Source organism: Shewanella sp. AC91-MNA-CIBAN-0169 (genome assembly GCF_040310165.1).
Taxonomy (GTDB): domain Bacteria; phylum Pseudomonadota; class Gammaproteobacteria; order Enterobacterales; family Shewanellaceae; genus Shewanella.
Map to the genome: position 1 here is coordinate 57,672 of NZ_JBEOPM010000019.1, position 55,257 is coordinate 112,928.

The 55,257-nt window shown below is 41.0% G+C and carries 44 protein-coding genes, 1 tRNA gene and 1 riboswitch (1 of these 46 cut by a window edge); of the genes, 18 read left to right on the forward strand and 27 right to left on the reverse strand.

All coding sequences use genetic code 11. The features are described from left to right. The 4 genes from phoB to AAEY98_RS15930 form a co-directional block, all read left to right on the forward strand. Positions 1 to 209: the end of a phosphate regulon transcriptional regulator PhoB gene (gene phoB, locus AAEY98_RS15915; RefSeq protein WP_011638217.1), read on the forward strand. Its footprint begins 481 nt before the window's first position; only the last 209 of its 690 coding nucleotides appear in the window; its start codon lies off the left edge, out of view; it ends in the stop codon at positions 207 to 209. Between the two features lie 176 nt (positions 210 to 385). Beyond that, on the forward strand, positions 386 to 1,681 hold the full coding sequence (phoR, locus tag AAEY98_RS15920) for a phosphate regulon sensor histidine kinase PhoR (RefSeq protein ID WP_162023578.1): 1,296 nt from the start codon (positions 386 to 388) through the stop codon (positions 1,679 to 1,681). A 474-nt stretch (positions 1,682 to 2,155) separates the two neighbouring features. Continuing rightward, positions 2,156 to 3,127 (forward strand): PstS family phosphate ABC transporter substrate-binding protein, encoded by a 972-nt coding sequence (locus tag AAEY98_RS15925; RefSeq protein ID WP_351018118.1) that lies wholly within the window; start codon positions 2,156 to 2,158, stop codon positions 3,125 to 3,127. Between the two features lie 559 nt (positions 3,128 to 3,686). Then, positions 3,687 to 5,468 (forward strand): M1 family metallopeptidase, encoded by a 1,782-nt coding sequence (locus tag AAEY98_RS15930; protein WP_351018121.1) that lies wholly within the window; start codon positions 3,687 to 3,689, stop codon positions 5,466 to 5,468. 3,231 nt (positions 5,469 to 8,699) lie between these two features. On the opposite strand, the gene AAEY98_RS15935 is transcribed toward AAEY98_RS15930, so the two are convergent. Continuing rightward, complete coding sequence (locus tag AAEY98_RS15935) at positions 8,700 to 9,185, reverse strand: glutathione peroxidase (protein ID WP_182744738.1); 486 nt, start codon at positions 9,183 to 9,185, stop codon at positions 8,700 to 8,702. A gap of 150 nt (positions 9,186 to 9,335) precedes the next feature. On the opposite strand from AAEY98_RS15935, the gene AAEY98_RS15940 reads away from it, so the two are divergent. Next, positions 9,336 to 10,733: a magnesium transporter gene (locus tag AAEY98_RS15940; RefSeq protein WP_101086525.1), complete on the forward strand. Its 1,398-nt coding sequence runs from the start codon at positions 9,336 to 9,338 to the stop codon at positions 10,731 to 10,733. Positions 10,734 to 10,884: 151 nt separating this feature from the next. Here AAEY98_RS15940 and AAEY98_RS15945 read toward each other — a convergent pair whose 3' ends face one another. The 4 genes from AAEY98_RS15945 to AAEY98_RS15960 form a co-directional block, all read right to left on the reverse strand. Beyond that, positions 10,885 to 11,046 (reverse strand): hypothetical protein, encoded by a 162-nt coding sequence (locus tag AAEY98_RS15945; RefSeq protein WP_041413129.1) that lies wholly within the window; start codon positions 11,044 to 11,046, stop codon positions 10,885 to 10,887. Between the two features lie 154 nt (positions 11,047 to 11,200). Next, positions 11,201 to 11,494, reverse strand: coding sequence for a sugar nucleotide-binding protein (locus AAEY98_RS15950; protein WP_351018152.1), 294 nt, complete (start codon positions 11,492 to 11,494; stop codon positions 11,201 to 11,203). A gap of 115 nt (positions 11,495 to 11,609) precedes the next feature. Next, on the reverse strand, positions 11,610 to 12,032 hold the full coding sequence (locus AAEY98_RS15955) for a copper resistance protein NlpE (RefSeq protein WP_335692444.1): 423 nt from the start codon (positions 12,030 to 12,032) through the stop codon (positions 11,610 to 11,612). Between the two features lie 327 nt (positions 12,033 to 12,359). After that, complete coding sequence (locus AAEY98_RS15960; RefSeq protein ID WP_101086528.1) at positions 12,360 to 13,493, reverse strand: patatin-like phospholipase family protein; 1,134 nt, start codon at positions 13,491 to 13,493, stop codon at positions 12,360 to 12,362. Positions 13,494 to 13,832: 339 nt separating this feature from the next. Here AAEY98_RS15960 and AAEY98_RS15965 point away from each other — a divergent pair, with 339 nt between their 5' ends. Both AAEY98_RS15965 and AAEY98_RS15970 read left to right on the forward strand, forming a co-directional pair. After that, a complete protein-coding gene (locus AAEY98_RS15965) occupies positions 13,833 to 15,395 on the forward strand; it encodes a DUF3369 domain-containing protein (protein WP_351018124.1) in 1,563 nt (520 codons plus the stop codon). 10 nt (positions 15,396 to 15,405) lie between these two features. Next, a complete protein-coding gene (locus tag AAEY98_RS15970) occupies positions 15,406 to 16,770 on the forward strand; it encodes a sensor histidine kinase (RefSeq protein ID WP_351018127.1) in 1,365 nt (454 codons plus the stop codon). Between the two features lie 64 nt (positions 16,771 to 16,834). Here the strand turns inward: AAEY98_RS15970 and AAEY98_RS15975 are convergent, their stop codons facing one another. From AAEY98_RS15975 to AAEY98_RS15995, 5 genes are all read right to left on the reverse strand, one after another. Continuing rightward, positions 16,835 to 18,550, reverse strand: a complete 1,716-nt coding sequence (locus AAEY98_RS15975) for a proline--tRNA ligase (RefSeq protein ID WP_162023571.1) — start codon at positions 18,548 to 18,550, stop codon at positions 16,835 to 16,837. A 317-nt stretch (positions 18,551 to 18,867) separates the two neighbouring features. Continuing rightward, on the reverse strand, positions 18,868 to 19,479 hold the full coding sequence (locus AAEY98_RS15980; protein ID WP_350999373.1) for an acyltransferase: 612 nt from the start codon (positions 19,477 to 19,479) through the stop codon (positions 18,868 to 18,870). Between the two features lie 4 nt (positions 19,480 to 19,483). Continuing rightward, the gene (gene tsaA, locus AAEY98_RS15985; protein WP_101087197.1) at positions 19,484 to 20,233 is read right to left on the reverse strand and encodes a tRNA (N6-threonylcarbamoyladenosine(37)-N6)-methyltransferase TrmO; all 750 of its coding nucleotides are present in this window, start codon (positions 20,231 to 20,233) and stop codon (positions 19,484 to 19,486) included. 152 nt (positions 20,234 to 20,385) lie between these two features. After that, entirely contained in the window at positions 20,386 to 20,781 is a 396-nt protein-coding gene (gene rcsF / locus AAEY98_RS15990) for an Rcs stress response system protein RcsF (RefSeq protein WP_101086533.1), read from the reverse strand. A 161-nt stretch (positions 20,782 to 20,942) separates the two neighbouring features. After that, positions 20,943 to 21,353, reverse strand: coding sequence for an H-NS histone family protein (locus AAEY98_RS15995; RefSeq protein ID WP_101086534.1), 411 nt, complete (start codon positions 21,351 to 21,353; stop codon positions 20,943 to 20,945). Between the two features lie 435 nt (positions 21,354 to 21,788). On the opposite strand from AAEY98_RS15995, the gene AAEY98_RS16000 reads away from it, so the two are divergent. The 4 genes from AAEY98_RS16000 (at position 21,789) to AAEY98_RS16015 (ending at position 26,460) form a co-directional block, all read left to right on the forward strand. Continuing rightward, positions 21,789 to 22,538: an electron transfer flavoprotein subunit beta/FixA family protein gene (locus AAEY98_RS16000; protein ID WP_059744357.1), complete on the forward strand. Its 750-nt coding sequence runs from the start codon at positions 21,789 to 21,791 to the stop codon at positions 22,536 to 22,538. 1 nt (position 22,539) lies between these two features. Beyond that, positions 22,540 to 23,463, forward strand: coding sequence for an electron transfer flavoprotein subunit alpha/FixB family protein (locus tag AAEY98_RS16005; RefSeq protein WP_101086535.1), 924 nt, complete (start codon positions 22,540 to 22,542; stop codon positions 23,461 to 23,463). 403 nt (positions 23,464 to 23,866) lie between these two features. After that, positions 23,867 to 24,083, forward strand: a riboswitch (Lysine riboswitch). A 79-nt stretch (positions 24,084 to 24,162) separates the two neighbouring features. Continuing rightward, positions 24,163 to 25,722 (forward strand): Na+/H+ antiporter NhaC family protein, encoded by a 1,560-nt coding sequence (locus AAEY98_RS16010; RefSeq protein WP_351018155.1) that lies wholly within the window; start codon positions 24,163 to 24,165, stop codon positions 25,720 to 25,722. A 159-nt stretch (positions 25,723 to 25,881) separates the two neighbouring features. Then, on the forward strand, positions 25,882 to 26,460 hold the full coding sequence (locus tag AAEY98_RS16015; protein ID WP_101086537.1) for a thymidine kinase: 579 nt from the start codon (positions 25,882 to 25,884) through the stop codon (positions 26,458 to 26,460). Positions 26,461 to 26,534: 74 nt separating this feature from the next. Here AAEY98_RS16015 and AAEY98_RS16020 read toward each other — a convergent pair whose 3' ends face one another. Then, positions 26,535 to 28,325, reverse strand: coding sequence for an acyl-CoA dehydrogenase C-terminal domain-containing protein (locus AAEY98_RS16020; protein WP_101086538.1), 1,791 nt, complete (start codon positions 28,323 to 28,325; stop codon positions 26,535 to 26,537). A gap of 384 nt (positions 28,326 to 28,709) precedes the next feature. Between AAEY98_RS16020 and AAEY98_RS16025 the strand changes: the two genes are divergently transcribed. Next, the gene (locus AAEY98_RS16025; protein ID WP_242445126.1) at positions 28,710 to 29,216 is read left to right on the forward strand and encodes a TlpA family protein disulfide reductase; all 507 of its coding nucleotides are present in this window, start codon (positions 28,710 to 28,712) and stop codon (positions 29,214 to 29,216) included. Positions 29,217 to 29,264: 48 nt separating this feature from the next. On the opposite strand, the gene AAEY98_RS16030 is transcribed toward AAEY98_RS16025, so the two are convergent. After that, a complete protein-coding gene (locus AAEY98_RS16030) occupies positions 29,265 to 30,455 on the reverse strand; it encodes a cation:proton antiporter (RefSeq protein ID WP_101086539.1) in 1,191 nt (396 codons plus the stop codon). Between the two features lie 374 nt (positions 30,456 to 30,829). Here AAEY98_RS16030 and AAEY98_RS16035 point away from each other — a divergent pair, with 374 nt between their 5' ends. Further along, on the forward strand, positions 30,830 to 31,711 hold the full coding sequence (locus AAEY98_RS16035; RefSeq protein ID WP_101086540.1) for a universal stress protein: 882 nt from the start codon (positions 30,830 to 30,832) through the stop codon (positions 31,709 to 31,711). Between the two features lie 139 nt (positions 31,712 to 31,850). Here AAEY98_RS16035 and AAEY98_RS16040 read toward each other — a convergent pair whose 3' ends face one another. The 8 genes from AAEY98_RS16040 to AAEY98_RS16075 form a co-directional block, all read right to left on the reverse strand. Beyond that, complete coding sequence (locus tag AAEY98_RS16040; RefSeq protein ID WP_101086541.1) at positions 31,851 to 32,507, reverse strand: 3-oxoacid CoA-transferase subunit B; 657 nt, start codon at positions 32,505 to 32,507, stop codon at positions 31,851 to 31,853. Positions 32,508 to 32,520: 13 nt separating this feature from the next. Beyond that, complete coding sequence (locus AAEY98_RS16045) at positions 32,521 to 33,225, reverse strand: CoA transferase subunit A (protein ID WP_351018132.1); 705 nt, start codon at positions 33,223 to 33,225, stop codon at positions 32,521 to 32,523. 66 nt (positions 33,226 to 33,291) lie between these two features. After that, a complete protein-coding gene (locus AAEY98_RS16050; RefSeq protein ID WP_351018135.1) occupies positions 33,292 to 34,182 on the reverse strand; it encodes a hydroxymethylglutaryl-CoA lyase in 891 nt (296 codons plus the stop codon). Continuing rightward, positions 34,183 to 36,213 (reverse strand): acetyl/propionyl/methylcrotonyl-CoA carboxylase subunit alpha, encoded by a 2,031-nt coding sequence (locus tag AAEY98_RS16055; protein ID WP_351018138.1) that lies wholly within the window; start codon positions 36,211 to 36,213, stop codon positions 34,183 to 34,185. Continuing rightward, the gene (locus AAEY98_RS16060) at positions 36,213 to 37,028 is read right to left on the reverse strand and encodes an enoyl-CoA hydratase-related protein (RefSeq protein ID WP_351018141.1); all 816 of its coding nucleotides are present in this window, start codon (positions 37,026 to 37,028) and stop codon (positions 36,213 to 36,215) included. The genes AAEY98_RS16055 and AAEY98_RS16060 overlap by 1 nt, the downstream gene beginning before the upstream one ends. Before the next feature lie 37 nt (positions 37,029 to 37,065). Further along, the gene (locus tag AAEY98_RS16065) at positions 37,066 to 38,673 is read right to left on the reverse strand and encodes a carboxyl transferase domain-containing protein (protein WP_351018144.1); all 1,608 of its coding nucleotides are present in this window, start codon (positions 38,671 to 38,673) and stop codon (positions 37,066 to 37,068) included. Positions 38,674 to 38,764: 91 nt separating this feature from the next. Next, positions 38,765 to 39,934, reverse strand: coding sequence for an isovaleryl-CoA dehydrogenase (locus tag AAEY98_RS16070; protein ID WP_101086546.1), 1,170 nt, complete (start codon positions 39,932 to 39,934; stop codon positions 38,765 to 38,767). A 130-nt stretch (positions 39,935 to 40,064) separates the two neighbouring features. Further along, complete coding sequence (locus AAEY98_RS16075) at positions 40,065 to 40,475, reverse strand: MerR family transcriptional regulator (protein ID WP_101086547.1); 411 nt, start codon at positions 40,473 to 40,475, stop codon at positions 40,065 to 40,067. Between the two features lie 308 nt (positions 40,476 to 40,783). Here AAEY98_RS16075 and AAEY98_RS16080 point away from each other — a divergent pair, with 308 nt between their 5' ends. Further along, on the forward strand, positions 40,784 to 42,700 hold the full coding sequence (locus AAEY98_RS16080; RefSeq protein WP_162023561.1) for a propionyl-CoA synthetase: 1,917 nt from the start codon (positions 40,784 to 40,786) through the stop codon (positions 42,698 to 42,700). Between the two features lie 253 nt (positions 42,701 to 42,953). Continuing rightward, positions 42,954 to 44,483, forward strand: a complete 1,530-nt coding sequence (gnd, locus tag AAEY98_RS16085; RefSeq protein WP_162023560.1) for an NADP-dependent phosphogluconate dehydrogenase — start codon at positions 42,954 to 42,956, stop codon at positions 44,481 to 44,483. 70 nt (positions 44,484 to 44,553) lie between these two features. Here the strand turns inward: gnd and AAEY98_RS16090 are convergent, their stop codons facing one another. Next, positions 44,554 to 45,447, reverse strand: a complete 894-nt coding sequence (locus tag AAEY98_RS16090) for a 1,4-dihydroxy-2-naphthoate polyprenyltransferase (RefSeq protein WP_101086550.1) — start codon at positions 45,445 to 45,447, stop codon at positions 44,554 to 44,556. Between the two features lie 207 nt (positions 45,448 to 45,654). Here AAEY98_RS16090 and tesB point away from each other — a divergent pair, with 207 nt between their 5' ends. The 3 genes from tesB (at position 45,655) to AAEY98_RS16105 (ending at position 48,263) form a co-directional block, all read left to right on the forward strand. Continuing rightward, positions 45,655 to 46,515, forward strand: coding sequence for an acyl-CoA thioesterase II (gene tesB, locus AAEY98_RS16095; protein WP_011638171.1), 861 nt, complete (start codon positions 45,655 to 45,657; stop codon positions 46,513 to 46,515). A gap of 9 nt (positions 46,516 to 46,524) precedes the next feature. Beyond that, the gene (locus AAEY98_RS16100) at positions 46,525 to 46,926 is read left to right on the forward strand and encodes a YbaY family lipoprotein (protein ID WP_101086551.1); all 402 of its coding nucleotides are present in this window, start codon (positions 46,525 to 46,527) and stop codon (positions 46,924 to 46,926) included. A 101-nt stretch (positions 46,927 to 47,027) separates the two neighbouring features. Continuing rightward, positions 47,028 to 48,263: an MFS transporter gene (locus AAEY98_RS16105; RefSeq protein ID WP_350979191.1), complete on the forward strand. Its 1,236-nt coding sequence runs from the start codon at positions 47,028 to 47,030 to the stop codon at positions 48,261 to 48,263. On the opposite strand, the gene AAEY98_RS16110 is transcribed toward AAEY98_RS16105, so the two are convergent. The 6 genes from AAEY98_RS16110 to AAEY98_RS16135 form a co-directional block, all read right to left on the reverse strand. Continuing rightward, positions 48,260 to 49,633, reverse strand: coding sequence for a sigma-54-dependent transcriptional regulator (locus AAEY98_RS16110; protein ID WP_351018148.1), 1,374 nt, complete (start codon positions 49,631 to 49,633; stop codon positions 48,260 to 48,262). The genes AAEY98_RS16105 and AAEY98_RS16110 overlap by 4 nt on opposite strands. A 2-nt stretch (positions 49,634 to 49,635) precedes the next feature. Further along, positions 49,636 to 51,432 (reverse strand): sensor histidine kinase, encoded by a 1,797-nt coding sequence (locus tag AAEY98_RS16115; protein WP_350979190.1) that lies wholly within the window; start codon positions 51,430 to 51,432, stop codon positions 49,636 to 49,638. 100 nt (positions 51,433 to 51,532) lie between these two features. Continuing rightward, positions 51,533 to 52,930 (reverse strand): TRAP transporter large permease, encoded by a 1,398-nt coding sequence (locus tag AAEY98_RS16120; protein WP_101086555.1) that lies wholly within the window; start codon positions 52,928 to 52,930, stop codon positions 51,533 to 51,535. Continuing rightward, on the reverse strand, positions 52,930 to 53,586 hold the full coding sequence (locus tag AAEY98_RS16125) for a TRAP transporter small permease (RefSeq protein WP_162023556.1): 657 nt from the start codon (positions 53,584 to 53,586) through the stop codon (positions 52,930 to 52,932). The genes AAEY98_RS16120 and AAEY98_RS16125 overlap by 1 nt, the downstream gene beginning before the upstream one ends. 66 nt (positions 53,587 to 53,652) lie before the next feature. Next, complete coding sequence (locus tag AAEY98_RS16130) at positions 53,653 to 54,672, reverse strand: TRAP transporter substrate-binding protein (protein WP_182744755.1); 1,020 nt, start codon at positions 54,670 to 54,672, stop codon at positions 53,653 to 53,655. A gap of 401 nt (positions 54,673 to 55,073) precedes the next feature. Further along, positions 55,074 to 55,149 (reverse strand) — tRNA-Ala (locus AAEY98_RS16135). Positions 55,150 to 55,257 lie beyond the last annotated feature (108 nt).

Consider the following 55,257-nt stretch of genomic DNA (forward strand, 5'->3'; position numbering starts at 1 on the left):
GCTTATTGCATTTCTTTATGACCCATCCTGAGCGAGTCTACAGTCGAGAGCAGTTACTCGATAACGTTTGGGGCACCAATGTGTATGTTGAAGATCGAACTGTCGATGTGCACATCAGACGTTTACGAAAAGCCGTAGAAGAGGGTGGACATGATAAATTGATCCAAACTGTTCGTGGTGCTGGTTATCGATTTTCAACCAGAATGTAATTCGTATTGGCGGCTCGAAAAGTTCTGCCATGCTAGGCAGAGCTTTTTAAAAACTGTTTTTTTCGCTGTCTAGCCATAATAGTCGATTTAGGCTATCTTGTGGTTCCTCGTTAGCCCTAATAATCAGTAACGGCACTGAATGTGTTGGCGGCGTTACTTTCGTATTTAGGTAGCCTATGTTTATCTCGTACTCTGGATATCGTTTATTTTTCCGGTTAGCTATATTGCTTGTTTTATTCATGCTTATCGGCGCTTTATTCAATCAAGTTGTTATCGTTATGCTATTAGGCTCGATTGCATTACTTGTGTGGCATTATCGTCAAATTACTCGTTTAAACTTCTGGTTATGGAAAGATAAAAAGCTTACGCCTCCACAAGGGCGGGGAAGTTGGGAGGGCGTGTTCAATGGAATATATCGCCTGCAGGGCAAGAATCGACGAAGAGTGGGTCAGTTAGCTACGTTGTTAGCCCGTTTTCGTCAAGGCGCTGAGGCCTTGCCTGATGCGGCTGTAGTGCTTGATGCCGAACATAATATTTTATGGTGTAACAAGCTCGCTCAGTTAATCTTAGGCTTTGTTTGGCCTCAGGATAATGGTCAGAGAATTGATAACCTTATTCGCCATCCTGATTTTTCGACTTATATAAAGAAAGCACAATACAAAGAACCATTAGAAATCCCTTCTCCCGTGTCCGATAAGCGTTTACTTGAAATTCGAGTAATGAGCTATGGTGATCGACAATTGCTGTTAATCGCTCGAGATGTCACCCGAATTCATCAGTTAGAGGGTATGCGCAAAGATTTTGTGGCAAACGTTTCCCATGAACTTAAGACCCCATTGACAGTATTACAGGGGTATTTAGAAATTATGCAAACTATGGAAGATGCAGACTCTCCTAATCACAAACCACTATCATTGATGCAGCAACAGACGACTCGGATGCAGTCGATGGTTGAACAGTTATTGGCACTGTCGCGCATTGAAGACGCGGTTGATATTGATTTATCGCAAACGGTCAATATGTCATTGATGATGGAAATTCTTAAAGAAGAAGCTAAAGCTCTTGCTGGCACCGACTATACATTAGTGTTTAATTGCGAACCCGGTTTGAATACCCATGGTAATGAATTGCAATTACGCAGTGCTTGTTCCAACTTGATTTCAAATGCAATACGTTACACCACTCCTGGTGGAACGATTTCGGTTAATTGGAAAAGTGTTGCAACCGGAGCGTTGTTTTCGGTGACCGATACTGGAGTGGGTATCGCTCCACAACATATTAACCGCTTAACTGAACGCTTTTATCGAGTAGATAATGCCCGTTCAAGTAAAACTGGCGGCAGTGGTTTGGGGCTAGCGATTGTAAAACATGCTTTAAACCATCATCACAGTGAGCTTAAGGTGATAAGTGAGTATGGCAAAGGCAGTATCTTCAGCTTTGTTATTCCAGCGCACTTGTTAGTTCGACAATAGCTAGCCTCTAGATTTTCAATCCTTAAAAAACAGCATACGTGCTGTTTTTTTATTGCTGCTCCTCAGTTCAAATGGCAAATGATAATGAGCTAATCAGTTCAAAACCGCTGAGGAGCACTAATGTAATTAGTCTTAGAGAGATGGCGTTGAATCAATCGCTGGTATTGCATAAATTGCATCAATTAAACCGGTATGATGAATGTCATAATGTAGCGTTATTGCTATAATTTTAAGCAGTAATTATCTTGTTTGTAATGTGTTTAGTGGGTGTTTATCTATTGTACTAAATAATTTCTTATTACCTATATCCATTAAGTTGTTGATATTAATTGGCTTTGTTTTTGTTTTGTCAAATAAGACAGTTTTACTGCTGGTGTCACACAACTGTCATGTCAATGTCATAGACTTGTCATCAATGAGGTCGATACTGACTACGTTTTAAAAACTTAGTACGCTTAATTCTGGAGCATTAAAATGAAACTGAACAAACTTGTCGGCGCGATTACTCTTACAGCCGCTGGCGTATTCTCAGCAGCATCAATGGCTGCTATTGACCCTACTTTACCAATATACGAAAAAACAAGTGGTGTTTCTGGTAACTTGTCTTCTGTTGGTTCTGATACATTAGCAAATATGATGACGTTATGGGCTGAAGAGTTCAAACATATTTACCCTAACGTTAATATCCAAATTCAAGCGGCAGGTTCTTCTACTGCGCCACCAGCGTTAACTGAAGGAACTTCTCAGTTCGGCCCAATGAGCCGCAAGATGAAGCCTAATGAAGTTGAAGCGTTTGAAAAGCATTATGGCTACCAGCCAACGGCAGTTCGTGTTGCAATCGATGCGTTAGCTGTATTCGTACACAAAGATAACCCTATAACAGGCTTAAGCATTGAACAAATTGATGCAATTTTTTCTTCTACACATAAGTGTGGCGGTAAAGAAGTTAACCGTTGGGGTGATGCCGGTTTAGATGGTAACTGGGCTGCAAAAGATGTTCAGCTTTACGGTCGTAACTCAGTGTCTGGTACCTATGGTTACTTTAAAGAAAAAGCGTTATGTAAAGGCGATTTCCGTCCAAACGTAAATGAGCAACCAGGTTCTGCTTCAGTTGTTCAGTCTGTATCACAGTCATTGAATGCCATTGGTTATTCAGGTATTGGTTATAAAACTGCTGGTGTAAAAGCGGTCGCTGTCTCTAAGAAGGGTGATAAGTTTATCGAAGCCACAGCTGCGAATGCTGCCGACGGTACTTACCCACTTTCACGTTACTTATATGTTTATGTGAACAAGCATCCTAACAAAGACCTAACGCCAATGGATCGTGAATTCTTACGCTTCGTATTGTCTAAGCAAGGTCAACAAATTGTTGAGAAAGATGGTTATGTTCCATTACCAACATCTGTAATTACTAAAGATTTAGAGAAAGTAGGTATCAAGCTTTAATTAGCGAACTTTCCGTAAACTTAAAAAGGCCTCTTTGAGGCCTTTTTTGTTTTTTTTTGTTGAAAAAAAAATAAAAAAAAGCAACCTAACTAAGAGGTTGCTGCTATTGCTAAGGGCAATACTGTCGATAGATTGTTACTACTATCAAATAGGAGAATGATGATGAACAAAAAAACGCTACTAGCTGTTAATAAAGTAATGCAAATTCGGTTCATATATTCAGACTAGTCATTTTTCAGTTAGTTCCCTTGAATGCAAAAAAGTACTTATTTTTATTTAAAATAAATTTGAGTAGAAAATCCAGATATCAATGTAGCGGTAGACATTAAATGTGAAGGTATTGATCGATAGTCTCCATTAAGTTCAAAGCAGCATAAAACGAAAGTTGGAAGTGCAGAGCTAACTTTGCTGCTTAATAAATCTATATGCCTTGAATTGACAAGCGTTGTTACTCTGAGTGACTCGGTATTAATGCGGCTTTTTACAGCATATTTTTGGTGATGCTAATGCTATTATCTTTGCTAGATTTCATGTTTTATTGCCTTTGTAAGGATATTTTGTGACTGCAAAATGGAACGAACAACACGATTACCATTCAAGTGCCAATACTGATGCTTTATGCGTGCATCATCTTGAACTTAATATTGTGGTTAATTTTGACTTGCAGCAACTCAATGGCGTTGCCCGGTTGCAGTTTACCCGAAAAATGGCTGCACTTTCATTAGTGCTAGATTGCCGAGACTTGATCATAGAAGGTATCACCGACAGCGACGCTAATGTGTTGTCATATTATGTGAGTGATGTGAATGCCATATTGGGTCAAAAGCTGGTTATTGATGTGGGTGAACGATTAACTGAGGTGGTCATCCATTATCGTACATCAACAACTGCCCAGGGGCTTCAATGGCTTACTCCGGAACAAACCTTAGGCAAACAATTGCCTTACCTGTTCAGCCAATCGCAACCCATTAATGCTCGTAGCTGGATACCTTTACAAGATACCCCAAAAGCACGCATAACCTTTAATGCGACAGTTACCGCTCCGCAAGGTTTACGCGTGGTAATGAGTGCTGAAAATAACCCTAAATTGCCAGATAATGGTGTGTTTACCTTTTGCATGAGCAAACCCATTCCAACACATTTATTAGCCATTGCTGTTGGAGAGTTAAGCTTTCAAGCCACTGGACCTCGAAGTGGTATTTATACTGAACCCGCTATGCTTGCTGCTGCAGTTAAAGAATTTGAAGATACTGAATCAATGATCTTAATGGCAGAGTCCATACTCGGGCCTTATGCTTGGGGGCGTTATGACATGATTGTTTTGCCACCGAGTTTCCCTTTTGGTGGTATGGAAAATCCTATGCTGGCATTTATGACTCCCACGCTAATTGCTGGGGATAAAAGTCTTGTGTCCACGGTTGCTCATGAATTAGCCCATTCATGGACAGGTAATTTAGTCAGTAATGCGACTTGGCGAGATTTATGGCTTAACGAAGGATTTACCACTTACTTTACCAATCGTATTGTTGAAGCTATTTATGGTAAAGAGCAGGCAGAACTCGAATGGGTTATCGAGTACGGACGTTTGCAAGAGGAAATGGAATCGACTCCCTTAGTCAACCAAACTCTACCCGCCAATGTCCAAGACCAAGATCCTAATCTGGCATTTAATCGGTTTACCTACGATAAAGCATCGATGTTTGTTCATGAACTTGAAAGCCGATTAGGCCGGCCTGCATTCGATAGCTTTCTATCCCAGTATGTTGAGCATTTTTCGTTTCGCGCGATTACTACCGAAACATTCATTGATTATGTAAAACAGACATTGCTGGTGGAACATCACGATAAATTAACCCTGCCAGAACTCAATGAGTGGGTATACGGGCAAGGATTACCACTATGGTTTAAAGGCCCTACATCAAGCAGCTTGGATAAAGTTGACTTGGCTGTGGAAGCTATTGTCAAAGGCGCTTTGGCAAGTGAGTTGTTGGTGAGTGAGTGGCGAGTTCATCACTGGCAGTATTTTCTGACTCAATTACCGTTAATGGTAAGCCAAGCCACGTTATTAGATTTAGATGATACTTTTACATTAACAAACAGTCCCAATGCCGAAATAGCGTGTGATTGGTATCGCGTTGCCATCCGTAATCACTATGATCCTGTATTACCAGCATTAAGTGATTATTTATGCCGCATCGGCAGAGGTAAATTTGTTAGACCTTTGTTTGTTGAATTACAAATAGCAGGCTATCAACAAGAATTAGCTGAAATCTATAAAAAAGCTCGTGCTGGTTATCATCCTTCATTGCAAATTCAGTTAGATAATTTACTCAATTTTTAACAAGAAAATGTTATGACCTTTTACATCAAAAAAAGACAAAAAAAATGGCAGCCATATTGGCTGCCAAAATAACTCTTTCCGGGTTGTCATTAACGGTGCGCTAGCGTGTTAAAACTTCCCAATGGGGATGATGATGAACATTAAAACGGTGTAGCAGTAACTCAATCTTAACTGAAGTTTGAGGTAAGTAGGATAAATCACTAAGCAGTGTCATCAATTAACTCCGGGGGAGAAGGCTAACTCATCATACTGCACTTACTTCAAACTACATTTTAATCATTACATACTTGTTCGTACAATAAATAAGACCGGGTGATATCAGGAAAGTTCACAAAGAAAATGAAATTTTTTAATTTATTTTTGTGATAGTCACTTTTTTGAACCCTTTGGTCGATATTCTTGGGGAAAGGATACGTTTTTTTAATTAAAAATAGCGTTAGAGTTAACCTAAATTCGATAATATAGATTATTAAAGCTATCGTTATTAGGTGCTTAAGTTTTTTGATTCTGAGGTGAACTCAAGTAAGTGATGGGTTACGCATATGACCGCGGCAAATATTGATGATGAGGCGTTTTGGTTTTATTTATGTAAAGCAAAAATAAACCTAAAAAAAGGGCAACCAATTTGGTTGCCTAAGTCGTTCTTTGTGGGGGGCGATTAACGGTGCGCTAGCGTGTTAATACTCCCCAAATAGGGATGATGATGAACAATAAACATTAAACGGTGTAGCAGTAATTCAATCTTAACTGAAGTTTGAGGTAAGTAGGATAAATCACTAAGCAGTGTCATCAATTAACTCCGGGGGAGAAGGCTAACTCATCATACTGCACTTACTTCAAACTACATTTTAATCATTACATACTTGTTCGTACAATAAATAAGACCGGGTGATATCAGGAAAGTTCACAAAGAAAATGAATTTTTTTAATTTATTTTGTGAGAGTAATTTTTTTTGATCTATATGGTCGATATTCCCTGGAAAAGGTTTCGTTTTTTTAATTAAAAATAGCATTAGAGTTAACCTAAACTTGATTTTTTTGTTTTTATAAATGCTTTTTAATCAGTTGTTTATTCTGATTCTGAGGTGAATTCAGGTAAGTGATGGGTTACGCATATGACCGTGGCAAATATCGATGGTGAGGCTTTTTGGTTTTATTTATGTGTAGCACAAAATGAACCTAAAAAAAGGGCAACCAATTTGGTTGCCTAAGTCGTTCTTTGTGGGTCGTGATTAACGGTGCGCTAGCGTGTTAATACTCCCCAAATAGGGATGATGATGAACAATAAACATTAAAACGGTGTAGCAGTAACTCAATCCTAACTGAAGCTTAAGGTAAGTAGGATAAATCACTAAGCAGTGTCATCAATTAACTCCGGGAGAGGAGGTTAACTCATTATGCTGCACTTACTTCAAACTACATCTTCTTCGTACAATAAATAAGACCGAGCGTAATTAGGAAAGTTCACAATAAAAATAATTTTTTTACATTTATTTTGTGAGAGCAAGGTTTTTTGCTTTCTTAGCTGGTTTTTCGAAGGATTTATTAGGTTTTTAAGAGCTAAAAATGGCATTTAAATGAACCGAAACTCGATATTATAGTTTATCAAAGTCTTTATAATTAAGTGCTTACTTATCACTATGCTAGTTATACCAATCCTATTAAATATGTGATCTTTCAGCGGGAGTTCAAAGTGCTGTAGGCAAGGCAGATGATTGAAGCGAATAGTGATTCTATTTTGAAAACATCTAACGAAGCATAAAGTACTTTGAAACCCGCCAGAAAGGAGTCTCTCAGGTATTCCACTTCTGTGTTGCATCGATTTAAAAGGGAACAGCCATTTCTACATCAATGCGCCTTGAATTAAAAAACCTGAGAGACTCTGAACTGATCAGATATTTAATGAGATTGGTATTATAGCTCTGAGGTGTACTCAAGTAAGCTATTGCTTCTGTATATGGTCGCGGTAAATATCGATGATGATGCTATTTTGGGTTTTATTTGTGTAAAACACAAAATGAACCTAAAAAAAGGGCAACCAATTTGGTTGCCTAAGTCGTTCTTTGTGGGTCGTGATTAACAGTGCGCTAGCGTGTTAATACTCCCCAAATAGGGATGATGATGAACATAAAACTGTCGCGACAAGCAAATACAAAAGTCAGTAATCAAACCTTTGGATACACACTAAAACGTTGGAGGAAGACGCTTAGCGAGTACATGTTCTTACTTGTTACATATAGTCTGACTAGTGCTCGTTAGAATAGTTCATTAAATAATAAAAAAATTTAAAAATAGATAATCAATGGGCTTTACTCATCATTGGTAGTTGCACGTGGTTCTATGTAAATGACGTTTATCGTGGCATAACATCTGCTGTCTCGAGAGCCTAAAAATGGGTTTTACAAAATTTTTTTCAAGCTCCCAGACCAGGTTACCCAATATCGAAATCGACTTAGCGAAACTCATTAGCTTAATTACTGTGAGTTAAACGACATCACCTATTTAGGTGTAGTGATAAACATGCGCAGTGCTAGTTAGCCCCCATCTCTTAATAATAGCTGGGATAAATCGATGAGAATGGTTTTATTTCATGTTGGTAATATCAAACTTGGCTAATATTGCTTTGCCTATTTACGCTACTTGCCTATTTACGATCATAGGGCGCATTGACACATTGCTGTGTGTTGAGAGCAAGCCAATGCGGTGAAGTTAGCTGGTTATGATCTTATGTTGATGAGCTTCCCTATATAGAAAACACATCACTAAGGTAGACCTAAGTTAGACCATGCAACTCATTCTAGTTGCGTTGTACAATCAACAGACATAAAAAAAGGCAATCAAATGACTGCCTATCGATCGACTTAGCGATCAAGGGGACCGCGCTAGAAGTCCCAGGGAGATGATGAACAAAAGTGAATATCACTGTTACTAAGTTGGAGTGCCTAATGGTTTAAAAGTTCAATATAAATGAATTCTTTTATCAAAATAGTGAGATTAATTTTATACTGATTATTTTTCAGTGGCTTAAGAGTTTACTTTTTCTAACGGTTTTTCATTGTTTGAGTACTTCTATTCGAAAATATCGTTAAATGAAAATATGGCAGACTTTAGATGTTCACTTACCAGGAACTGACTAAGCCGTGAGCAAAAGCAGGGTGATTATCATGACATCAATCACCCAAAGCCATTCTCATTGATTATCGGCCTTCGATTACACGATAGAGGCTATGGCTATCTAAGCAGTTTTTCAATGACAGCGTTAAGGTCTTCTGGTTTTGTTGTTGGTGCATATCGTTCAATCACGTTTCCTTGTTTATCGACTAAAAACTTAGTGAAGTTCCATTTTATTGACTCACTACCTAAAAGGCCTTTGGCAGACTTTTTAAGATGTTGATATAACGGATGGCTGTTACTGCCATTGACTTCAATTTTACTGAATAATGGGAATGTCACGCCAAAGTTTAGTTCGCAAAATTGGCTGATCTCATCTTCATTGCCTTGTTCTTGCTTGCCGAATTGATTGCAAGGAAAGCCTAAAATAACTAAACCGCGATCTTTATACTGTTGATATAGTGCTTCAAGTGCTTTGTATTGTGGGGTGAAGCCACATTTACTTGCTGTATTAACAATAAGCAAAACGTGATCTTTAAAATTCTCCATAACAACATCATTGCCTTGAATGTCTTTTACGGAAATAGGGTAAATAGCTGCGGTCATGTGATGCTCCTTTATATGAAAGATAAACTATAATGTGAAAATGCTTAGCTGGCAATTAAGTTGTTGGCAATCTAATTTATCTGTTTGCTTATCAATACCAATTTCAATATAGTTGCGCATATTTTACTATCAAGAATTAAGGGCGGGCTGATGAGTGAATTAAAGAACGAACTTAGTTCTGAAGATGAAATTGACACCAGTTCACAACCGCAAGCTGATGTCAGTCAAGTGGTTCATTTGTTAACTGAAGCTGAAGGTGATGAACAGGCCGAAATGTTCAGTGAAATCTTGACTGAAGCAGAACCAGGCACAATTGCTTTATTATTAGAATCGTTACCACTTGATGAACGTTATGAACGTTGGCAGCAAGTCGATGTTGAAGAGCGTGTAGACGTTCTAAACTTAATGCGCGCCGATCCTCGTTTAGGCATTGTTAAGAAAATGCCAGATGAGGAACTAGACTTACTCTTTTCTCAATTAAGTCCTGAAGACCTTATTGAATGGAGTGATTCATTACCTGACAACATTACCGATCGTGCATTAGCACAGATGGGTGAACGTCAACGTAAGCACTTCGAACTGTATGATCAATATTCTGAAAATGAAATCGGTCGTTATGCTGATCACCAGATGTTGGCATTAAGTCTTACCTCTACCGTCGCGCAAGGACAACGCTTTTTTCGTCGTATTGACTTAGATTGTAATGACCATCTATTTTTAGTAGATAAAAACGATAAATATTTAGGTACAGTGCGTCGTTATGACGTTTTCAGAACTGCGGATCTTGATACTCAATTGCAGGCGTTAAAATGGGATGACAGCCGAGTTATCTCTGCCGATTCATCTTTAATCGAAGCTGCCGAAGCCATTGAGCATAGTCGCGAACTTGAATTACCGGTTGTCGATGAAGATGGTATATTAATTGGGCGAATGACACTGCGAACTGCTACAGCATTAGTGCGTGAACATTACGAAGCACAATTAATGGCAACTGCTGGTATGGATGAACACGACGATTTATTCGCCCCGATAGTGGTGGGTGCAAAGCGTCGTGCCGTGTGGCTAGGGATAAACTTACTCACGGCATTTTTAGCATCTGCTACTATTGGATTATTCGAAAATGTATTGTCGCAAGTGGTCGCGTTAGCGGTATTGATGCCAATTGTGGCTTCAATGGGTGGCATTGCAGGTAGCCAGTCGTTAACGTTAATGATCCGCGGTATGGCAATGGGTCAGATTTCTGCTGGTAACGTGATGTCGTTGATGAAAAACGAACTCGGTATCGGTGCGCTAAATGGCATGTTGTGGTCGATTGTCATCGGTATTATTGCCGGATGGTGGTTTAACGATACGATAATGGGCGTCGTTATTGCCTGTGCTATTTTAGTTAATATGGCTGTTGCTGCTATTGCTGGTGTGATGGTGCCGATGATTTTACAGCGCTTTAATCAAGACGCAGCTTTATCTGGTTCAGTTATTCTGACCACAGTGACTGACGTTGTAGGCTTTTTTACTTTTTTGGGGTTAGCCACCATATTTTATCTGTAAAAGGTCAATTTCAGAGACATCGAAATACACTGATTCAATACTGCTAACGCTTTACTTAAATGGTCTTGAGTTTCTCAAGGCCATTTTTTTCAACAAAAAAGCAAGTTGCAGGCAACTTGCTTTTTAAACTTGATGAGAAAATTCTGTTAAATTATTTCCACTTAGCAGGCGCGAACTCCATTTCTGCATTATCGTCAAAGTAACGGCGCTTAGTATCTCGGCGACGCTGTTTTACTTTTTTCGATTTTGGTTTTCCCTTGATGTTATCGCCCCATGGCGCATCATCTTCATCAAATTCAAATGAGTGTGACATTTTCAACATTCCAGATAACTGTACCTCTGTTGGTACAGCCTCTTTTTACCTAAAGTTAATGACAAGCTAAAGCGAAATATTTCATCCTTGATGGTAAAAATTATTGCACGTAAAAATGACACTGATATGACAATTCATTTTTTACTTTAAATAATTAAACTTTACTAAGCACCAATTCATTAAGGCATTGAGCTAATTGTTGTTGCCAAGGTTTGGGCATGGAGATTGAGTGCGATAAGCGGGTGTCTAACACACTGAAAGTGGGCCTATTAACGATAGATGCATATGGTTCTGATGTTATAGGCTGCAAATAAATTGATTGAGGTAATAAGCCTAACGCTATTCCTTGTGTTTTGATCTCTTGAGCAAACTCATACCAAGTACACTTACCTGCATTACTCCAATGGTAAATAACTGACCATTGTTTTTGTGAACACAGTTTCCACAGAAAAGTGCAAAGTCGTCAACGGCAGTCTAATGAGCAATGAATATCTATTTAATTGTGCTCCGAAGAGTTATTAAAAAGCTTTCAGTACTTTGATTATAAGAGTCATACTTCATTGTTAGTTTATTCTGATTTGCTGACCTAGCCCTTCGATTTTATCGACTCTATATCGCTCTGCGTCTGGGCCTGTAATTCGCCTAAATTTTACATCTAACAAATATAAGTGATCGGAATAGACTTGATAAATATGTCCACGATCTAAAATGATAATGTTACCACTTTTATCCCACTTAAATGTTCCGCTGCCACGATAAGGATTGGGATCAGTGCCTAGACGAATAGTGTGGATGGTATATTGGTTCGGTTGGATTAGTTCAAGAGTGGTATCCATTCCATCGCAACTCGGGCATGGGAATACACCATGATACACACCTTGCCATTGCAAAGTGTTTTGACTACTTGAAGTTGTATCTATAGTCGAGGTGTCTTGCTGGCCGCAGCCGACGATTGTTAATATAATCACTAACCATAAATTTTTCATCTAAAATCCTTTTAGATACAAAATTGTTACGAATGTGACGCTCGGCAGTTCTGGTTTTATGTGTCTCAAGTGAATGATCAACAATTTAAAATAATATTCACTTTTATAAACGTGACTATGTAAAACATGTCTATTTGACTCAAGCTAAACCAGTATGACGAGGATGACTTTAATATAGATAACCAAAGCGCACTCACGCTTTTATCATCAATTAATCCCGATGTTAATTCTTGATGTTAATTCTCGATGTTAATTCTTGATGTTAATTCTTGATGTTAATTGTTGATGTTAATATATAGGTATATCATAGATTTTGAGTATTAACGGTTAAACTTTAGTCTGTATATCGAAAAATTGTTTTATTTCATCAATTCTATCCATTGCATCTTGATAACCTAAATCAATCAAGGTGGTGGTATAGCTTTTTTCGAATAATAAATACGACACAATACTCGAGTCAGACTGTCTGTTAATACCAAATAATTTCAATAAAGTTCTGATTGCAAAAGGCATATCATCATAGAACCGTTCTGCAATTCGGCTTAAATCTTGACTAGGTTTTATCACTAAAGTATCAATATGACGCAAGTTCAAGGTTTCACGGTCTTGTGGGGATATCATTGATAAGGTGCTGTTGACCCGTTGCAGACGCTCTAAGTCGCTGTTCAATGTGTCCGAGAAAATGGTATCTAATAAATGTCCGGCGATTGTTGCTGTTTTAGGGTGATATTCAAACTCGATGGGAAAGTGTTTGTGTGGACTGTCTAAATTAATCACAAATATTTTACTCGCACCTAGGTGGATAGGGCTTGATAGTGGCGATAATTGATGGACGGATCCATCACCATAATAGGCTTGATTAAGTTTAATTGATGGGAATACCATCGGAATTGCTGAGCTTGCAAGTAAGTGCTCAGTATTTAATAAACTGCGAATACCAACTCGTCTAGCACGTTGCCAATCATCAATGTGTTCGTTACCTTGATAGAAAGTATATGAACGTGAATTGTTGTAGCATGATGAGTCGATACTGATAGCTTTGAGTGCATCATTACCAATATTACGATCAATTCTTTTAAAATCGATAAGGTTATTCAGCAACTCTCGTAATGGTTGATTATCCAGTAGGCTGCCAGCATCAGTATTGACTTTGTCATCTTGTAGACCTTTAATTGCCATTCGTCCCAAATGTCTCAACACTTGAGGGATCGAAGTGCGATAGACTTTATGGGTTTCAAAATGACGCCACACCCAGTCCAGTTTTTTTATGGCCAAATGGAAACAAGATGCGTGGGTCGCTATCGATATTGCATTAATAGCACCTGCAGATGTACCACAAATAATATCAAATGGAACATTATGGTTGCGTGGGTAAAACTGCACTAACGCTTTTAATACGCCAATTTGATAAGCCGCCCTTGCTCCACCACCTCCAAGTACTAATGCTGTTGATACTGGCAATATCGGTCCTTTAATCGGTTAAGTTTGTTTGATTCTAGTATGAATTCTTTTTGTGTTCTACACCAGTTACCAATAAGTCGACTATGCTATTTATTGTCTATCCTTTATCTTCACTATATCTATTATCGAGGTTAATACTTTGAGATGAAAAGTTGAACATGATTACGAGCACTCATTTGCAACACCATATCGAGATTGATAATAAGATCTAAAGTAATCTTTTACTCGTATGGTTATTTAGCCTTCATGATAAAACTAATGTAAATAGTTCATCATAGATTGTTGATGTTGATTTTGTTAACGAATACTCAATTGATTATACCAATTTAAGGATGGCATGTGGCTCTGTTTAAGACAACATCAGAAGTATCGGTTGATAACGATGCAGCACATAAAGCAAAGCAACTTTCTCCCTGGAAAATTGCCATCATTGATGATGAACCAGGCATACATGATGTGACTAAATTTGCATTAAGTCATTTTGAGTTGGAAGGTAGGAAACTCGCTTTTTATTCAAGTTTTAGCGCTGAAGATGGATTCATTTTACTACGCGATGAGCCTGATATCGCGCTCGCATTTATCGATGTTGTGATGGAAAACGATCACGCGGGGCTGGATTTAGTTGAACGTATTCGAGGTGAGTTAAATAATCACAGTACAAGGATTATTCTTCGCACTGGTCAGCCGGGCAGCGCTCCTGAGGAAAGGGTGATCAGAGAGTTTGATATTAATGACTACAAAGCAAAAACAGAATTAACCGCTACCAAACTTAAATCGTGTGTTTATGCTTCCTTGCGCTCGTATCGAGATATTAAAACAATTGAACTAAGTCAGCGTGGGATGGAGAAAGTCATCCAAGCTTCTTCTTCTGTGCTACTAAGCAATACACTGCATCATTTTGGCAGTGCTGTTCTTGAACAAACATTGCAATTACTTAATTTGAATAGCTCAGCGCTTTATTTAACCAGTTTTCGTGAAGATCTCTACCAAGATACTCATATGAACCTATTAGCCGCGACTGGCGATATGGTGAGTTACTGTGAAATAGAAAATGTCGAATCACTACCGGGTGAAGTGAAAGAGTATATTATTGAAGCCATTAGTTTAGAGAAGTCGATAGTTCACGATAATATTTATGTAGGCTTTTATAAGTTTGGCCAAGATGTTACCAGTATTTTATACCTCCAACACGACACCGCATTAACGCCTTTGCAGGTCAGGATCCTTGAATTATTTGCTGCCAATGTTAGTTTGACCTTTGAAAACCTTTCAAGCAAAGAAAATGTCCAACAAACGCAACGTGAACTGATCCTAATTATTGGTGATGCGATTGAACAGCGCAGTAAAGAAACCGGTGCTCATGTTAGGCGTGTGGCAGTGATGAGTGAAATGCTGGCTAACCATATTGGTATGAGCGATGATTTTGTTGAAACCATGCGCTATGCCGCCCCTTTACATGATGTGGGTAAAATTGGTATTCCTGAAAGTATTTTACATAAACCCGGTAAGTTGACCGATAGTGAGTGGGAAATCATGAAAACCCATGCAGAAAAGGGCTACACCTTACTTGCTGCATCAAATCGTATCATAGCCAAAATGGGCGCTCGTATTGCCTATACACATCATGAACGATGGGACGGTAATGGTTATCCTCGTGGGTTAGTTGCTGATGCAATACCGATTGAAGGTCGCATTATGGCTATCGTGGATGTAATTGATGCACTGTTGTCAAAACGCAGTTATAAAGACGCCTGGTCCGCTGAAAAAGTAAGAGATTATTTAATTGAGCAGTCAGGTAAGCAATTTGATCCTTTGATGTGTGATGCCAGTTTAACCTTGCTTGATAAGTTTGTAGAGATCCAGCAACAAATGCCAGATGAACCTGCGCAAAGCACACATTAAGTTATCTATTATGAATCAGAATTTAGATCAAGTATTACTGGCTGTCAGCCGGTCTGAATTAATTGATACTGGAAACTTAGATTCGGCTTCAAAATTGATTGTCGATTCAGTTTGTCGCGGACTCGATATCGACAGGGCAGGTATATGGTTGTTAACAGAAGATAATCAATCAATCGGTTGTTTTTTATTAGTTGATAATCAAACTAAACAAAATAATATCACGCTAACTCGCTTAGCGTTTCCGGGGTATTTTCGCGCTCTCGATACAGAAAGAACGATTGCTGCCAGTGATGCTATGACAGATCCAGCAACCTGTGAATTTAAAGAGATTTATTTACGTCCCAATGCAATCACAGCCATGTTAGACAGCCCAATAAGGCATGCTGGTAAAATGATCGGCATTATCTGTTGTGAGCATAAGGGAGGCGTTCGGCATTGGAGCCGTGATGAGCAATCATTTGTGAGCTCTTTGGCTGATTTGTATGGTAGAGCTGTTAACGCTAAAAAGGTCAAGGCTTACCAAAATGAACTTGAATTGAATAATTTAGCCTTAGAAGCAGAAGTTGAAAAGCGAACCGCAGAGTTAAAAAATGCGATTAATAATCTACAAGTAACGCAAACCAGTTTAATAGAGAGCGAAAAGCTTGCCGCCTTAGGTAATCTTGTTGCTGGTGTTGCACATGAAGTTAATACTCCATTAGGTATTTCAGTGACATCAACAAGCCACTGCATCGATGAGTTAACTAAACTCAAAACTTTGTTCGCTGCGGGTGAATTAGAACAACAAGACTTTGAAGAGTTTATCCATACACTTACTGACGGATTACATTTAATTGAACGCAATTTATCGCGTGCCGCTGAGTTAGTTCATAACTTTAAACGCACCGCCGCTGACCAGCTTATTCTAGAAAAAGAACAGGTTAATTTAACTGAATATTTGGAACAAATATCTTCCCCTCTTAGGCCATTAACCCGTAAGCAAGGTATCGAACTTGATATTCAATTAGAACCCGACTTGGTTGTTGAATCTTATCCTGGTGCTATTGCACAAATCTTTACTAATCTAGTGTCCAATTGTTTTCGGCATGCATTTCCTGCCGATTATGTAGGACAAAAGCGAATTATATTAGGCGCTAATTATTGTGGTGATGAAATAAAGATGTTTTACAAAGATAATGGTAAAGGCTTGAGCCCTGAAGTAAAGCGGAGAATATTTGAACCTTTTTTTACTACCGCACGTAACATTGGTGGCACAGGGTTAGGCATGTCTATTGTGTATAATCTAGTAACGCAAAAATTAGGCGGTAGGCTTGAGATTATTTCAGAGTTGAATCAAGGCCTTGAAATCGATATTTATATCAAAAATATTACATAAAAGTGTTTTGCAGCGATAAAAAACGCACTCTAAAGTGCGTTTTTTCAGGTTATATCGTTAATAACTAGCCTTTAGCTGCATTTGTTAAAAACGCCACAATCTCATCGAATGGAATATCTTGTTTCTCACCCGTGCGACGGTTTTTATATTCAAATACACCTGCATCAATATTACGATCGCCAATCACGACAACATGCGGTAAGCCAATGAGCTCCATGTCGGCAAACATAACCCCAGGACGCTCTTTACGATCATCCATCAATACTTCAACACCAGCATCAGCCAGGTCTTGGTAAAGTTTTTCGGCAATGTCAGCTACACGATGTGACTTATGCATATTCATTGGCAAAATGCCTACAGTAAACGGTGCAATCGCTTCAGGCCAGGTAATGCCACGGTCATCGTTGTTTTGCTCAATAGCAGCAGCCACAATACGACTCACACCTACGCCGTAACAACCCATCAATAACACTTGAGCTTTACCGTTTTCGTCTAACACGGTGGCATTCATTGATTTAGAATAACTTGTTCCCAACTGGAAGATATGGCCGACTTCAATACCACGAGCCATGGCATACGTACCTAAGCCATCAGGCGTTGGTTCACCTTCGACCACATTACGGATATCCGCTGCAGTCGCTAGAGGCAAATCGCGCTCCCAGTTAATACCAAAATAATGCTTAGCTTCAGTGTTGGCACCCGCGGCAAAATCGCTCATCACAGTCACACTATGATCAACAATAATTGGCATCGTTAAGCCAACAGGTCCTATAGAACCAGGACCTGCACCCACTGCTGCACGAATTTCTGCTTCTGAAGCAAATTCAAATGGAGACGCGACTAATTCAAGTTTGTCGGCTTTAATTTCGTTAAGTTCGTGATCGCCACGGATAACTAAGGCAACTAATGGCGCTTCGTCAGTAGCACCTTTTACGATTAAGGTTTTAACCGTTTTAGTGATGACTAAACCAAATTGCTCAACTAACTCAGCAATCGTTTTGGCGTTAGGCGTATCCACTAACGTCATCGCTTCAGTCGGCGTGGCAAGAGTGTCGGTTGGCATTGGTGATTCGGCTTTTTCAATGTTAGCGGCATAATCGCTACCCGTTGAATAAGCGATTAAGTCTTCACCACTGTTAGCCAGTACATGGAATTCATGCGACATGCTACCACCGATAGAACCAGTATCAGCCAGTACAGGACGGAATGATAATCCCATACGAGTCAGAATATTGCTGTATGCGGTATGCATAGCGTGGTAAGTGTTATCCATGGTTTCTTGATCTAAATGGAAAGAATAGGCATCTTTCATCAAGAATTCACGCGCGCGCATCACACCAAAGCGGGGACGAACTTCATCACGGAACTTAGTTTGTACTTGGTAAAGTGTTAACGGCAGTTGCTTGTAAGAACTTAATTCTTTACGGACTAAATCGGTGATCACTTCTTCATGGGTTGGCCCCAATACGAAGTCACGATTATTACGGTCTTGGAAACGTAATAATTCAGGACCAAACTTGTCCCAACGGCCCGTTTCAACCCATAAATCAGCAGGTTGAACTAACGGCATTAATATTTCGATAGCGCCTGTTTTATTCATTTCTTCACGAACAATGGCTTCAACTTTACGTAAAACACGTAAACCTGATGGAAGCCAAGTGTAGAGACCTGAAGCATTACGACGGATCATACCGGCACGTAACATTAACTGATGACTAATCACCTCTGCATTAGCAGGGGTTTCTTTTTGTGTTGAAAGCAGGTACTTGCTAACTCGCATTCCCAATGTCCAAAATAGTTGCTATGAATTAGCATCATTTTAGCACCTGCAACAATGATGTCACCTGCTAATTCGACTCAAAAGTAGCCTTTGTTATACTTTAACCGCAAGTGACCGTTATTAAACTTCACATCGGGATAATAAATGCATATTAAATAGCTTTCTATCCCTCTATCCAGTGTTGTATTGACTTGTTATAAGAACACAATAGTCGCGTCAATGTGCTTAGATAGCAACAACAATGGCAAGTTTAATATCGATGAGTTGCCACTAATTTGTCTTTATTGAATAACCCTATCTATTCAACGTATCTGAGGTTATTTATCGCGTCGGTCGCCAATAACTCGGGCAGGATTTCCAGCAACAATGGCAAAATCGGGTACATCTTTTGTAACAATGCAGCCCATGCCAATCACCGCACAATCCCCAATGGTGACACCGTCAACAATGCCTGCCTGAGCGCCAATCCATACATCTTGGCCTATCACTACACCTTTTGATGTCGCGGGTTGTTTATAAATGGGTGCGCTGGGTGACATACCATGGTTAAAAGCATAAATCGTGACGTTGTTAGCAATACGTGTTTGGCTGCCAATTTTGATACCGTTACGGCCCCCATCTAAGCTGCAGCCATGGTTAATGGCCACTTCATTGCCTAGGGTAATTGGGCCATGCATAAACACATCAGCGGCAATCATACATTGATCGCCAATGATAATGTCCCTACCAGGTTCGGCAAAAAGCTGAGCTTGTGGGGCAATAAAACATTGTTCACCTACATGAATGGTTTCAAGCTGACATAGCCGTTGTTGAATGTCATCTTGCCAAGGTTTTGCCCATGTTAAATGTTTTGGTTTAAGTGAAAAATACAGCCATGGCATCCATGATAAGCGTTTTTTATGTTGAGCTTGGTAATCTATGTCTGCCATTGATTTAATCCTTCAGCAGTTCAACTTTTGTCGGTTTGAGTTCTAACACTTCAATACCTTGAGCTGTGATATGCCAAAAGATATCTAAGTCGTATAAAGCCACTTGATAAAGTTTGGGATCATTTTTGGCTTTTTTGTATGCAGGACGAGGATCTTGTGACAATACCCCTTCAATAAGCGCGGCTAAATCTTGGTACTGCTCTTGTTGGCTGTAGTGATCTATTTGCTCTGTCGCTAACGATGTATAAGTCAGTGGGATGAGGATTGGGGCTTCTTGGGCTATGCCGCCTTTGGCGTCTAAAATAGCATCAGAAAAAGGAATATAAGGTTTAATATCGACAATTGGCGTGCCGTCTAATAAATCCATTCCAGATATTACTAAGCACACTTTTCCTTTACGTTGGATAACTCCATGGAGTTTTACCACTGATTGGCCAATACCATTTGGACGAAATGTGGAGCGTGTAGCAAAAACGCCCAGTTTTTCATTGCCGCCTAAACGAGGAGGGCGAACGGTGGTTTTCCAACCTTGAGCCAGATTTTCATGGAAACAGAATAATAACCATAAGTGTGAATATTGCTCTATTCCTCTTACTGCATCAATATGATTAAACGCGGGTTCAAACTCTATATAACCTACCGCATTGACTAAACCTGGCTGACGAGGAATACCAAACTTTTGTTTGTAAGGTGTTCTGCATATTGCAACAGCATTTAATTGGCTGCTAAACGGAACGCTAGATTTATGATTCATTAGATCTGTTTGACTGTGTCGATCGTTGCTTTGTGTCATGCGATACCTGAATTAAGCAAACAAAGGGAGTTATAAATCAAATATAAAAAATGTTGATGAGTGTTATATGAGCACTCATCATTTATGGGCAGCCAATATAATATATTGAGTTGTTATTTTTCTGTAGGAGTTTTAATGGCTTGACCGACACAAAGTGCACGGCTAAAACAACTATTATCCGCTTCAGTAATCATAAAACAGCTTTTAACTACAAAACCATTTGCGCCCATATCTGCAGCAGATCTTCTGGCATTGCTTCGTGCTACGGCCATTTGCGGTGGTGCATCTTGTTTGCTTTCTTGGCAGGCTTCGCCTTCCACTAAACCTAAAGTTTCAAATGTTCCTTTAGGTTGATCGTTTCCTTCATATAACTGTACATCACCGACTTTAAAATAATCATTGATCGCTTTACTGTCTAAATTACTTTTGAACGTATAATCACTCGCACAAGCGCTCAATAATAGTGCTATACCTGAGGCAATAAATGCATATTTAAGAGGAAAAGTCATAGCCGTAGCCTTCTATTAATGGGGAATGGATCAATGACGGTTAGTTTACCTTTTCTCATGGCGATGATAAAGCGCTCAAATGCTATAAAAAAAGAGCTTACCGAAGTAAGCTCTTTTTTATTTTAAATGCTAACCGTGTGGTTAACCCTTAATCAGAATAATTATTCCATACCAGGAATTAAGAATTCGCTCATATTTTTGCCGCTATCAACTTGTTGTTTGAATACGGTAGGCATACGACCTTGGCCAGTCCATTGAATTAATTCACCATCAACAGTGATTTGATATTTTGGTGGGCGCGGTGCACGTTTAGGTTTAGCTGTTTTAACAGAAGAGGTCACATCACCTAAATCTTCAATTGATAAACCACTGTTTTCAATTTGAGCAAGAATTTCAGCAATACGAGCGTTACGCTCTGCATTAGCTTCAAGTTCTAATTTTTCTTCTTCTTGACGTTCGGTAATGATTTTTTCTAATTTGGCCGCTGTTTCACGTAAATCATCAAGAGACAATTCTTTTACTGCAGCTTTAAAACGACGGCCGTGGGTTAATATGTCTAAAAAGTCACTCATGTTGTATAGTTTCCTAATGATTTATTTATAAAATAAAAGTTATAAGAGATAAAAAGTATCAACGTTCCGTGTAAGTTTCAGTACTTCATATTGTTTATTTGGGTCGTTATTATTAATATAAGTCAGATTAATTCTCTGATTATTACTAATACAGCTTAATCAATACTGAATATAGCTGTAATAATAGAAACTATTTGGCATTGAATCAAATAAAATCATCTAATTATGCAATTAATTTTAATTAAGCATTCCCATTAAGTAATTAATGATCCACTACTTGTTTAGTTTGATTGCCACCACAATAACAAAAAATATGTAAACAGTCGTTTGACTTTGATTGACGTTAACGTTAACAGGACGTAAAGTTAACCCATCTTGCATTGGCGAACGCCAGTGTGTTGTCCATATACATTGAAGGTGTAGGAAGGAAAACCTATGAAAGTATTGGTGCCTGTTAAACGCGTAGTTGATGCCAATGTGAAAGTCAGGGTAAAAGCTGATAACACAAATGTTGATACGACCAACCTTAAAATGGCGTTAAACCCATTTTGCGAAATAGCGGTAGAAGAAGCTGTTCGCCTCAAAGAAGCTGGCATTGCCACTGAAGTTGTAGTGGTAAGTGTTGGCCCTAAAGCGGTGCAAGAACAATTAAGAACCGCAATGGCACTGGGTGCCGACCGAGCGATTCATATTGAGACCGATGAAGAGTTAGTGCCTCTTTCGATTGCTAAGCTGTTAAAGGCAGTGCAAGAAAAAGAGCAAGCACAACTCGTTATTTTTGGTAAGCAGTCAATTGACGGCGACAATAACCAAACGGGTCAAATGCTCGCAGCATTAACTGATATGCCACAAGCGACATTTGCATCAGAAGTCAAAATTGATGGTGACATGATTACGGTTACACGTGAAATCGATGGCGGACTACAAACGCTGAAAATGCCTTTGCCTGCGATTGTGACGGTAGACTTACGTTTGAACGAACCTCGTTATGCTTCATTACCTAATATTATGAAAGCTAAACGCAAGCCATTAGAGATTATGGCTGTGGCTGATCTTGGTGTGAGCTTAAGAGCGCATCAAACAGTACTTAGCGTCACACCTCCAGTTGAGCGTAAAGCGGGCATCATGGTGTCTTCTGTTGAAGAGTTAGTTGATAAGTTAAAAAATGAAGCGAAGGTGATCTAATATGACCATTTTAGTATTAGCAGAACACGATAATGTCAGCCTGAAAACTGACACGGCGAAAGTAGTTAGCGCTGCAACAGCCATTGGTGGTGATATTCATGTACTGGTTGCTGGTGCTGATTGTTCTGCCGCAGTAAGTGCAGCACAAAGTTTAGCGGGTGTGAGTAAAGTATTAGTGGCAGATGCCGCTCAATATGGTGCTCAACTAGCTGAAAATGTATCAAAATTGGTTGTTGATATTGCCGGAGACTATGAACACATTCTGGCTGCAGCAACCAGTATAGGTAAAGATACATTGCCTCGCGTAGCAGCATTATTAGACGTTGCCCAGATTTCTGAAGTGATTGAAGTTGTAAGCAGTGACACTTTTGTACGCCCTATTTATGCGGGTAATGCGCTTGCAACAGTGCAAAGCTTAGATGCTAAGAAAGTCATGACTGTGCGCTCAAGTGCGTTTGATGTTGTAGCATCAACAGGCAGTGCTGAAGTCATCAACTTAAGCCAAGCAATTGATTCAAAAACTGAGTTTGTTTCTCAGTCACTCACTGAATCAGCCCGTCCTGAACTCGGTAATGCTGGCATTATTGTGTCTGGCGGCCGTGGTATGGGCAGCGGTGAAAACTTTGCCATTTTAGAACAACTAGCCGATAAGTTAGGCGCAGCAGTAGGTGCATCACGTGCAGCTGTAGACGCGGGCTTTGTACCTAACGACTTGCAAGTTGGGCAAACGGGTAAGATTGTCGCCCCTAACTTGTACATTGCAGTGGGTATTTCTGGCGCGATTCAACATCTTGCTGGCATGAAAGACTCAAAAGTAATTGTGGCCATTAACAAAGACCCTGAAGCCCCTATTTTTCAAGTGGCGGATTATGGTTTGGTTGCCGACTTATTTGAAGCGGTACCGGCATTGAACAACCTCGTTTAATCAGATGTTAAGTCGCTAAACGGAGGAGTTGATTAAGCTCGTGTTGTTCAGCCGACTTTGACGCGCTATTAAACGTTCTGTTGTACGATTAAAAAGGTTTCTACTCATAAGGTAGAAACCTTTTTTATTGGGCTACTCTTGGATTTCTCTTGGATTTAGTACTGGTTTAGGTGTTGATTTTTAAAAATTCAGTTCAAATATCCAGGGTTTGATGCGGTTGCTGTTTTTGTGCCCATTACACTAGTGTGCATTTGATTTAAAAACGTTAAACTAATGCTATGCAATTGTGGTTTAAATTGATGTTGTTGTTATTTGTCGTGCTGTTTAGTGCTTTTTACTGGCGCAGAATATGTAATTTATGATTGTATGTTCGCGTTGTGTGTAATGAGCTTTAACTACAAACAACAAAAGTAGAGGTGCGTTGCATAAAAGTCATGTTGAATTGGGTGATGCCAATAATTCGACATAAAAGGGTGCAATGCCGAAATAAATGGGGTTATCAGCCGTATTTGTTGGGGCAGTTCTCGAAAGGGACTGCACTGTCATAGTGTTTTTATCGACTTGATAAAAAGAATGATATTCATATTAAATGGATATTACTGTGGAGTGCTACTAGTTAAGTTAACGCATACACTTCCTGTGTATGTTTAGCCTTATTTCTAGTTTTTCTCCATTCGTATCCAACGAAGAAATAATTAAATTATGATAATAAGTTATGCCGATTCGGCACTTTCTGTTTTGCCACCACTTGTGGCTATTACTCTGGCTATTTTAACTCGTAAAGTATTGCTATCTTTAGGGGTTGGCATTGTTTTCGGCGCCTTATTACTAACCGATTTCTCATTGGTTGGCAGTGGCGAATATATCTTAAATACAGCCAGCCAGTTAGTTTGGAAAGACGCCGGACTGAACAGTTGGAATGTGTACATTTTAGGCTTTTTGATTGTGCTGGGTATGATCACAGCATTGATCACTGTCAGTGGCTCTGCTCGTGCTTTTGCTGATTGGGCTAAATTGCGTATTCGCAATAAACGTGATGCCAAGTTAATGACCATGTTTTTAGGCTGCGTAGTGTTTATTGATGATTACTTTAATAGTTTAGTCGTCGGCTCGATTTCACGTCCAATCACAGATCGCTACCATATTTCGCGTGCCAAATTAGCTTATATTCTTGATTCCACCGCTGCGCCGGTGTGTGTTATTTCTCCCGTATCTAGCTGGGGTGCATACATTATCGCCTTAATTGGCGGTATTTTAACGGCTCATGGATTTACAGATTCTGGTCATTTGAGCGTCTTTATTCAAATGATCCCAATGAACTTTTATGCCATTTTTTCGTTATTATTATTACTGTGTGTTGCAACGTTTAGCTTAGATGTTGGCCCAATGCGCCAGCATGAATTAAACGCACTGCGGGGTAACTTGTTTGATGAGTCAAAAGGCCAACCCCCTGGCGCTGTTACAGATTTACCTGAAGCCGATACCGGTAAAGTGATGGGCTTATTTTTACCTATCGCGGTATTGGTGTTTGCGACAGTGTATTTTATGGTTTCAAGTGGCGCCGATGTGTTAGCAGCAAAAGGCTTACCGTTTAATGTACTTGGGGCATTTGAGAATACCGATGTTAGCTCGTCACTATTTTTTGGCTCTGTAGTTGGTCTTATTGCGACGCTCATTCTTGCTATTCAGCAAAAAGTTGACTTGTCTATGTTACTCAAAGGCATGTCGGTTGGCGCGCGCTCGATGTTGCCAGCCATTTACATATTACTTTTTGCATGGACAATTTCGAGTGTGATTGGACAGCTTGAAACCGGTAAGTACATGGCAAGTTTAGCCACTGACAATATTCCGTTTGCGATGTTACCTGCAGTGTTATTCCTATTAGCGGGTATTACCGCATTTGCGACAGGAACAAGTTGGGGCACGTTTGGGATTATGTTGCCTATTGCAGCAGATATGGCTATGGGAAGTGATAGTAGTATGATGTTGCCAATGTTGGCCGCAGTATTGTCTGGTGCGGTATTTGGCGATCATTGTTCGCCCATTTCTGACACCACTATATTGTCGTCAACCGGTGCCAGTTGTCATCATATTGATCACGTGGTTACTCAACTGCCGTATGCCTTAATTGCCGCGTTCATCAGTTTAGTCGGTTACACCGTATTAGGTTTTACTGGCTCATTAATCGCAGGGTTAGTTTGCTGTAGCGTGTTGTTTGTCATCAGCATTGTGATATTACACTTTTGGGCTAAGAAGTAATTTCTTGAACTAAGCCCTACTGTATGTAGGTAGATGTCCAATTTAAGCTGTAATAAAAATGCCGTATTCGTTATGAATACGGCATTTTTATTTGTTATTACGATGTTGGAAAAGGTAATATGAACGACATTCACTAGCTAAACATTAGGACGCTTCATTTTGGCGCAACTGTACTTTTATTATTCGGCGATGAATGCCGGTAAATCAACATCATTACTGCAGTCATCTTATAATTATCGTGAGCGCGGTATGCACACTTTAGTGATGACGGCATCGATAGACAATCGTTATGGTGTCGGCAAAGTGTCATCACGTATCGGCATCGAAACCGAAGCGCAGGTGTTCGGTAGCACTGATAATTTAATTGAGTTAATTTCGACGTCGAATGATGAGCAAAAAATTCATTGCGTATTGATTGATGAAAGTCAGTTTTTAAGTAAAGAACAAGTTAGACAGATTACTCATGTTGTTGATAATCTTGATATTCCAGTATTGTGCTATGGTCTTCGCAATGATTTTCAAGGCGAACTATTTCCAGGCAGCCAATATTTATTAGCTTGGGCTGACAAGTTGGTTGAGCTTAAAACTATCTGTCATTGTGGCCGTAAAGCTAACATGGTCGTGCGTCTTGATCATGACGGTAAACCGATGCGTGAAGGCGAGCAGGTTGCCATTGGCGGTAATGAAAGTTACGAGTCGGTTTGTCGAAAGCATTTTCGTGAGTTTTTGTGGGATTAAGTCAAACCCAACTTAACTGAATAAAAAAGCCGCTTCAAGTTAATTGATGCGGCTTTTTTGTGTGTCACTATTTATTAAAAATCGGCTTCTGCGAAATCGACAATATCTGCACTACTCGATTCAATTTGTTTGCGTAAGCTGCGGGTTTGGCTGCCCCAATAGCTCATAAAGAATTGTGCGGTTTTAAGTTTAGCTTGGTAAAAACCAGTCTCTTCAGTACCCGCTTCTAATGCGGCTAATGACGTTGCTGCAACGCGAGTCCACATCCATGCTAGTGCGGTAATTCCAAACAACTGCATATAGGCCATTGACGCTGCACCAATGAGATCAGGATTCTTACTGGCTGACTGCACGATAAAACCGGTCGCTTTTTCAAGATCGCCTGCGGCATCCATTAAGCCTGCAAGATAAGGTTTCATTGCGTCATTAGCCGCGTTTTGCTGAATTAATTCCTTCACCATACCTGACCACAAAGTTAATGCTGCACCTTTGTCGGCAAGTAATTTACGGCCGACTAAATCGAGTGCTTGTACCCCATTTGTGCCTTCGTAAATCATTGCAATACGGATATCACGCACAAACTGCTCCATACCCCATTCATTAATATAACCATGGCCGCCATAGACTTGCTGGGCATCGACACAAGCTTTAAAGCCTTGGTCGGTGACAAAGCCTTTAACAATCGGTGTAAATAACGCAGCAAGTGCATTAGCTTGTTTGGCTTTTTCTGGATCGGTATGACGTTCTACTTGGTCAAGCCACAGCGCTTGTTGACCCATTAGCGCACGTGTACCTTCGTTGAACGACTTTTGTGATAACAACATACGACGCACGTCGCCGTGGACTAATAATGAGTCTGCAGCTTGCTCTGGCTGCTTAACACCACTTAATGCACGGCCTTGAATACGCTCTTTGGCATAAACGAGAGCATTTTGATAAGCAATATCTGATACGCCTAAACCTTGAATACCGACACCTAAACGTGCTTGGTTCATCATGGTAAACATGGCTTTTAGACCTTGATGTGCAGCACCAACAAGCTCACCTATTGCGCCGTCAAAATGCATCACACACGTTGAGTTACCATGAATGCCCATTTTATGCTCAAGACCTGTTGCGCTAAGCTTGTTAGCTTCGCCTAAGCTACCATCGGCATTCACTAAAAACTTAGGTACAGCAAATAATGAAATACCTTTAACACCGTCCGGTGCATCTGGTAAACGCGCTAATACTAAATGAATGATGTTGTCGGCTAAGTCGTGATCGCCCGACGAAATGAAAATTTTCTCACCGCTAATAGCAAACAGTTCATCACCAGCAGGAACCGCTTTAGTGCGCAGTAAGGCTAAATCTGTACCCGCATGAGACTCTGTTAAGTTCATGGTGCCGGTCCATTCACCACTGACCAGTTTGGCTAAATATTTTTGCTTTAGCGCATCGCTGCCGTGAACGTGAATCGCTGAATAAGCCCCATGGGTTAAGCCTGGATACATGGCAAACGCCATATTAGTGGCTGTTTTCATTTCGGTTGCAAATGTACCGATAACTTCGGGTAAACCTTGGCCACCAAATTCAGGATCGCAAGTTAATGTTGCCCAACCATCTTGTACGTATTGTTTATAAGCTTGCTTGAACCCTGTAGGGGTAATGACCTTACCATCAACCAGTTTACAACCTTCTAAGTCTCCACTGGCATTGAGTGGCAACATGATGTCAGTGCTGAAATCGGCAACACCTTGTAAAATCGCATCAGTTAGCTCAGCATCTAACTCATCAAAACCACGTAAATCAGTTTGTTGATAGACATTAAGCAGTTCAGATAGAATGAATTGATAATCGCGAAGAGGAGCTTGGTAAATTGGCATAAGATCATTCCTTGGTTATGTTGTATTTTAGTTGGGTCTCGGCAACAAAATGTAGTTAGTTACTGGTCCAATCAGATAGTTGATTTATCTAACCATACCCAATTTCGAGTAAAAACTCAGTATTATTTTTACGTAAACGTAAACTTAATTTTATACGTTTAATGTACCGATTTATTTACTCTGAAATATGCGTATTGTTAGCCTCTTTATTAATACCGTAATCACCTATAGAAAGTTCAGTACTGATGAACCATTTTTTTTGCTCTGCAAACGAATACAGAATCGTTTTTGTCCGGTCTATGAGTTATCTACAAAAATTATCTATCCAAAATTATCTATCAAAATTATCTATCAAAAGAATACGCCATCAAAAAGGGGCTAGTGATGAAATTAGTTTGGTTTGGAATAAGTATATTGGCATTGTTCTTTTTGTCTTTCATGCCGTTACACATAGCTGATGCGGCGTCGAAGATGGAAGAATCCGTTGCTCCTAACTTTGAGTTAACTCATGCTGATGGTCAGCCATTTAATCTACATGACTACGCGGGAAAACCAGTCATTTTGCATTTTTGGGCTACATGGTGTCCATATTGTAAAAAACTTCAACCCGGCTTAGAAAAGCTGCGACTTAAATATCAACATACAGACTTACAAATGATTGGTATTAGTTTTAAAGAAGATGTCGGCGCAACTCCCGGACAAAGCTTGCTAGATCGAGGTGTAAAGATGAAAACGTTGGTTTTAGGGGATGAGGTTGCTAAGTTGTATGGCGTAAGAGGCACACCGACAACAGTATTTATTGACCGCACTGGTCATATTGCGTGGGTGACAAATACATCTAATCCTGACGATCCTAATTTAGAGAAAGCGCTGCAGTTTTTAGTAGACTGATCATTATGTTACTCAGTACTGATATTTAAGTCGAAATGACTTAAGCGGTTAATGCTGCTTACTTAACGTATATTTCAAAATAAGCGGCCCTATTAGGGTCGTTAGGGCGATAATCATAACTAATATTGCAAACTCTTTAGCTGGTATCACCCCAAGTTGACGGCCCATTTCCGCGAAAACTAGCCCAACCTCTCCACGAGGTACCATTGCGGCACCAATGATACATTTTTCTTGCCAGTTCTGACCTGCTATTAAACCTGCCACGAACTTACTTAATACAGCAATAAACGCTAACCATCCTAGAATGACTAAACCTGTAAAACTTGAATCTAACTGGCTGAGATCGAGGCTAACTCCGACATAAACAAAAAATATCGGGCTGAATATTTGCACCAGCGGGCGAGAGGACAGTTCTAGTTTATAAGTGTAAGGAAAGGGATTTTTCAAAAATTTATTTAATGGCGAAGTAAACTGCCGCGATATACCCATGCCAACTGCAAATCCACCTAATATTGCTGGTGTGCCAAACCAGTGTGCCAGCCATGCAAACATGCTAATCAGTGACATTACCACAAACACTTCATAACCCGGGATATTCGTTTTGGGACGTAACCAGCGGGTAAAATAAATGATAGCTCTAACAAGTGGGGGGCTGAAAACGATAAAACTGGTTATCGTGATAAACAACATCAGTGTTGAGCTTAATGCCAATTCACCTGAGGAAGCAAAATGAAACAACAAACTAAGCAGTATCACTCCGACAATATCATCAATTACCGCGGCTCCAAGAATAATATGTCCAGCTGAACTTTGGGTCTGTTTGTATAGTGTTAACACGCGCATTGATATACCAATGCTGGTGGCGGTGAGGGCACAACCAAAAAATAAGGCTGTAAAAGGTGCTAGGGACAACCAATAAAGACTGGCAAGTCCTGTTGTTAATATGGGTAAAGCAATCCCTAATAATGCGACCCGAACGGCTTGACCTCCTGCATTGACGAGCCGTTTTATTGAGGTTTCGCACCCAATATCAAAAAGTAATAGGATAACCCCAAGTTCTGCGATAATAGCTAATGTGCTATTAGGTTCTACCCAATTGAGAATTGATGGCCCCAGTAATATCCCTGCAATAACTTCACCCACCACGCTTGGACACCCAAGTTGGTCGCTCAGTTCACCGAGTATTCTACCTACCACTAGAATAAAGAATAATGACATTACAAAACTATCTATTGTCATTTTGTCTGCCTTAGTTTGCGCTATATCCCTTGATTCGATTTGATCTCAGAAAGTTGATTACGATCAACTTACTGATTAATTATTGAACACAAACGTACTCTATTGACTAAACTAATGATAGCTAATAAGACATGATTTACTGTGTTTTAGCGGAAAAAATATTTAGTTGGAACTTTCAATTATTTACTATTTGAGCTAGGCGAGTTGGTTATTTGGACGACTGTTTTTAACGGTGACATTTGCCTATAAAGCTCAGCTGATGGGATTTTTAGTTCAAGCCACCATCAATGAAGATTGTTATATAGCACAACTAATCAGGACATCACTATTTCAGTAGCTGTACATCAAAAATTGGCAGACTTAAGGAGAAGGAAATGGATAAGGTGTTTATTATCGCGCAAATGGAACAAGCACATACCGATGCGATAGCGAGCGGTTTGCTGTTAGCTAAGCAATTGAACAAAAATGCGGAAGTTTTTGCTTATTCTTATGCTTATTTTAGTGGTCCTGAAAGTTATAACCCTCGTTTAGTCAGCGTTGCTCAAAAGCAGTTAATGGATCAACGAGAAGCTGAATTAAAGCAGCATCTCGTGGATCTTAAAGGTGAAGATATTCCGGTACACATGGTGTGGAGCAAATATTTATTTGAACATGCCTGTCATCATTCTATTCGTCATGGATTTGACCTTATGGTGAAGGCTGTACATCATGCAGACCATTATTTATCCACTGACTGGCAGTTGATACGCCATACTCGGATCCCGTTATTATTATTAACCAGTAATCCACTCACTAAAGGCAACGCAACGTTGATGGCTGTCGATCTTGCTACTCATGATCCTATTAAACAACAGCTTAATAGCGTTGTAGTGGCATATGGTAAGCAACTTGCAGAAGCTACAGGGACCAAATTACATTTAGCGTTTGTGCTTAGGGTACCCAAAATATTACGAGATATGGATTTGATTGATACCCATGCTCTTGTTAAAAAGGCATATAAAGATCATCAAAAACAGATTGCTCAATTTAATATGGATCCCGAATGTATCCACATTATTGCTGGTGAGCCTGAACTGTGCTTGTTTGAGCTAGCCTGCAGATTGAAGAGTGAATATTTTGTGATTGGTGCTCGGCAACGAGAAGGATTATTAGGACGGATTATAGGTAATACTGCTGAGTTAGTTTTAGAGCGGATGCGCAGTAACGTATTGATTATTCCAGCAGATGATCAATTGCTTGCGCCTTTAACTTGGTAGTTTTTCTGTAAATTAACGGTCACATCAACGAACCGTTAGGTATTTTTAGTTAGTTGTCATTTTAAAAAATACAAAAAAGCCCGCATTACTGAGTATATCCAGAGTGGCGGGCTTTGTTATATTAACCATTTAAGATTAATTAAAAAGTCATTTCTGGCACATGGTCTGGTACCACTAACTTACCAGCTGTTTTTGTGACGATTTCTTCAACAGACACGCCAGGGGCTCGTTCAAGTAAATGGAATGCACCCTCTTTAATTTCCATAAAGGCCAAATCTGTCATTACACGTTTAATGCAACCATAGCCCGTTAATGGCAGTTCGCATTTTGACAATAACTTTGAATTGCCGTATTTGTCTGCATGCATCATGGTGACAATAATATTATCAGCGCCAGCGACTAAATCCATTGCGCCGCCCATGCCTTTAATCAGCTTGCCTGGGATCATCCATGAGGCGATAGAGCCGTTAACATCAACTTCGAAGGCGCCTAATACGGTTAGGTCTACGTGGCCGCCACGTATCATCGCAAAGCTCTCTGCCGATGAAAAGAATGACGCTCCAGCAACTGCGGTAACTGTTTGTTTGCCGGCGTTGATGAGATCAGCGTCTATGGTTTCTTCGGTTGGAAACTCGCCCATGCCGAGTAGACCGTTTTCAGATTGCAGCATCACTTGCATGCCTTGTGGAATATAGTTAGCCACAAGAGTAGGGATACCAATACCTAAATTAACGTAAAAACCGTCTTGTAATTCTTTTGCTACGCGCTGGGCGAGTTGTTCTCTGGTCAGTGCCATGGTGTTGTCTCCCTTATTTCGCAGCTTTGACGGTACGTTGTTCGATACGTTTCTCAAAGCTGGCTTTGATAACGCGATCAACATAAATACCTGGTGTATGGATGTGGTCTGGATCTAACTCACCCGGTTCAACAATTTCTTCAGCCTCAATCACGGTAATTTTACCTGCGGTGGCCATCATTGGATTGAAGTTAGCGGCGGTTTTTCGAAATACCAAATTACCCATGGTGTCGGCTTTCCATGCACGAACTAAGGCAAAGTCTGCCGTCAATGATTCTTCTAATACGTAGTGACGACCTTTAATTTCACGGGTTTCTTTACCGTCAGCAATCGGTGTGCCGTAACCTGTTGCGGTGAAAAATGCCGGAATACCCGCACCACCAGCACGAATTTTTTCAGCCAATGTGCCTTGTGGCGTGAGTATCACATTAAGCTCACCAGACAACATTTGTTGTTCAAAGGTGGCATTTTCGCCAACATAAGAGGCTATCATGGTTGAAATTTGATGTTGTTTAAGTAACAAGCCTAAACCAAAATCATCAACACCAGCGTTGTTTGAAATAGCGGTTAAGCCTTTCACACCCAATTTAACCATGTGGTTTATTAAGCCTTCAGGAATACCACACAAACCAAACCCGCCGACCATAATTGTCATGTCGTCACTCAGTCCTGCTAGTGCTTCTTCATAGCTGTGGACGACTTTATTGAATCCTGCCATCTTGTTGTCCTTATTTGTTATGTTCCAAGGGCAAGCAATTTGCCTCACCCCTGTGAGTATATGTGATTATGTTCTGATTGCATTTGCCACTTTAGACCCATTGCTTCGGCCTAATGCGCGGCTAATGTTGTCGCCAGCAAATGCAAGCTTAGCTAAGTCAATGCCGGTATCTATTCCCATGCCATGGAGCATGTAGACCAGATCTTCAGTGGCGAGATTACCGGAAGCGCCTTTCGCATATGGACAACCACCAAGACCGGCGACTGATGCATCAAACACGCTGACACCAGTGTCGAGACAGGCCAGAATATTGGCTAATGCTTGACCATATGTGTCATGAAAATGCAAGGCTAACTTATCAACCGGAACCACTTTGGCGACAGCTTCAACCATTTGCCGCGCTTTATTGGGAGTGCCAACACCGATGGTGTCGCCTAATGAGATTTCGTAACAACCCATTTTATAAAGGATCTCAGATACTCTAGCGACTTCACTCACTGCAATGTCGCCCTCGTACGGACAACCGAGCACACAAGACACGTAGCCACGCACTGCAATCCCATGTTGTTTGGCTGCTTCCATTAACGGAATAAAGCGTCCGATTGACTCATCGATTGAGCAATTAATATTTTTTTGACTGAAGCTTTCAGATGCGGCGCCAAAAATAGCCACTTCATCCGCACCTGCAGCAAGGGCTAGTTCAAACCCTTTTAGGTTAGGGGTTAATGCACTGTAAACCACACCAGCTTGTCGTTTGAGTTGCTGCAATACGGCATCAGAATCGGCCATTTGTGGCACCCACTTAGGTGACACAAAGCTGCCTGCTTCAATACGCTTAATACCTGCATTACCAAGTTGTGTGATTAGCGTGAGTTTGTCTGCAGTGGTCACTGGCACTTCGTTTTGTAAACCGTCACGGGCGCCAACTTCAAAAATGCTCACTTTAGTCGGTAACATTTACGCTTCCTCGACGTTAGCTTCAGAGGCTAATGGTTCAACGTTTAATAGTTGTGCACCGTCACTGACAAGCTCACCGCTTTGGAAATAAAACTCGCTCACCACGCCATCAAATGGTGCCTCGATGGTGTATTCCATTTTCATGGCTTCCATCACTAATAAACCTTGGCCTGCTTTAACTTGCTGGCCCACTTCCACTAAATGAGTCACAACAGTGCCATTCATGGGGGCCTTAAGCTTATCTGCATGGTTAACCACTTCTTCAATCACTTGAGCCAATATGGCTTTAAAGTGATAACTGCCAGATGGTAAAAATAGCGTAAAGTCATCGCCTTGATGGCTGACAGGGATTTTGCTCTTATGGCCATTAATCTCAGCTAAGAGTAAGTCAGCTTTCAGCTCACCCGCTAACGTCAATACTTGGTCGTGTAAACACAATTGATATTGTTCGCCAACGGCTGTCAGTAGCAAGTCATGTTGTTGCACTTCGGCTGATGCGTCAGTTAATAACGACACACGATGCACGCTTGAACTATTGAGTCTAAAGCCGCTCACGAGGCCCCAAGGCGAATATGGGTCGGCGCTGTTTATGGCCAGCGCTTTTGCCGCTTCTTTACGTGACAGCACTTGAAAAAGTCCTGCTAGTGCTAACGCAGTATCTGCTTCAATAGCTGCGTCACCAATTAAGGTGTCGCCATAACGCTCAATAAAGTCAGTACAGAAGTCTGCCGCAGCAAAGGCTGGGTGTTCAGCAATGTTGGCTAAAAACTCGATGTTATGTTTAAGGCCACTGATTTGGTATGACTCAAGTGCGTGTACTAAACGTTGTAGTGCGCGAGGGCGCGACTCATCCCATACAATCAGTTTGGCGATCATCGGGTCATAAAAGTTACTGATGACATCGTTTTCACGAATACCTGAATCGATACGCACGTGACGATTTTGTTCTGGTTCACGTAAAAAATTGAGCTTACCGCTGGCAGGTAAAAATTCGTTTTGCGGATCTTCAGCGTAAATTCGCACTTCAAATGAGTGACCATGAATACGCACTTCATCTTGGCGCAGCGGTAATTCACCACCACTGGCGACAACTAGCTGCCATTTTACTAAGTCTTGGCCTGTGACCATTTCGGTAACCGGATGCTCTACTTGCAAACGGGTGTTCATTTCCATGAAGTAGAAGCTATTATCGGTATCGAGTAAAAACTCAACGGTGCCCGCGCCAACATAATCAATGGCTTTGGCGGCTGCAACGGCTGCGTTACCCATCTGAGCTCGTAGTTCGTCTGACAAACCTGGAGCAGGTGCTTCTTCAACCACTTTTTGATGGCGACGTTGAATAGAGCAGTCACGATCCGATAAATAAATCGCATTGCCATGAGTGTCGGCAAATACTTGTACTTCAACATGACGTGGTTGACGTAAGTAGCGTTCCATTAACAGTTTGTCATTGCCAAATGACGAGCTGGCTTCACGGCGTGCTGATTTAACCGCTTCAAGGATTTCGCCTTCGTTTTCAACGATACGCATCCCTTTACCGCCACCACCATAGGCCGCTTTAATCAGTAACGGGAAGCCGACAGCTTTAGCCTGAGCAATTAATGTGGCATCCGTTTGATCGTCGCCATGATAACCCGGTACTAATGGCACATTGGCTTTTGACATGATTTCTTTGGCTGCACTTTTGCTGCCCATCGAATCGATAGCATCACTGCCAGGGCCGATAAAGGCGATACCATTTTGCTCACATTTACGAGCAAACTCAGCATTTTCAGACAAAAAACCATAACCAGGGTGAATGGCTTCCGCGCCCGATTTTTTAGCTATCTCGATAATTAAATCAGCTTTTAAATATGAGTCCGCTGGGGCGCTGCCACCTAGATAAAACGATTCATCTGCCATGGCTACATGGCGGGCATCTTTGTCTGCATCGGAATAAAGGGCTATGGTGCGAACACCCATGGTTTGAGCCGTTTTAATAATACGGCAAGCAATTTCACCACGGTTAGCAATCAGTAATTTGGTAAACATTATTGGGCTCCTTGTGGATCAGATTTAGCGGTTTGCCATGTTGGCGTACGTTTTTCAAAGAAAGCATTAAGGCCTTCTTGACCTTCATCTGATACACGAATCCGAGCAATTTGCTCGCTGGTAAAATTGAGCGTAGCGTCGTCAATCACGCCGTTTTCTAAATGCGATACGAGATTTTTTGCCCATGCCATGCCCTGAGGACTGTTGGCATTAAATGCTGCGATAAAAGGAGCCGCAGCAGCATCTAAGTCGTCGTTAACTTCGTGAATGACTTGATGGGTTAAGGCAACATCAGCACTAAAGCGTTCAGCGGTCAGCATAAAGCGACGCGATTGGCGATTACCCATAGCACGAACCACATACGGACTTATCACAGCAGGGATAAGCCCCAGCTTGACTTCGCTTAAGCAAAAGCTTGAACGGGTGTTGGCAATGGCAATATCGCAACAACAAATTAGTCCTAACGCGCCACCAAAGGCTGCACCTTGTACTAAGGCAATAGTGGGTTTTGGAAACTTGTCTAACACGTGCATCAACTTGGCAAGCTCGTGGGCATCCGTCAGGTTTTGTTCAAAGTCCATTTTTGCTTGTTTGCGCATCCAATTGAGGTCGGCGCCAGCACTGAAGTTTTTGCCATTAGCACGCAGTATCAACATATTGCATTGACTGTCTTTGGCAAAGCTTTCGATAGCCTGGATCATCTCGCTAATCATTACTTCATCAAAGGCATTATGCACTTCAACTCGGTTTAAAATGAGCTCTGCCACCCCTTGTTCTAGACGGCATTCAATGAACTTATATTGGTTTGAAAACATTATTTATTACTCCTTATTAGCTGAATTAACCGCACAATTACATGCGGAACACCCCAAAGCGGGTGTCTTCAATAGGAGCATTTAATGCTGCCGATAAGGCTAAGCCGACTACGTCACGCGTTTGCGCCGGATCAATAATGCCATCATCCCAAAGTCGGGCACTGGCATGATACGGATGACCTTCTTTTTCGTATTGTTCAACAATTGGTTTACGGAAGGCTTGCTCATCTTCTGCCGACCATTCAACGCCTTTACGCGCTAAACCATCGCGGCGCACTGTGGATAATACACCAGCAGCTTGTTCGCCACCCATTACCGAAATACGGGCGTTTGGCCACATCCACATCATGGTCGGTTCAAATGCGCGACCACACATGCCGTAGTTACCCGCGCCATAACTGCCACCGATAATCACGGTAAATTTAGGCACGTTAGCGCAAGACACTGCGGTCACCATTTTGGCACCATGTTTAGCAATGCCTTCGTGTTCGTACTTTTTACCCACCATAAAGCCGGTAATATTTTGCAGGAATAACAGCGGAATTTTACGCTGGCAACATAGCTCAATAAAGTGAGCGCCTTTTTGCGCCGATTCAGAAAATAAAATGCCATTATTGGCTACAATACCGACAGGATAACCATGAATACGGGCAAAACCACACACTAGGGTTGCACCATAGTTAGCTTTAAATTCGTCAAAGTCAGAGTCATCAACCACACGGGCAATGACTTCTTTTACATCAAACGGCTTTTTAAGATCAGTACCAACAATGCCGTACAATTCATGGATATCGAATTGTGGTGGTTTGACTGGACTTAATAAGCTTTTGATTTCTTTTTGATGATTAAGTCGCAGTACTGCACGGCGAGCGAGTTCAAGCGCGTGGTCGTCATTTTGCGCTAAATGATCGGCAACACCCGATATTTTAGTATGAACTTCTGCGCCGCCAAGCTCTTCTGCGCTGACTTCTTCACCGGTAGCCGCTTTCACTAATGGAGGCCCGGCTAAAAAGATGGTGCCTTGATCTTTAACAATAATAGACTCATCGGCCATTGCAGGAACATAAGCACCGCCTGCGGTACACAAGCCCATGACGACAGCAATTTGCGGAATACCTTTGGCTGACATTTGGGCTTGGTTATAAAAAATTCTGCCGAAATGATCGCGATCTGGAAATACTTCATCTTGGCGAGGTAAATTCGCGCCACCAGAATCGACTAAGTAGATGCACGGTAAGTGACAACGGCTGGCGATGTCTTGCGCGCGTAAATGCTTTTTAACGGTAATCGGGTAGTAAGTGCCGCCTTTGACCGTGGCATCGTTGGCGATAATCATGCACTCAATACCACTGACACGACCGATACCAGCAATAACGCCTGCCGCTGGGACTTCTTCGTCATAGACTTCGTAAGCGGCAAATTGCGATATTTCTAAGAAAGGTGAACCTGGATCGAGCAGCTTTTCAACGCGCTGGCGCGGCAATAACTTACCACGAGATAAATGGCGTTCTAAGGCAACAGGGCCGCCGCCTTGTTCGATTTTTTTTAGTTTTTGTTGAAGATCATCGACCAATAACGCCATGCTGTCTGACTTGGCTTTAAATTCGTCACTGCGAGGATTGATACGGCTGCTCAGTTGCGTCATTTCTATATCCTTAATGAAGCAAAAAATAAGGGGGGCTTGATTAAGGCGACATAGCACGCTTGATATGTCGCCTTCGTACTGCAAAAACTGGTTATTTTGACTCGTTAAACAATTCGCGACCAATTAACATGCGGCGAATTTCAGAGGTGCCTGCACCAATTTCGTAAAGCTTAGCATCACGTAATAAACGACCTGTTGCGTACTCGTTGACATAGCCATTGCCGCCCAGTAATTGAATGGCATCTAAGGCCATTTTAGTGGCAAGCTCAGCGCTGTATAAAATCGCACCAGCGGCGTCTTTACGGGTAGTTTCACCGCGGTCACATGATTTAGCCACACTGTAAACATAAGCGCGTGCAGCATTCATACCCGTGTACATATCGGCTAATTTACCTTGTACCAATTGGAATTGACCAATCGATTTGCCAAATTGTTCACGCTCATGAATGTATGGCACTACGATGTCCATGCAAGCAGACATAATGCCTAATGGGCCACCAGACAACACTACTCGTTCGTAATCAAGGCCGCTCATAAGCACTTTTACGCCATTATTGAGGCCGCCTAAGATGTTTTCTTCTGGCACTTCACAGTCTTCAAATACAAGTTCACAGGTGTTTGAACCGCGCATACCTAACTTGTCGAGTTTTTGGGCTTGGCTAAACCCTTTCGATCCTCGTTCAACGATAAATGCGGTAATACCATGTGCGCCTTTTTCTAGGTCAGTCTTGGCGTAAATAACATAGGTATGGGCATCTGGACCGTTAGTGATCCACATTTTATTGCCGTTAAGGATGTAGCGGTCACCTTCTTTGCGAGCATGCAGTTTCATTGACACTACATCTGAACCGGCATTGGGTTCGCTCATGGCAAGTGCACCAATGTGCTCGCCACTGACGAGTTTAGGTAAGTATTTGGCTTTTTGAGCGTCATTACCATTACGATTAATTTGGTTCACACATAAGTTTGAGTGGGCGCCATAACTTAACCCTATAGATGCTGAAGCACGGGAAATTTCTTCCATTGCCACCACGTGCGCAAGGTAGCCCATATTAGCGCCGCCATATTGCTCATCAACGGTTACGCCTAATAGCCCCATATCACCAAGCACTGGCCATAATTGATTAGGGAACTCATTGTCGATATCGACTTGGGCGGCCATAGGTGCAATTTCGTTGGCGGCAAAACCGCGAACGGCGTCGCGTAACATGTCAACATCTTCACCTAAACCGAAGTTTAAGCTGGTATATAAATCGCTCATTTGCATGTGTCCTGTTGAATTTTTATTATCGTCTGGCAAAACATTTGCTGCCAACGCTTTTTTTGCACGTTTTTGGCAGTTGGATAAAACTTGTTTGGCTTAATTGAGTTAGCTATTTTTTTATTGAGTTTTATTTGGCTTTTTTAGCCGAGTTGTCGGCTAGTGCTGCTTTGCACTGTTGTTCGGCTGAATTAAGTTCCATTAACACCACTTTAATGTCGTCCATTTGCTGCTGTAGAGCTGATTTTTTTTCATTGACCAAATCCAGCATGGTATTGAGCTGTGTTGAGCTACTTTTATCAGCATCGTAAAGCTCAAATAGTCGACGAGTTTCAGCTAACGAAAATCCAAGACGTTTGCCGCGTAAAATAAGTTTTAAGCGCACTCTGTCTTTCAGGCTGTATATACGGGTTTGTCCGCGACGCTTAGGTTTAATCAAGCCTTGGTCTTCGTAAAAACGAATACTGCGGGTGGTGATATCAAATTCTTTTGATAAGTCACTGATTGAATATGTTGATTGAGGAATGTGGGTTGTGCTCATCATGTCACCAAAAGAGTTTCTTTTGATGCAAGATATATGAAGTTTACGTAAAGGTAAAGTTTGCTAGATGGTTTTCAGTTTAATGCGTGTTAATTTTGCTTGCCACTCAAACACTAATTATACATTAACATATTGTTATTTAGTGTATTTTGTTACTGATAGTATTTGACCTGCACAAGTTAAACACTCGATTGAAACTAAAGGTTTTTTTTGTTGGTTTTAGTGGTTGTTATCCCTTTGTCTAATAGGGGTATTTAATGAATTCTGCTCATAATCATTGTAATACAAGTTGATTAACGGAGAACAATATGGCTGATGTAGGACTATCAATGCACGCACAATCGATAGCCGATCCCGAAGTATTTTGGCAGCAAGCCGCTGAGGCCATTAGCTGGGATCTTGCACCAAAGACGGTACTGGATGATAGCAATAAGCCTTTTTACCGTTGGTTTGCTGATGGCAAGATGAATACCTGTTTTAACGCCGTTGACCGTCACGTATTAGCAGGAAGAGGTGAACAAACAGCGATTCATTACATTAGCCCAGTGACGCACAACGAATACTCAATTAGTTATCAATCTGTGTTGGCTCAGGTAAAGCGCTTAGCTGGATTAATGGTGTCACTTGGTGTTGAAAAAGGCGACCGAGTGGTTATTTATATGCCAATGGTGCCAGAAACAGCCTATGCCATGCTGGCATGTGCACGGATTGGTGCGATTCATTCTGTGGTATTTGGTGGTTTTGCCGCCAATGAGCTTTCTACGCGGATTAATGATGCAAAACCCAAGTTAATTCTGTCTGCTTCATGTGGCATTGAACCTTCTGGAGTCGTACCGTATAAGCCTTTACTCGATGACGCATTATCCCAAGCACAACATCAAGTCGATCACTGCATAATTTTGAATCGTACTGAATACCAAGCACAATTACAGTCACCAAGAGATCTTGATTGGTACAGTGCGCTGGTGGATGCGCCTGATGCTGCTTGCGTGTCGTTGGATGCAACAGACCCCTTATATGTTTTATATACCTCTGGTACCACTGGTCAACCTAAAGGTGTAGTACGTGATAATGGTGGCCATGCAGTCGCATTAGCATGGTCGATGAAACACATTTATGACATTGGTGTGGGCGATGTTTTTTGGGCTGCATCAGATGTTGGCTGGGTGGTAGGGCATTCATATATTGTTTATGGGCCATTGCTGGTGGGTGCGACGACCATAATGTATGAAGGTAAACCTATTGGTACCCCTGATGCGGGTGCATTTTGGCGTATTATCGAACAAAAAAAGGTTCGTAGCTTTTTTACCGCACCTACAGCTATTCGGGCTATAAAACGAGAAGATCCTGAAGGCGAGTTTATTAAACAATTTGATTTAACTTGCCTTAAGCAAATGTATTTAGCGGGGGAGCGTTGCGATCCTGACACCTTAAATTGGAGTCAGCAGCAGTTAGGTAAACCTGTAATTGATCATTGGTGGCAAACTGAAACTGGTTGGCCAGTCGCGGCAAACTTGATGGGCACCGATCCTATAGAGATTAAAGCCGGATCGCCTGCGCGAGCAGTACCTGGATATCAAGTGGAGATTCTTGATGCGATGGGGCAACAAGTGGCTCCTAATGAAAGTGGTAATGTGGTGATAAAGCAGCCTTTACCACCAGGCACATTAACGACTTTGTGGCAAAATGATAAACGCTATATCGACAGTTACTTGTCTATGTATCCTGGTTATTACTTAACTGGAGATGCAGGTTATGTCGATGAAGATGGTTATTTATACATTATGAGCCGAATTGACGACATCATAAATGTTGCCGGACACCGTTTATCTACGGGTCGATTTGAAGAAGTTTTATGTCAGCATGAAGCGGTGGCCGAGGCTGCGGTAATTGGTGTGCAAGATAAACTAAAAGGCCAGGTGCCTCTTGGATTAGTCGTACTTAAAAATGGCGTTACCTTGTCAGATGAAGCTCTTTATAAAGAGTTACTTGCCTTGGTACGTCATGAAATTGGCCCAGTGGCTTCATTTCGGCTGGTAAGTGCTGTGCAAAAGTTGCCTAAAACCCGCTCTGGAAAAATATTACGAGCCACAATGCGTAAAATTGCAGACAATCAAGAGTACACCATGCCAGCAACGATTGAAGACCCACAAACCTTAGATATTGTCCGGAATGCGTTGACTAAAATGGGTTATGCTAATGCACTAACTACTGAGATAACATGATGTTACTCTTCAATATTTAGCCATGCCAAATGATAAGGTGATTTTAAATCGAAACCATAAAAAACCAGTGTTTTTATGGTTTTTTCTATTGTGACACGATGTTATCTCCTAATAAACAGATTGGGCATACATTGTAAAAAACAGCGTTTCCGCGTTTTGTTACTGGTAATTTAGTTACAAGAATCGCTATAATTGCCACCCAAATGGATTCGCACTACGCGATTAATCTCTGTGACCTGTGGAAACATACACTATGAATAACCACACCCAACAATCTCACGTCGGCGTTATCGGCCTTGGTGTTATGGGCAAGAACCTCGCATTAAACATTGCTGACAACGGCTACCATGTTGCAGTTTTCGATTTAGATACTCCAAAAGTCAACGCAGCTGTGGCTCAAGAAGAAAGTGAGCGTAAAGCCGGTACGGCACCGCGCATGCAGTCATGTAATAATCTTACAGAAATGCTGGCTAAATTAGTTGAGCCTCGAGTTATTGTATTATCTGTGCCTGCTGGTGCGCCTGTTGACGGTGTATGTAAATCGTTAATTGAAGCTGGTATTGAAGCCAACGATATCGTTATTGATACGGGTAACAGCCTTTGGACCGACACGGTAGAACGCGAAGCACGTTATAAAGATCAGTTTGTTTTCTTTAGCTCTGCAGTGTCTGGTGGCGAAGTAGGTGCACGTTTTGGCCCATCTCTCATGCCTAGTGGTGATGAAAAGGCATGGCGTTATGTTGAGCCAATTTGGAAAGCTATTGCTGCTAAAGTGGATTCAGCAACGGGTTTACCGATAGAGCGTTTTGAGCCAGGCAATCCGGTAACCGAAGGTGAGCCGTGTACGACTTATATTGGTCCTGCTGGTTCTGGTCATTACGTTAAAATGGTTCATAACGGCATTGAATATGCTGATATGCAACTTATTTGCGAAGCGTATCAATTGCTCAGTGACGGCTTAGGCATGTCTGCTCATGACATTGGTGACGTGTTCAATGGTTGGAATAAAGGTATTCTTAACAGTTACCTTATGGGGATTAGTGCTGAAGTCTTACAACAAGACGATCCATTAACCGGTAAGCCATTAGTTGAAATGATTTTAGATAAAGCAGGCCAAAAAGGCACTGGTTTATGGACTGCAGTGAGCAGCTTGCAAATTGGTTGCCCTGCGCCAACGATTGCTGAAGCCGTTTATGCACGCGCTGTGAGCACTCAGAAAAACTTGCGTATGCAGTTAAGCTCGAAGTTAGCAGGACCTGCACCAGTCAGTTTTAGTGATGCTGAAAAAGTGGCATTTATTGCTAATCTTGAAGATGCATTATACTGCGCTAAAGTGTGCTGTTATGCGCAAGGTTTTCAGTTAATGGCGATGAATGCTAAAGAGCAGAATTGGTCTTTAGATTTTGCTGAAATTGCTAAAATTTGGCGAGCGGGTTGTATTATCCGTGCTACGTTCCTACAGTCAATTACTAAGGCTTATCAAGAAGATGCAAACCTTACGAACTTATTAATGGCTGACACTTTTAGTCAAACATTATCGCAAAAACACCTTAACTGGCGTAAAACGGTCGCAGCTTCTGTTATGCAGGGCATTCCTGCTCCATGTATTAGTTCGGCTATTGCCTATTACGACAGCTACCGCTGTGAGACATTACCCGCTAACTTGTTACAAGGTCAGCGCGACTTTTTCGGTTCACATACTTTTGAACGCACCGATAAACCCGCTGGTGAGAAATACCACTTAGACTGGAGTGCGAAGCAGCGTACTTTAGCTAAGGTGTAATTAGTCTTACATTATAAAAAGGCGCTTCATTGTAAAATGAAGCGCCTTTTTATTTAGCTAAGGAAAATGGTTAGGTTAGCGAAAAGTACAATCCAATGCTAAATAAGACGCTAAAAATCATCGTCAATTTAGCTGTTTGCCCAAGGATAGGATTTAATGCTTCACCAGTATTATTATGAAATTCGCGACTCAGGTTACGTGCGATTACTAATGATACACCTGCTAATAATACGGGTAACCCATCGAGCGACCCGAGCAAGAATCCTGCGATAATGATACCAAATGGTAAGTAGACAAAACTTTGATATAGCACTTTTGCTTGTGCTTCACCAATTCTTACCGCAAGAGTATTTTTACCTGCTTTTGTGTCGGTAGAGATATCTCTAGTGTTATTGACCAGCATAATGGCAGCATTAAAAAAACCAATAGCACAGCCAAGCAACCATGCTGTCATGGTGGTTGTTCCTGCTTGTAAATAGTAACTGCCAACAACGGCCACTAAGCCGAAAAATACAAATGCAGCAATTTCGCCTAATCCATGTGATGCCAGTGGGTAGGGACCTCCGCTATAACATAACGCGCCTAATATAGAGGCTGTTGCAAGAATGGCTATTGGCCAGCCACCGTGAACGATTAGCAATGAACCTACTAATAATGATATGACTAGGCAACCAATCATGGCATTTCGTACAGATGACGGAGCAAGAATACCGCTTTGAGTGACTCTTATTGGACCGATCCGCTCTTCGGTGTCGATACCATTCTTAAAGTCAAAGTAGTCATTAGCGAGATTAACTGAAATTTGCAATAATACTGCACATAGCATTGAGGTAAAGGCGATGAGTAAGCTAAATTGTTCGAGCCCAATCGCTAGCATATTTCCGATTAATAATGGACCGATAGCCGCCGGTAACGTGCGAGGACGGATAGCCATAAACCATGATTGCATTGAGCTAGGTTGCATAATATTGTGAGGCGCACTGTTGATTAGTCATATCTAATAGCATACCAAATATTCAATTAGGCTGCAGATATGAATATTTGCGTTGCATCACTATTTCGTGATTTGTCACTAGATGACTTAAATTCAACAATTACCATAGAATAAGCTAGAAAACATCAGCTTAACTAAGGTAACCTTAACGTTAATCCAAGTTGTAGAGAAGGTGTTATGAGTCAGGTATTAAACGATTTATTGTCATTGTTGTCACTTGAGAAAATTGAGTTAGGTCTGTTTCGCGGCCAGAGTCAAGATTTAGGCTTCGGACACGTGTTTGGTGGCCAGGTGATGGGACAAGCGTTAAGTGCTGCAAAACAAACGGTTAGTGAAGACCGCCATGTACATTCTTTACATTCATACTTTCTACGTGCGGGTGATGAAAAATTACCGATTATTTACGATGTTGAAAATATGCGCGATGGAGGAAGTTTTAGTGCGCGTAGAGTAAAAGCGATTCAGAAAGGTCGACCTATTTTTTATATGACCTGTTCGTTCCAAACGGTTGAAGAAGGCTTTAATCATCAAGATGTCATGCCCGATGTGCCAGGACCTGAAGGTTTATTGAATCAGCAAGAACTTGCAGTGACTATGCGTGATAAAGTACCAGCGAAAATGCTCGAAAAATTTATGGCAGACTCTCCGATTGAAATGCGTTTAGTTAACCCGGTTCATCCTATCGCCCCTAACACAACAGAGGCAAAAGGGTATGTATGGCTACGTGCCAATGGGCAAGTACCATCGGATCATAGTATTCAAGAGTATTTACTCGCTTACGCATCGGATTTTAATTTTTTAGCCACAGCAACTCAGCCCCATGGTGTGTCTTTTTTAACTCCAGGTATGCGCATGGCCACTATTGATCATGCCATGTGGTTTCATCGCCCATTTAATATGGGAGAATGGCTCTTGTACTGTATTGATAGTCCCAATGCAGGCGGTGGACGTGGATTTGTGAAAGGGCAGTTTTTTGATCAGCAAGGACGTCTTGTGGCTTCTGCCACACAGGAAGGTTTAATCAGAATGACCAAGTAGGACGCTAACATGTTAATAATTAAGAAAGGGATACAATTCGCGGTTGTCACTTTGATTGCCATAATACTCAACGGTTGTGTGACGATTGAGCCTGAAAAGCCAGTCATTGTAAATGGCTATGCAGGTTATGCAGAGAAAATTGCCTTGCCACAAGGGTGTAAAATTAACATTGCATTAATTGATTTTAATACTCCGGGTGCGATTATCTCTCAAAAAAACTTTGATATAGCCAGAGCACCCGTTCCATTTAAATTCACCTTACCTGCTGAGTTAGTCAAAAGCGGTGTTGATTACGGTGTTGTGGCAATGATCACTTATCAAGGTAATGCTATTTTTCAAACGTATGATAAGTTCCGTGTGATCAGTAACGGTCAATTTACCACTCAAGTGTTAATGAAACGCGTTAAATAGCCACTTCGTAATCTAGTTCACAAACTCTTATGCCCGTCATTGATCTATTTATTTGGCGGGTAATAATCTGTTTCTACCCTAATGTGCTGTTTAGGTTGTTTATGACAGAGTTATCTCAGACTTATCGCTCGCATGCGCAAACTCGTTTAATTTGGGCTTTGTGCATAGCTTCTATGGTGATTTACATTAATTTGTACACAGTACAAGGCATGCTGCCGTCTATTGCGGAACATTTTGATGTGTCTGGCGCACAAGCTACTTTGGTGTTATCTGTTACCAGTTTCACCTTAGCTTTTTCATTGCTTTTTTATGCAGTTTTATCTGACAGGATAGGACGGTTGGCTCCTATTGTGGTGAGTTTATGGCTGCTCGCAGGGTCGAATATTTTATTAGTGTTTGCCCAAACATTCGATGACTTATTATGGGTGCGCTTACTGCAGGGCATTTTGTTGGCCGCTGTGCCCGCGATTTCGATGGCCTATTTTAAAGAACAATTAGCTCCCTCTTTTATGCTCAAAGCTGCTGCCGTATACATTATGGCCAACAGTATGGGCGGTATCGCAGGACGAATTTTTGGCGGATTAATGGCACAAAATTTATCATGGCAGTCGTCAATGGGGTTGGTGTTTTTGGTCACGTTAATGGGGGTGGCATTGGTAACGTATTTATTGCCGCGTAAAGAAATTAAATCCCCAGTGGTTAAGCAAAAAGTCTCTTTGCGACATAAGGTAAAGCAAGATATAGATGGCTTTATGTTCCATTTGTCTGACTCGCAGATGCGCCTCGCTTATGCCATTGGTGGCTTAGCATTTATGATGATGGTCAATCAGTTTAGCTTTATTCAATTGCATATTATGGCTGAACCATATGGTTTGAGTCGCTTTAATGCGACCTTGATTTTTCTCTGTTATTCAAGTGGCACATTTGCTTCTTATTTGTCGGCAAAATGGATTATGCGCTATGGCTCGATGCCATTATTTAGAGTGGCTTTATGCTTAATGGTCGCTGGCACGTTGTTGACTTTGGTGGATACATTGACTGCCATTGTGGTGGGTTTTCTGATCAGTGCTTGCGGATTTTTCTTAACTCACAGCTGTTGTAATTCGTTTGTTGCTATCCGTGCCACCAGTCATCGCGCTAAGGCAACGTCGCTGTATTTATGTTGCTATTATCTTGGCGCATCCCTAGGCGGACCTTATTTAATGATGTTTTGGCACGAAGCTGAATGGAATGGAGTGGTTGCGGGGTCTATGAGCCTTTTGGCGCTGCTTTTAGTGGCGGTCTGGCGTTTAGGGATACATCAACAACAGGTTATTGATGTATCCGTACCCGATTAACTCTCGATAAATTGTTTACGGTCTAGTTCAAACTTACGCATTTTGTCGTACAAGGTTTTACGGGGTAATTCGAGTTGTTCCATGGTTAATTTGATGCTGCCTTTGTTGTGGCTTAATGCTTCTTCAATTAACATTCTCTCAAAGAACTCCACTCTTTGCTGAAGCGACATGCTGGTGTGCATAGTGGTGTGGTTATCTAAATTACCAGCAAAAGCGGCTTCTGCACCAAGTAACACATAACGTTCTGCTAAATTACGTAACTCGCGTACATTACCAGGCCAGTCGTGAGAGGTTAGCACCATCGTTTGATGGGGATTTAATGCTATGAGTGCTTTATGGTAACGAGCTGAAGCAATTCTGGCAAAATGTAAAAACAGCAATGGAATGTCTTCTCGGCGATCTCGTAGTGGAGGAATTACAATGGTCACTAGGTTAAGACGATACAATAAATCTTGTCTGAATTTCCCTTCTTCGCACAGTTGCTGCAAGTTTAATTTTGTTGCCGCTATAACCCTGATGTCCAAATTAATCGGCGTATTTGATCCTAATCGTTCGACTTTACGATCTTCCAATACACGCAATAATTTAACCTGTAAGGCCATAGGAGTGCTTTCTATTTCATCTAGAAGTAGCGTGCCACCATTAGCATATTCAAACTTACCGATGCGGCGTTTGTCTATGCCAGTGAAAGCGCCAGATTCTGCACCAAAGAGTTCACTTTCAATGAGGTTTTCAGGGATTGCACCACAATTAATGGCGACAAAATTAGCTTTGTTACGATAACTATGGTCATGCAGATATCGGGCGACAAGCTCTTTACCTGCACCGGTTTCACCTTCAATCATGATATCTGCAGGTGTGTCGAGCACTTGGTCAATAAGATGGCGCATTTTCATCACACCAGGACTACTGCCTAAAATACGTGGACCAGGTGCTATATGCGATTCAAGTTCGCGTTTAAGTTTACGGTTTTCTAGTGTTAGCGCACGCTTATCTAACGCGCGTTTAGTCACATCGAGTATATGTTCGTTGTTAAATGGTTTTTCGATAAAGTCGTAAGCACCTTTCTTGAGAGCGTCTACCGCCATGGCGATGTCACCAAAACCCGTTAATAGTACTACAGGTAAGTCACTGTCTTGTTGTTTCAGTTGTTGCAATAAACTTAAGCCATCGAGTTGCGGCATATTGACATCAGAAATCACTATGCCTGGCCAGTTAGCGGTAATATGGCTGGAGATAGCTTGCGGATTCGTAATCGCCAACGCGTTGATATTCTCTAGTTTAAATAACTGCTGTAACACGATACCGATATGAGGTTCATCATCAACAATAATAACTTGATAATTATTGATGTCTTGAATTTGAGTCACGTTTACACTTCCTCACGTAAATAAAGTGGCAAAATAATATGGAAAATAGCCCCACCGTGTATGGCATTCTCGACAGTAATAGAACCTTGCATAGATTCGATAATTCGCTGCGAGATGGACAATCCTAAGCCTAGTCCTTGGCGCTCACTGGTGGTGTAGTAAGGTTCAAAAATTTTATTCATTTGGCTTTCTCTCACGCCTGGGCCACTGTCTTGAATGCTTATATTGACCTTGCTGTCGCAATAGACTTCGATTTGTAATTGTCGCTCTGTAGATTGCTGCATTGCGACGATAGCATTACTAATAAGGTTAACCAGTACTTGTTGTAATCTGACGCTGTCGCCCCATATTTGGCATTTGCCCGTTAATAATTTCAGCGACAATTTAACACCTTGTTTGTCCATTTCAGGTTGAACAATGGTAAGTGCTTGCTCAATTGATTGATTAATTTCGGTGGCGTTGTCTTTACCCTGAGATTTACGTGTAAAGCTTTTAAACTGACCAATAATATCTGCAAGCCTATCGGTTAGCTCTATCATGATTTTGATATTGCTGCTGGCATCTTCAATCATATTACGGCCAATGAAGGTTTGAGTGTTTTGTGCGTAACTGCGCAGTGCTGCCAGCGGTTGATTGAGCTCGTGGTTAATGCTGGCTGACAGGCTACCTATGACCGTAAGCTTTGCCGCTTGGATTAGTTCGTCTTGAGTGTCTTTTAATTGGGTGTTGGCTTGTTCAAGATCCAATGTACGCTCTTTTACTCGTTGTTCGAGTAGATTTTGAGCTTGGTGCATTCTGCGTAAATTTTTACGGCGCTCAATGCTGTAAAGTATAAAAAGTGTTAATAATAAATAGAGTGTGGCTGCCAATAGCATTATTGGCGGTAACGATTCATATAAGGGCTTCATTGGAGTAAGAATATGAACGTTCCAATTAGCATTGGGCATCAATTGGTGACGTTCAAGGTATTTTGCGTGGCCTTCAGCTGATGATATTTTATATACCTGTTTAGTATCGGAATTGCCGAGCATAAAAAGAGGGCTTACACTAAGCTCACCAATGGGCCGGTTGGCATAGCGTTTTGATGAATTTAGAGCAAAACGTTTAGCCTGTGTCAGTGGTGTTAATGAATTAAATCGCCAACTATTAATGCTTGAAAGAAACACTATATTGTCTGGATCGCTGATCATAAACTCATATTGGCTTGCGATGGCAATACCACTACTTTGTTGTTCAATCAAACTTATATCAACTTTTACAACCACTACACCCAATACCACGCCTCTATGATATACCGGATTAGCAAAGTAGAATCCGCGCTTATTTGATGAGGTACCAACTGCATAATATCGTCCAGACTTCCCTGATATCGCATCGATAAAGTAAGGCCTAAATGAATAATCATGATTAATAAAAGAGTTTGGTACATCCCAATTACTGGCGGCAATAGCCACGCCAAGCGCATCGGTGAGGTAAATGTCTGACGACTCAGTGACTTGCTTTAATTCAGATAAATAAGCGTTGAGCTTTTCGATTGTTTGAGGATTGCGTTGATCAAGTAACCCTTGTTCTAAGATGGGGTTTTGTGCAAGTACTGCAGGAATATTTTCGTAGTGTGAAAGGGCGTTATCAATAAAAATTACCAGTTCATTAATTTGCTTTTCAGATTGCTCAGCAATGGACGTTGTGCCTTGTTCAAGTAAATACCAATATGTAACTCTAAGGGTCAGTAATAACCCGATAATGAGCATCATGCTCATTACAACATTTCGTTTTTTGGTAGTCGAGAATGAAAGCATGCATATTCCCAATCGATAATGATTATGATGATTATTGAGCATAAGTAAAAAAACGAGCCTTAATAAATTAAGGCTCGTCTATAATACGCGAATTATCAAGTTAATAGCCGTTTAATTTGTCTATGTATTCGGGTAAAAATAGAGAAATTTGTGGAATATAGGTAATCAACATCAAGAAACCGAGTAACAATACTAACCAAGGAAGGCACGATTGAATTACCCACCCCATACTTTTTCCTGTTATCCCTGCGGTGACAAACAGATTGAGCCCTACAGGCGGTGTGAGCATGCCTATCTCCATATTGACCACCATAATGATGCCTAAGTGAATAGGATCGATACCTAACTGGGTTGCGATAGGGAATAAGATTGGCGCCATAATCAACAGAATAGCTGAAGGCTCCATAAAGTTACCCGCAGCTAATAACAGTAAGTTGACGATAATCAAAAAGCCCCATGCGGGTAATCCAAATCCGACAATCGTTTCGGCGATAATGTGCGGAATACGTTCGGTGGTTAATACATGGGCAAACAGCATGGCATTAGCAATAATGAACAGCAGCATAATACTGACTTTAGCGCCATCACGTACTACATGACGGATTTCTTTGTCGGTAGGTGTTTTAATAACGGCAAGTAACATGTGCCCTATGTTACGTAATGAGGCTCCCACTAAAGACTCTTGTTTATTTCGCCAAGCGACATTTTTAAGAGGGCCAATATCACGATAACCAAATACAGCAATAAAGTAAGCATATACACAAGCTACTGCCGCAGCTTCAGTTGGGCTTGCTACACCACCGTAAATAGAACCTAGCACAATCAGAATGAGTGCTAAACCACCCATCGCTTTAGCACTTGATATCGCTAATGCTTTAACGCCAGGAAAAGGACGTGAAGGCAGCTTTTTAATCCGAGCAACGATATAGATGGCTAGCATTAAAATACAACCCATCATTAAGCCTGGTATTAAACCGGCCATAAACATTCTAGCTGCAGACACTTCTGTCGCGGCAGCATAAACCAGCATTACAATCGATGGTGGAATTAAAATGCCTAATGTACCCGACGTAGTGATAACGCCTGCTGCAAATTTTTCTGGATAACCCGCACGCACCATACCAACAATCACAATAGAGCCAATAGCCGCTACAGTAGCTGGTGATGAACCCGATACCGCTGCAAATAGCATACAAGCCATCACTGATGCCATGGCAAGACCACCGCGGATATGACCTACGCTGTCCATCGCAAAGTCAATAATACGTCTTGCTACGCCACCAGTAGACAAAAATGCCGATGATAGAATAAAGAATGGGATTGCCAATAAAGTGTAGTGTTCTGAAGTCGACTCATACAGTTTTAAAACAATCGAAGCGAGCGAATCATTTGAAAATAACAAAATAGTCAGCATGCTTGAAAAGCCTAAAGCGATAGCAATAGGCATACCAATCATCATGCAAATAAACAAAGCAATAAATAGTGTTGCTATAGTCATTATTTCGCGTCCTTATCATTTTGTTGTTGTTCTGATGATGTGGATAGCGCAGCTTCATCGATTAAATGCATGCTGTCTTTTGCTTCATCGGCCAGTTGGAAACCAACAGCTTTATTGCGCAAAATAGCGATAAACAATTCAATAAAACGCCAAGTGAGCATTGAAAATCCGATAATTAAAATGCTTTGAGATAACCAAATAGGAACTGCACCGTCTTCTACGTCGATGCGTAATGTTTCCCAGGCAAAATCTGGATCTAATTGATGAATAAACCATGCAGGAAAGTCGATATCTTCCATTGGAATACCAATTTGGTACATTTGGCTAAGGTAGTCCCAAGCCCCTTTTAAAAACATGCCACAGTAAACAATGCAACACAGGCACGCAAAGATAGCGACTGCTTTCTGTGGCTTACCAGATAGCTTAGATACAAAGGCATCGACACCAATATGTGCTCCTACTTTAACGCCATAAGACATACCAAATAATACAAACCAACCACAAAGAGTAAGGGTCAGTTCTTGGATCCATAAAAAACCGGTGTTAAAAAAGAAACGAGCAATAACTTCGCCAAAAACTAGCAACGTCATTAATGTAATTAATAAATTAAGGAACCCTTCTTCAAAATAACCAAATAGTCTTGAAATCACGGTCATACTCCTTGAATAAAAAAAGGTGGTACTGATGCAAGAATGCATTCAGTACCACGTCAAGTACGGAGACTATTTAGTATTTGCAGCTTGAGCGGCATCAATCATGTCTTTACCAATTTGATCTTCAAACTTGGCCCAAACTGGTTTCATAGCGTTAACCCATTGCTGGCGTGCAGCAGGCGCTAACGTGACTAATTCAGAGCGCTTAGAATCAATAATGGCTTGTCTATCTTGATTATCTTTTTCAGCCGCAATTTTGTTACCAAGTGCGATAGCTTCGTCTAGTGATGACTTAAAAATAGCTCGTTTATCGGCGGGTAGACCTTTCCAGAAGGTATTTGAGGTCACTACCATGTAATCTAAAACGCCATGATTACTTTCTGTTATGTGACTTTGTACTTCATAGAATTTCATTGAGTAGGTATTTGACCAAGTGTTTTCTTGACCATCAATGGCGCGTGTTTGTAGCAGAGTAAACACTTCTGAAAATGGCTTTTTAACAGGAATCGCGCCAACTGCATCAAATTGAGCTGCAATCACATCAGATGCCATAATACGGAACTTTTTGCCGTTAGCATCTTTTGGTAATGCCAATGGATCGTTCGCTGAGAATTGCTTCATGCCGTTGTGAAGATAACCTAGACCAACAAGGCCTTTACGGTTCATTGCGTTTAATAATTTTTGGCCTGAATCTGATTGCTGAAAACGATCAACTGCTGCCATATCTTCAAATAAGAAAGGTAAATCGAAAATCTGTAGTTTTTTGGTAAAACGCTCAAACTTAGATAATGACGGTGCTACAAATTGCACATCGTTTAGGAGTAGTGCTGCTAGCTCGTTGTTATCCCCAAATAACTGTGAGTTAGGAAATACGTTAACAACGTATTCACCAGGTAAACGCTGCTCTATTAATTCTTTAAACTTAAGTGCCATTTGTCCTTTTGGTGTGTTTTCTGCAACAACATGCGAAAATTTAATTTCTACAGGTTCAGCAAAGACATTAAAACTCGCTGCCAGAATAGTCGCAATTGTTGCTAGTTTAGCAATTGATTTGAGTGGGCGTGTAAAGGTACTGGTGGATTTTTTCATAATAATTAACTTCCTTTTTTTAGTGTTATATTTTCCTCAAGGTGGTGACTTGTCCCAGAACAAGTACGCCATAAACGCTTTATGAGGATAGATCAAACATAGCAAGCATTAGGCCAGAATGTTAATTATTTGTAACTCAATGAAATATATTAACTTTAATTTAATAAGGAAACCGGAGAGCGATTTTATGTGTGGATTGTCACACAGTAGAAAAGGGGTAATGGGTGGAATGTCGCACATTGTCATTGATCGTGATGTGAAGAGAGTATTTATGACTAGCAGAGTAATAATAGTTTACATGGACTTAATTAAAACAAGAAAGAAATAAAAATTAGACATAAAAAAACCACCTTTCGGTGGTTAATTTATGAATGCAATATATGCATTAAATACCAAATAATTGGTGGAGCTACACGGGATCGAACCGTGGACCTCTTCACTGCCAGCGAAGCGCTCTCCCAGCTGAGCTATAGCCCCAAATTCTAGCTGACTAAAACTAAAATTTTAAAAATATGGTATCCCATAGGGGATTCGAACCCCTGTTACCGCCGTGAAAGGGCGGTGTCCTAGGCCTCTAGACGAATG

What these genes read in the sequence shown, in the direction of transcription:
- phoR (WP_162023578.1), top strand. Translation starts at nt 386, where the DNA reads ATGTTTATCTCGTACTCTGGATATCGTTTATTTTTCCGGTTAGCTATA.
- AAEY98_RS15925 (WP_351018118.1), top strand. Translation starts at nt 2,156, where the DNA reads ATGAAACTGAACAAACTTGTCGGCGCGATTACTCTTACAGCCGCTGGC.
- AAEY98_RS15935 (WP_182744738.1), bottom strand. Translation starts at nt 9,185, where the DNA reads ATGACCGCAGCTATTTACCCTATTTCCGTAAAAGACATTCAAGGCAAT.
- AAEY98_RS15940 (WP_101086525.1), top strand. Translation starts at nt 9,336, where the DNA reads ATGAGTGAATTAAAGAACGAACTTAGTTCTGAAGATGAAATTGACACC.
- AAEY98_RS15945 (WP_041413129.1), bottom strand. Translation starts at nt 11,046, where the DNA reads ATGTCACACTCATTTGAATTTGATGAAGATGATGCGCCATGGGGCGAT.
- AAEY98_RS15955 (WP_335692444.1), bottom strand. Translation starts at nt 12,032, where the DNA reads ATGAAAAATTTATGGTTAGTGATTATATTAACAATCGTCGGCTGCGGC.
- AAEY98_RS15970 (WP_351018127.1), top strand. Translation starts at nt 15,406, where the DNA reads ATGAATCAGAATTTAGATCAAGTATTACTGGCTGTCAGCCGGTCTGAA.
- AAEY98_RS15975 (WP_162023571.1), bottom strand. Translation starts at nt 18,550, where the DNA reads ATGCGAGTTAGCAAGTACCTGCTTTCAACACAAAAAGAAACCCCTGCT.
- AAEY98_RS15980 (WP_350999373.1), bottom strand. Translation starts at nt 19,479, where the DNA reads ATGGCAGACATAGATTACCAAGCTCAACATAAAAAACGCTTATCATGG.
- tsaA (WP_101087197.1), bottom strand. Translation starts at nt 20,233, where the DNA reads ATGAATCATAAATCTAGCGTTCCGTTTAGCAGCCAATTAAATGCTGTT.
- rcsF (WP_101086533.1), bottom strand. Translation starts at nt 20,781, where the DNA reads ATGACTTTTCCTCTTAAATATGCATTTATTGCCTCAGGTATAGCACTA.
- AAEY98_RS15995 (WP_101086534.1), bottom strand. Translation starts at nt 21,353, where the DNA reads ATGAGTGACTTTTTAGACATATTAACCCACGGCCGTCGTTTTAAAGCT.
- AAEY98_RS16000 (WP_059744357.1), top strand. Translation starts at nt 21,789, where the DNA reads ATGAAAGTATTGGTGCCTGTTAAACGCGTAGTTGATGCCAATGTGAAA.
- AAEY98_RS16005 (WP_101086535.1), top strand. Translation starts at nt 22,540, where the DNA reads ATGACCATTTTAGTATTAGCAGAACACGATAATGTCAGCCTGAAAACT.
- AAEY98_RS16020 (WP_101086538.1), bottom strand. Translation starts at nt 28,325, where the DNA reads ATGCCAATTTACCAAGCTCCTCTTCGCGATTATCAATTCATTCTATCT.
- AAEY98_RS16025 (WP_242445126.1), top strand. Translation starts at nt 28,710, where the DNA reads ATGAAATTAGTTTGGTTTGGAATAAGTATATTGGCATTGTTCTTTTTG.
- AAEY98_RS16030 (WP_101086539.1), bottom strand. Translation starts at nt 30,455, where the DNA reads ATGACAATAGATAGTTTTGTAATGTCATTATTCTTTATTCTAGTGGTA.
- AAEY98_RS16035 (WP_101086540.1), top strand. Translation starts at nt 30,830, where the DNA reads ATGGATAAGGTGTTTATTATCGCGCAAATGGAACAAGCACATACCGAT.
- AAEY98_RS16040 (WP_101086541.1), bottom strand. Translation starts at nt 32,507, where the DNA reads ATGGCACTGACCAGAGAACAACTCGCCCAGCGCGTAGCAAAAGAATTA.
- AAEY98_RS16045 (WP_351018132.1), bottom strand. Translation starts at nt 33,225, where the DNA reads ATGGCAGGATTCAATAAAGTCGTCCACAGCTATGAAGAAGCACTAGCA.
- AAEY98_RS16050 (WP_351018135.1), bottom strand. Translation starts at nt 34,182, where the DNA reads ATGTTACCGACTAAAGTGAGCATTTTTGAAGTTGGCGCCCGTGACGGT.
- AAEY98_RS16055 (WP_351018138.1), bottom strand. Translation starts at nt 36,213, where the DNA reads ATGTTTACCAAATTACTGATTGCTAACCGTGGTGAAATTGCTTGCCGT.
- AAEY98_RS16060 (WP_351018141.1), bottom strand. Translation starts at nt 37,028, where the DNA reads ATGTTTTCAAACCAATATAAGTTCATTGAATGCCGTCTAGAACAAGGG.
- AAEY98_RS16065 (WP_351018144.1), bottom strand. Translation starts at nt 38,673, where the DNA reads ATGACGCAACTGAGCAGCCGTATCAATCCTCGCAGTGACGAATTTAAA.
- AAEY98_RS16070 (WP_101086546.1), bottom strand. Translation starts at nt 39,934, where the DNA reads ATGAGCGATTTATATACCAGCTTAAACTTCGGTTTAGGTGAAGATGTT.
- AAEY98_RS16075 (WP_101086547.1), bottom strand. Translation starts at nt 40,475, where the DNA reads ATGAGCACAACCCACATTCCTCAATCAACATATTCAATCAGTGACTTA.
- AAEY98_RS16080 (WP_162023561.1), top strand. Translation starts at nt 40,784, where the DNA reads ATGGCTGATGTAGGACTATCAATGCACGCACAATCGATAGCCGATCCC.
- gnd (WP_162023560.1), top strand. Translation starts at nt 42,954, where the DNA reads ATGAATAACCACACCCAACAATCTCACGTCGGCGTTATCGGCCTTGGT.
- AAEY98_RS16090 (WP_101086550.1), bottom strand. Translation starts at nt 45,447, where the DNA reads ATGCAACCTAGCTCAATGCAATCATGGTTTATGGCTATCCGTCCTCGC.
- tesB (WP_011638171.1), top strand. Translation starts at nt 45,655, where the DNA reads ATGAGTCAGGTATTAAACGATTTATTGTCATTGTTGTCACTTGAGAAA.
- AAEY98_RS16100 (WP_101086551.1), top strand. Translation starts at nt 46,525, where the DNA reads ATGTTAATAATTAAGAAAGGGATACAATTCGCGGTTGTCACTTTGATT.
- AAEY98_RS16105 (WP_350979191.1), top strand. Translation starts at nt 47,028, where the DNA reads ATGACAGAGTTATCTCAGACTTATCGCTCGCATGCGCAAACTCGTTTA.
- AAEY98_RS16115 (WP_350979190.1), bottom strand. Translation starts at nt 51,432, where the DNA reads ATGCTTTCATTCTCGACTACCAAAAAACGAAATGTTGTAATGAGCATG.
- AAEY98_RS16120 (WP_101086555.1), bottom strand. Translation starts at nt 52,930, where the DNA reads ATGACTATAGCAACACTATTTATTGCTTTGTTTATTTGCATGATGATT.
- AAEY98_RS16125 (WP_162023556.1), bottom strand. Translation starts at nt 53,586, where the DNA reads ATGACCGTGATTTCAAGACTATTTGGTTATTTTGAAGAAGGGTTCCTT.
- AAEY98_RS16130 (WP_182744755.1), bottom strand. Translation starts at nt 54,672, where the DNA reads ATGAAAAAATCCACCAGTACCTTTACACGCCCACTCAAATCAATTGCT.